The sequence below is a fragment of the Pseudomonas sp. CFBP 5748 genome (assembly GCF_053850495.1).
In genome coordinates this window covers 1-56009 of sequence record NZ_JBSPTN010000020.1, presented here as the reverse complement: position 1 = coordinate 56009, position 56009 = coordinate 1, and the positions used below count along the sequence as shown (strand labels likewise).

Here is a 56009-nt window from a genome sequence, read left to right as displayed (position 1 = left end):
TCCAGGCCGAAGCGCCCAACAACAGCCCTGCCAGAACCAGTCCGGTTTCCAGCAGCAGCAAGAATTTACGTCTCACGAATCAAACATCCAATAGCGCGCGGGCAAGGGTCTGCAGTTTACGGGTGAGCGGCCCAACCGACCAGCGCGCCGAACCACATGTGTGCACTGGCCACACGCCATAGACGCTGTTGCAGACGAAGACTTCATCGGCCTGGTGCAGCTGTTCAAGGCGAATGTCGGTGATTTGCGTGGCGATACCTTGAGACTCGGCTTGAAACAATAATTCTGCGCGCATCACGCCGGCCACGCCGCAGCGGCTCAGATCCGCCGTGATCAACACGCCATCGCGCACCAGGAACAGGTTACTGAAGACCCCTTCGATGACCCGCCCGGATGTATCCAGCATCAAGCCTTCGGCATGTTCCGAGTCGTTCCATTCGGCGCGGGCCAGCACTTGTTCAAGGCGATTGAGGTGCTTGAGGCCGGCAAGCAAGGGCTGCTCCGACAGGCGCACGGTGCAAGGAAACAGGCGAACACCTTGTTCGGCATGTGCAGCAGGATAAGCGGCCGGCGGGTTCCCTTGCAGGATGCGTCGGGCCGGGGCCGAGGGATCAGCAGCATAACCGCGCTGGCTGTCGCCACGCGTGACGATCAGCTTCAGCACGCCGTTGCCCAGGCCTCGGGCGTAGGTGCTCAGTTCAGCGCTCAAGTCGTTCAGGTCGACCTTGAGCGCCAACCGCCGGCAGCCCGCTTCCAGGCGCTGCAGATGACGCGCCAGCAACACCGGCTCGCCCTCATGCACGGCGATGGTTTCAAACAGCCCATCACCGTAAGCCAGGCCGCGATTTTTCAGCGACAGGACGTCGGCCGGCTGACCGTCGACCCAGCTTTCCATCAACCGGCGAACCGGCGGAACACCAGCGAGCCATTGGTCCCACCAAAACCGAAGGAGTTGGATAGCACCACATCGATGTCCATGCTGCGGGCCGTGTGTGGCACGAAGTCCAAGTCACAGCCTTCATCCGGCTCATCGAGGTTGATGGTTGGCGGTGCCACCTGGCTGTTAATCGCCAAGACACTGAAGATCGCCTCCACCGCACCTGCGGCGCCCAACAGGTGACCAGTCATGGACTTGGTCGAGCTGACGGCCAGCTTGTAAGCGTGATCGCCGAACACCGTCTTGATCGCCTGGGCTTCGGCCAGGTCGCCCGCCGGGGTGGAAGTGCCGTGGGCATTGATGTACTGCACCTGCTCGCCGTTGAGTTTCGCGTCACGCAAGGCGTTGGCGATACAACGGGCAGCACCTGCGCCATCAGCCGGTGGCGACGTCATGTGGTAGGCGTCGCCGCTGGTACCAAAACCGATCAGTTCGGCATAGATGGTCGCGCCACGTGCCTTGGCGTGCTCCAGCTCTTCGAGTACCAACGCACCGGCACCGTCGGACAGCACGAAGCCATCACGCCCCTTGTCCCATGGGCGGCTCGCCCGGGCCGGTTCGTCGTTGCGGGTCGACAACGCACGGGACGCACCAAAGCCCCCCATGCCCAAACCGCAAGCGGCCATCTCGGCGCCACCGGCAATCATCACGTCGGCTTCGTCGTACATGATGTTACGCGCGGCCATGCCGATGCAGTGAGTGCCAGTGGTGCACGCCGTGGCAATGGCGTAGTTAGGTCCCTGCGCCCCCAGATGGATGGACAGGAAACCGGAAATCATATTGATGATCGAGCCCGGCACAAAGAACGGAGAGATCCGTCGCGGCCCCGACTCGTGCAGCGTGCGGCTGGTTTCTTCGATATTGGTCAAACCGCCAATGCCCGAGCCCATGGCCACGCCGATGCGTTCACGGTTGGCGTCGGTGACTTCCAGACCGGCGTTACGCACCGCCTGGAAACCGGCTGCCAGGCCGTATTGAATGAACAGGTCAAGCTTGCGGGCTTCCTTGACCGACAGGTATTCCTCGACATTGAAGCCCTTTACCGAGCCGCCAAAACGGGTGGAATAGGCAGAAAGGTCAGTGTGTTCGATCAGACCAATGCCACTGCGGCCAGCCAGAATGCCCTGCCAGCTGCTCGGCACATCCGTGCCCAGTGGCGATAACATACCCATACCGGTGACTACGACGCGTCTACGCGACACAGCACTCTCCTTTTTCTAATGACGACTTTGCATCAGGCCTAAAGAAAAAACCGCACGCCGTGATGGCAGTGCGGTTTTTCCATGACAGCTAGCGACGACTAAAAACGATTACGCCTGATGGTTGGTAACGTAGTCGATAGCAGCTTGTACAGTAGTGATCTTCTCAGCTTCTTCGTCAGGAATCTCGGTCTCGAATTCCTCTTCCAGAGCCATCACCAGCTCAACGGTGTCAAGGGAGTCGGCACCCAGGTCTTCAACGAAGGAAGCGGTGTTCACAACTTCTTCTTCTTTAACGCCCAGTTGCTCGGCAACGATTTTCTTGACGCGCTCTTCGATGGTGCTCATACCTTGTTTTCACTCCTAATGGACAAATTCAGGCAGCTGGCCGGTGGGTAAGTGTATAGAAGAACTTTTCGGTTTTTCAACCGAAAGCTTCACTCCTCAAACCCTGCGGCCCGCCGTCTATAAATTGATTGCAGCTTTATAACGGATTTTAGACAGCTCGTATGACATTTTTTTGAAGCGATCCGTCACATTTAACTCATGTACATCCCGCCGTTTACCGGGATTGTAGCCCCGGTCACGTATGCCGCACCGTCTGACGCAAGAAAAGCGACCACAGACGCGATTTCTTGAGCTTGCCCCAGACGACCCAGCGGAATTTGTGTCAGCAAGGCTTCACGTTGCGCCTCTGGCAGTTCACGGGTCATGTCGGTGTCGATAAAGCCCGGGGCTACCGAGTTTACCGTAATCGAGCGCGAACCCACTTCACGCGCCAGTGCACGGCTGAAACCTTCCAGGCCGGCTTTAGCCGCAGCATAGTTTACTTGGCCTGCGTTGCCCATGGCACCCACAACCGAACCGATACTGATAATTCGCCCCCAACGAGCCTTGGTCATGCCACGCAGAACGCCCTTGGACAGCCGGTACAGGCTGTTCAGGTTGGTGTCGATCACGTCGAACCATTCGTCATCTTTCATGCGCATCATCAGGTTATCGCGGGTGATACCTGCATTATTGACCAGGATCGCCGGCGCGCCGAACTGCTCCTGAATGCTGGCCAGCACCGCCGCAACGGATTCGTCGCTGGTGACATTCAGTTCCAGACCGGTGCCTTGAATGTCGTTTTCCTTCAGGGTTGCGGCGATGCGCTCAGCGCCCGAAGCGGAAGTCGCGGTACCAACAACGATGGCACCTTGACGACCCAATTCCAGGGCAATGGCCTGGCCGATGCCGCGGCTTGCACCGGTCACCAGTGCAACTTTACCTTGCAGACTCATGCAAGCTTCTCCTGTTCAGGCCTGCGCTGCACGGGTGGCAGCGAAAGCGTCTGGGGTATTGAGGTTGGAAGTCGACACGCCTTCGGCGCAGCGTTTGTTCAGGCCGGCCAGCACTTTACCAGGACCGCACTCGACCAGTTCGGTCGCGCCCTTGGCTGCCAGGGTCTGCACCGATTCGACCCAACGAACCGGTTTGTAGAGTTGTTCCAGCAGATCGCGCTTGAGGGTTTCGAGATCCGGCGCCACGTTGGCGCTGACGTTCTGCACCACGGGAATCTGCGGAACCTGCCAATCGATGGCGGCGATGGACTCGGCAAAACGCTCGGCGGCCGGACGCATCAGCTCACAGTGCGACGGCACGCTGACCGGCAGCGGCATGGCGCGCTTGGCACCACGAGCCTTGCAACCTTCGATAGCGCGCTCGACAGCAGCCTTGGCACCGGCGATCACCACCTGGCCCGGCGAGTTGAAGTTCACCGCACTGACCACATCGCCTTGCGCCGCTTCGGCACAGGCCGCCAGCACATCAGCGTCTTCCAGGCCGAGGATCGCGGCCATGCCGCCCTGCCCGGCCGGAACGGCCTCCTGCATCAACTGGCCACGACGCTCCACCAGCTTCACCGCGTCGCCCAGGCTCAGGCTGCCAGCGGCCACGAGGGCGCTGTATTCGCCCAAGCTATGACCGGCGACGAACGCAGGGCGCGCACCACCTTCAGCCAGCCACAGGCGCCAGAGCGCGATCGAGGCGGTCAGGATGGCCGGCTGGGTTTTATCGGTTTGATTGAGCTGCTCTTCCGGCCCTTGCTGGGTCAGTGCCCACAAGTCATAACCGAGAGCATCGGAAGCTTCTTTGAATGTTTCGAGGATCAGCGGGTATTGCGCGCCCAGCTCGGCCAGCATGCCGAGGGACTGCGAGCCCTGTCCTGGAAAGACGAATGCGAGGGAAGCAGACATGAAAACAAAGCCCCTAATGATCTTGTCGTCAAAAATTGACGCCCCTGGGGGCGCTAGGAAACTGACAGTTGGATGGCCGGTTGGACCGACCGGTCACATTTAAGCATTGTCGGACGAAAACGCCTAAGTTAACAAATCTTCGAGGCGGCCATGCAGGCGCTCGGGCAAGTTTTCCTGGATTTCGATCACCGCCCGGTTAATCGCACTCTGGAAACCCTGCACGCCCGCCGAGCCATGACTCTTGATCACGATGCCCTGCAGGCCAAGGAAACTCGCCCCGTTGTGCCGCGCCGGCGCCAGGTCCGCCTGCAGCCGTCGCATCAAAGGCAACGCCAGCGCACCCACCACCCGCGAAGCCAGACTCTGCCGGAACAAGCTTTCGATGCGCGCACCGATCATGGTCGCCAGGCCTTCGCTGGACTTGAGCAGGATATTGCCGACAAAGCCGTCACACACCACCACGTCCGCCTCGCCGCGGTACAAGCCATCACCTTCGACGAAGCCGATGTAATTGATACCACGCGCACCCTGCAACAACGTGGCAGCCAGCTTGACCTGCTGGTTACCCTTGATGTCTTCGGTGCCGATGTTCAGCAGCGCCACGCGAGGGCGCACGATGCCCAGCGTTTCCGCGGCCACCGAGCCCATCACGGCGAACTGCAACAGATGTTCGGCGCTGCAATCGACATTGGCGCCCAGATCGAGCAACTGACAAAAACCGCGCTGGGTCGGAATCGCCGCAACCATCGCCGGACGGTCGATCCCTGGCAGCGTCTTGAGTACGTAGCGCGACAGCGCCATCAGCGCACCGGTATTGCCCGCACTGACACACGCCTGGACCTTGCCATCGCGCAGCAGCTCAAGGGCCACACGCATCGAGGCGTCAGGTTTGCCACGCAGGGCCTGGGCCGGCTTTTCGTCCATGGTGATGACTTCGGACGCCGGAGTGATTGTCAGGCGCGCACGATCCACAGCCGATTGGCCGTTGAGCATTTCTTCCAGAAGAGAGGGTTGACCGACGAGGGTCAGGTGCAGCGAGGGCGTAGCATTCAGACAAGCAAGGCTGGCCTGAACAATGCTGCGGGGACCGAAGTCCCCGCCCATTGCGTCAATCGCGATGACTTGAGCGGACAAGGATTACTCGTCAGCGCCCTTGTCGATCACTTTGCGACCACGGTATACGCCTTCTGGCGATACGTGGTGACGCAGGTGAACTTCACCGGTGGTTTTTTCTACAGACAGGGTGCTAGCCTCAAGAGCGTCGTGCGAACGGCGCATGTCACGGGCAGAGCGGGATTTTTTGTTCTGCTGAACAGCCATAATTGATTAACTCCTAAACGTTTGGGTCACGCTTTAACTGCGCCAATACACTGAACGGGTTGGACCGCGTTACCTCGTCCTCGCTCGGTTCGGGCTCATCTGCTCCCGCCGGCTGCTGGCATTCTTCCGGATGATGAGCAGGCACAATGGGCAAGGCGAGCAGAAGCTCCTCCTCGATCAGTGACTGCAGATCCAATGGATCTTCGCCCAGTTCCAGCACGTCATAACCTTTCGGCAACGACTGGGTATTCGCACCCTCCTTCACCACGGCGTAACTGCATTCGCTGTGGATCGGCAGGGTGACCAGCTCAAGACAACGCTGGCAAACCATTTTGACTTCAGTGTCGATAAAGCTGTGGATTACCACAGATTTACGTTCATCTCGTTCAAAAACGAATTTGGCCTGGACCGTACCGACATCGTCGGAAAGCGGGTCGCAGAGTCTCTTCAAATTGGCCAGCAGCAGTTCACCTTGAAGGGTGGTGCCACGATCAGCCAATTTGCGCGGGTCAACGTGAGGTGGAATCGGGTCATTCAACATAGGCGCAGCATTATAGGGATGCACCCAGCCATGTCAAAGGAAATTCAGCCCTGTCCGTTACTTGCGTGCCTCGCTAGAATTCGACCCTGCCTTTTGGAGATGCCCATGCTGCCTTTATTACTTGCCTCCAGCTCGGTCTATCGGCGCGAATTACTCGCCCGCCTGGGACTGCCGTTCGTCTGCAGCTCGCCGGACATCGACGAAAGCCATCGTCCCGGCGAGCCCGCCATCGAGCTGGTAAAACGCCTCTCCCGGGAAAAAGCCCTCGCACTGGCCAGCAGCCACCCTGCCCACCTGATCATCGGATCGGACCAGGTCGCCGTGCTCGGCGAGCGCGTCCTGGGCAAGCCTCACACCTTCGAGAACGCCCGCGAACAACTGCTGGCCGCCAGCGGCGCTCAAGTCACGTTCCTGACCGGCCTGGCGCTGCTCAACAGCCAGACCGGTGCCTGCCAGGTCGACTGCGTTCCGTTTACCGTGAATATGCGCTTGCTGGACCCGGAACGGGTCGAGCGTTACCTGCTGGCCGAGCAACCCTACGACTGCGCCGGCAGCTTCAAGGCCGAGGGACTGGGCGTAAGCCTGTTCCAGAGCACCGAAGGCCCGGACGCCACCAGCCTGGTTGGCCTGCCACTGATTCGCCTTGTGGATATGTTGCTGGCCGAGGGCGTACCGGTGCCTTGAGCCGAAACCTCGCTACAGGGGACGGCATCAGCCCTCCCCTGCACTCAAGCCCCAAGACAATCAGCGCAACGCTGGCCCCTGGAACCCCATCCACATCGCCAGGTGCTCGGCAATGCTGGCGCCCAGCTTTTTCGAGAAGCGGTCAATCGGCGACTCTTCGATGGTGAAATCCACCAACTCCTTCTCGCCAATCACATCCCGAGCCACCGAACTGGCACTGCCCAATCCGTCGATCAGCCCCAGCGGTAACGCCTGTTCGCCAGACCAGACCAGGCCGGAGAACAGCTCTGGATGCTCCTTGTCTTTCAGCCGTTCGCCCCTGCCTTTCTTGACGCTGGCGATGAACTGTTTATGGGTAGTGTCGAGCACGCCCTGCCAGAACACCGTTTCCTCAGGCTTTTGCGGCTGGAACGGATCAAGGAAGGATTTGTGCTCGCCCGCGGTATAGACCCGGCGCTCCACCCCAAGCTTGTCCAGCGTCTCGACGAAACCATAACCCGCTGCCGTCACACCAATGGAACCCACCAGGCTGGCCTTGTCGGCATAGATCTGATCCGCCGCACTGGCGATGTAATAGGCACCGGAGGCGCCGAGATCGGAAATCACCGCGTAGACCTTGATATCCGGATGCGCAGCACGCAAGCGGACGATTTCGTCATAGACGTAGCCAGCCTGCACCGGGCTGCCGCCCGGACTGTTGATGCGCAGCACCACCCCTTTGACTTTCGAATCTTCGAACGCAGCCCGCAGACTGCCAATGATGTTGTCCGCGCTGGCCACTTCCTTGTCGGCAATCATGCCCTCGATGTCGATGACCGCCGTATAGGCCGCACCACCTCCCGGACTCTTCTTCCCATCAAGCGCCTGGAAAATCATCGCCAAGCCGAAAAACAGATAAATGAAGACCAGGCACTTGAAGAAGATCCCCCAGCGGCGCGCACGACGCTGTTCCTCCACCCCGGCCAACAAGGTTTTTTCCAGCAATTTCCAGCTCTTATCGTCACCGTTGTCAGCGCTCGCCTTGGCCGGTGCCTTCCATTCATCGGTCATACATGCATCCTCAACAGACTTTAATCGGTGCGCCGGCTCAGCCAGGCGTGCAATTCAGGAAAATGGTCGATCGCCAGTCGCGGCTCGAATGCCCGGAGCGCCTCGATGGACTGCGCGCCATAGCTCACAGCCACCGACCCCATGCCGGCGTTGCGCGCCATTTGCAGATCGAACGACGAGTCCCCCACCATCAATGCCTGCTCCGGTCGCATCTCGCAATGCGCAAGTATCTGCTCGAGCATCAGCGGATGCGGCTTGCTGGCGGTTTCATCCGCCGCACGAGTGATATCGAAATAATCGTCCCAACCATGGGATTTCAGTACCCGATCCAACCCACGACGAGCCTTGCCGGTCGCGACAGCCAAGTGATAACCCTCGGCTCGCAGGACTTCAAGGGTGTTGACCACACCGTCGAACAAGGGCGAAGGCTCAGCCTCCAGCGCAATGTAATGATCGGCGTAATGCTGGCGAAAAACCACCAACTCATCGTCACCGATCTCCGGATACAAGCTACGAATCGCTTCTGGCAAACCCAGGCCAATGATGCCTTTGACTGCAAAGTCATCACATCGGGCAAACCCGGTACGATCCGACGCGACATGCATCGACTCCACGATCCGACCTATGGAATTGGCCAGAGTGCCGTCCCAATCGAAAATCAGCAGCTTGTAGTCAGGATGCACTCAACCGCTCCACGGTCTTGGCCCACATATCATCCACAGGGGCCTGCAATTTCAGTTCACCGCCGTCGGGCAGCGGCACGGTGAGCATGTAGGCATGGAGGAACAGGCGTTTTCCGCCCAGATCACGGATTTCCTTGGTGAAATCGTCATCGCCGTATTTGCTGTCGCCAGCAATGCAATGCCCGGCATGCAGGGTGTGGACGCGGATCTGGTGAGTACGGCCCGTCACCGGCTTGGCCTCGACCATGGTGGCGAAGTCACCGAAGCGGCGCAGCACCTTGAACACCGTGAGCGCCTCCTTGCCCTCTTCGTTGACTTCCACCATGCGCTCGCCGGAACGCAGGTTGCTCTTGAGCAACGGCGCACGAACCTGCTTGATGGATGTGTCCCAGCGACCGCGCACCAGCGCCATGTAGCGCTTGTCAACGCCATCACCGCGCAACTGCTCGTGCAAATGACGCAGCATGCTGCGCTTCTTGGCGATCATCAGCAGGCCAGAGGTGTCGCGGTCCAGGCGATGGACCAGCTCCAGTTCCTTGGCATCGGGACGCAACTGACGAAAGGCTTCGATCACGCCGAAATTCAGCCCGCTGCCGCCGTGAACCGCAATGCCTGCGGGCTTGTTGATCACGATCAGGGCTTTGTCTTCGAAGACGATCGAGGCCTCGAGACGCTGCAGCAGGCCTTGGGCCAGGGGCACCGGCTCATCGCGTTCAGGCACGCGAACCGGCGGCACGCGCACGATATCGCCCGCCTGGAGCTTGTATTCGGGCTTGATCCGACCTTTGTTCACCCGCACTTCGCCTTTGCGCAAAATGCGGTAGATCAAGGTCTTGGGCACGCCTTTGAGTCGGGCCAGCAGGAAGTTATCGATTCGTTGGCCGGCATATTCCGGCGAGACCTCGAGCAGTTGAACGCCAGGGGTCGAAGGGGCAGTAGTCGTCATGGCGGCGATCATAACAATTTTTTATGGAATTGAAGCACTTAATCATTGCTGCTATAGTCGCGAACGCCGCCAAAAGTGGCTGGACAGCGGACTAACGGTCAAAAACCGGCCCTGACCAACGCAATTCACGAGGACGAGAGGCCGTCCTACGGGGCTTTCGCTACGTAACGGTAGAGTTTGCAGGTGTAACGAGCGCAGGTGACATGAGGCCTGAAATACGCGGCAAAGCAGAGTTTTGACTCGCCTTGCGCGCCACATTCACGGCCAGTTCACAAAGTGCAGTCAGCTACGAACGACCCCGAGCGAGAGCTTCGGAAACAACGCCTAAATTAGCCATGATGCGTGACCTCCCCTTTCGGAGCTCACGGTAAATGCCAACCCGCTGCGGATTCTGCGCGCGGCAGCACCCGATTATCAGGGATACGTGTAGGGTGGAGATGTACAACCGTCGGACTGTGTAGCACTAGGCTTATATTTAGACGCTTCATCTCGTCCACAGGCGCCGGTTGATTCCTCCTCCTGACTGAGTGCTTGAGTACCAGCAAGCAGGACGCGTCCGTCGCGACTTCGCCATCATTGGGTCGAACTCGCTGGACACTGGAATGGCCCTGCCACTTCCAGGACGCACCTGACACCGACCGTGAGAAGTCGTGTGTGCCGAACGCCGTTTCCGGCAGCCCGGAAACCGACGGTACTACATGAAAAGAATGCTGATTAACGCAACTCAACCCGAAGAGTTGCGTGTTGCACTGGTAGACGGCCAGCGCCTCTACGACCTGGATATCGAATCCGGTGCACGCGAGCAGAAGAAGGCCAACATCTATAAAGGCCGGATTACTCGCATCGAACCAAGCCTTGAGGCTGCCTTTGTCGATTTCGGCTCCGAGCGCCACGGCTTCCTGCCCCTCAAAGAAATCTCCCGCGAGTACTTCAAGAAAGCCCCTGAAGGCCGCGTCAACATCAAGGACGTCCTGAGCGAAGGCCAGGAAGTCATCGTTCAGGTCGAAAAAGAAGAACGTGGCAACAAGGGCGCAGCCCTGACCACCTTCATCAGCCTGGCCGGTCGTTACCTGGTCCTGATGCCGAACAACCCGCGTGCCGGCGGCATCTCCCGCCGCATTGAAGGCGAAGAGCGCAACGAACTGCGTGAAGCCCTGAACGGCCTGGTCGCACCGGCTGACATGGGTCTGATCGTGCGCACTGCCGGCCTTGGCCGCAGCAGCGAAGAAATGCAGTGGGACCTCGATTACCTGCTGCAACTGTGGACCGCCATCAAAGAAGCCTCGCTGGATCGCTCCGCGCCGTTCCTGATCTATCAGGAAAGCAACGTGATCATCCGCGCCATCCGCGATTACCTGCGCCAGGACATCGGTGAAGTGCTGATCGACAGCGTCGAAGCCCAGGACGAAGCCCTGACCTTCATTCGCCAGGTGATGCCGCAGTACGCCAGCAAGATCAAGCTCTACGAAGACAGCGTTCCGCTGTTCAACCGTTTCCAGATCGAAAGCCAGATCGAGACCGCTTTCCAGCGCGTCGTCGAACTGCCGTCCGGCGGCTCCATCGTCATCGATCCGACCGAAGCCCTGGTGTCCATCGACATCAACTCGGCGCGCGCCACCAAAGGCAGCGACATCGAAGAAACCGCCCTGCAGACCAACCTTGAAGCCGCCGAAGAAATCGCCCGTCAGTTGCGCCTGCGCGACATCGGCGGCCTGATCGTCATCGACTTCATCGACATGACCCCGGCCAAGAACCAGCGCGCCGTGGAAGAAAAAGTCCGCGAATGCCTGGAAGCTGACCGCGCTCGCGTACAGGTCGGCCGCATCTCGCGCTTCGGCCTGCTGGAAATGTCCCGTCAGCGCCTGCGTCCATCCCTGGGCGAAAGCAGCGGCATCGTCTGCCCTCGCTGCAACGGCACCGGCATCATTCGTGACGTCGAATCGCTGTCCCTGGCGATCCTGCGCCTGATCGAAGAAGAAGCCCTGAAAGACCGCACCGCCGAAGTTCGCGCCCAAGTGCCGATCCCGGTAGCCGCGTTCCTGCTCAACGAAAAACGTAACTCGATCACCAAGATCGAACTGCGCACCCGGGCCCGCATCGTCATCCTGCCGAACGATCACCTCGAGACACCGCACTTCGAAGTGCAGCGCCTGCGCGATGACAGCCCGGAAGCCCACACCAACCAGTCCAGCTACGAAATCGCTGCTGCCGCTGCCGAAGTGGAAGAAGTCCAGCCGGCCGCCGCTACCCGCACCCTGGTTCGCCAGGAAGCAGCGGTCAAGACTGCCCCGGCTCGCGCCAACGCTCCGGTTCCGACCGAAGTCGCCGCTCCGGTTGCCGCCCCGTCCGCCGTGCCTGAGCCAAGCCTGTTCAAAGGCCTGGTGAAGTCGCTGGTCAGCCTGTTCGCCACCAAGGAGGAGCCAGCAGCGCCAGCCGTTGTCGCCAAGCCGGCCACTACCGAGCGTCCAGCCCGCAACGAGGAGCGCCGTAACGGTCGCCAGCAGACTCGCAACCGCAACGGTCGTCGTGACGAAGAGCGCAAGCCCCGCGAGGAACGTGCACCGCGTGAAGAGCGCGCGCCACGTGAGCCGCGTGAAGAACGCCAGCCTCGCGAAGCCCGTGAGGAAGCGCCAGCCGTAGCCCGCGAAGAACGCGCACCGCGTCCGCCGCGTGAAGAACGTCAGCCGCGCGCACCGCGTGAAGATCGCAAGCCACGTGGCGAACGCGAAGAACGTGTTCGCGAACTGCGCGAACCACTGGATGCCGCCCCGGCCGCTGCTGCCGTTGCTGCTACCACCGCTGAAGAGCGTCCGGCCCGCCAGCCTCGCGAAGAACGCGCACCGCGTCCTCCTCGTGAAGAACGTCAGCCACGCGCCGAGCAGGCAGCCGCCGCTGCCAGCGAAGAAGAAGTGCTGAACAGCGAAGAGCAACTGCAGGAAGACGGCCAGGACACCGCCGAAGGCGATCGTCCACGCCGCCGTTCCCGTGGCCAGCGTCGTCGCAGCAACCGTCGTGAGCGTCAGCGCGACGCCAACGGCAACGTGATCGAAGGTTCGGAAGAGTCCGAATCCACCGAGAACGCCGAAGCGCCAAGCGCTGCCGACCTGGCTGCCGGCCTGGCCGTGACTGCGGCAGTTGCCAGCAGCACAATCAGCGCCCCTGCTGAAGCCCAAGCCAATGAGCAGGCCGAACGCGCTACCGCTGTAGTGGAAAACGCACCGGTTGAAGCGCCTGTGGTCGAAGCCACTACTCCATTAGAAGCCACCGCCTCGCCAGAAGTGGAACTGGCACCGGTACGTGAAGCCCAGCCTGAAGCCGAAACTGCCGCCGAGTCTGCACCGGTCGTCGAGCAGCCTGTGCTGGCCGCTGAGCCTGCATTTGAAGCACCGGCCGAGGAAAAAGCACCAGAGCCTGCCCGTGAAGAGCAGACGGCGTTCAACTGGACCGCAGAGCCCGTTGCACCGGCACCTGTTGTCGAGCCTGAACCGACCCCAGAGCCAGTGAAAGCGATCGAACCCGTCGTGGTCGAGCCTGCTCCAGTGGTCGAAGCGCCTGTGGTGGTTGAAGCACCAGCCCCGGTGGAAGAGCCTGCGCCTGCCAGCGCCCTGACCGCGAACGGCCGTGCGCCGAATGATCCGCGCGAAGTGCGCCGTCGCAAGCGTGAAGCCGAGCGTCTGCAGAAGGAAGCCGAACAAGCTGCCGCTGCCGCCGCTCAAGCGCCTGTCGTCGAAGCCGCTCCGATCGTGGAAGCAGTCGAGGCAGCCCCTGCCCCGGTCGCTGAAACAGCCTCTGAGCCAGCCCCGGCCGAACCGGCGCCAGTGACCGACGAGCCTCAGTACTCCGCTGAAGCTGAAGAAGTCGCACCGCGTCACATTGAAGCCTTGGAAAAAGAGCACGAGCCTAAACCTCACGCCTGATTCCATCGCCCAATAAAAAGCCCCGCCTGGTTATGCCAGGCGGGGCTTTTTTATACCCTCAAGTTATGCACACATCCGTGTGGGAGCGAGCTTGCTCGCGATTGCGTCGGGTCAGCTTGCATCAATGCTGAATGCCGGACCGCTTTCGCGAGCAAGCTCGCTCCCACAGGGGATTGGCAGCGCTCATACAATGAATGTCCGCCACAGGGGGATTTTGCAGCGGCTGTTATTTGAAATTCAGAGCTTCAGGCACATCGACATCCCAAACAACGCCAGGATCATCCAGCGCCACCTCGACCACTCTCGCACCAGCAAACAACACCTTGGCGCCACGATCGCCGGTCAATGCCATCAATTTCGGCCCAAACCCACGACCAAACCCCACCGGATGTCCGTATTCACCGGCAAGGACCGGCACACTGATGCCATTCTCGCGGATTCCCGCCGTCACCCGCTCAATGCTCGACGGCAGGATGAACGGCATGTCACCCAGCACAATCAGCCAGCCATCAAGGTCCGGACAAGCCTGGACGCCGGCGGCAATGCTGTCCCCCAAACCGGGCGAGTCCAGTTCCACGAAGTCGCAACCGTAGGCCTGGGCCATGCGAATAGCCTGTGGGCGATCCTTGCTCGTCACCAGCACGCGTTTTTCCAGGGCGGCAGGCAAATTCACCAGCACCTGCTCGATCACTGACCGGACAGCGCCGTCACGCCCCGTGCAATCGGCCAACAACTTATCCTTGTCCGGGCCCGCAACCTGACGGAAACGGCTGCCCGTTCCGGCGGCGAGAATGATCACGCCAATCGACTGGGACATATTCCCTCCTCATCGGCGGCCTACAGCGGCTTTTTCTGCCGCAGCTCCACGCCATTCTTGATCGCCACGATTTCGGCCAGCAGCGACAAGGCGATTTCCGCCGGGGTGTGGCTGCCGATGTGCAGGCCGATCGGGCCATGCAGCCGCTCGATGGCCTCTGCAGACAAGCCTAGCTGAGCCAGGTTATCCCGGCGCTTCTGGCTGTTGACCCGCGAGCCCAGGGCGCCGACATAAAACGCCTTGGAATCCAGGGCCGTGAGCAGCGCCATGTCGTCCAAGCGAGGATCATGGGTCAAGGCCACAATAGCCGTGCGCTCGTCGGTCTGGATGCTCAACACCGCCTCGTCGGGCATACCCGAGACAAAACGACCATGCTGCTCTTCCCAACCGTAGACAAACTCCTTGCGCGGATCGCAGATCAGCACTTCAAAGTCCAACAGCCGGGCCATTTCCGCCACGTAACGCGACAGTTGCCCGGCACCGATCAGTAAAAGCCGCCAACGTGGACCATAGATAGCCCGCAGGACTTGGCCATCGAACACCAAGGCGTCGGTTTTGCTGGCCGGTGTCAGCGCCACGCTGCCGCTGTCCAGCGTCAGTTCACGGGCGACAATTTCATGGGCTTCGCAACGCTCCAACAGTTCGGCCACCCATTGCGGATCCCCCACCCGCTCTTCGGTCAGGCGCAAGGTACCGCCACATGGCAGACCGAAGCGCGCCGCTTCCTCGCGGGTGACGCCATAGGTGATGAGCTGCACTGGCGGACCGTCTGCCGGAATGCGACCGTCGTGCAGTCGCGCGATCAAGTCATCCTCGACACAACCGCCCGACACCGAACCAATCACCACGCCGTCTTCGCGCAGGGCCAGCATCGCCCCCGGCGGCCTCGGCGCAGTGCCCCAGGTCTGGACCACGGTGAACAACACCACCCGCTGCCCGGCGCGGCGCCACTCAAGCACGCTGCGCAGGACATTCAGATCAACGCTATCCATCAGGCTTTGGCCTGTTGCCAGCCTTGCAGCTGATAGCGCACGGGCAGGTTGCGGATGCGCTGGCCGGTGGCGGCAAAAATCGCGTTGCACAGCGCCGGCGCAATCGGCGGCACGCCGGGTTCGCCGACGCCGCCCAACGGCACCTCACCCGGTGGCGTGACCAGATGCACAGCCACCTCCTTGGGCGCGAGGGACATGCGCGCGACTTCGTACATGTGGAAGTTGTCTTGCTGGACCTTGCCGTCCTTGAAGCTGATCTCCCCCACCATGGCATTGCCCAAGCCCATGACGCATGCGCCTTCGAACTGTGAGCGGATGCGCTCGGGGTTGATCTGCGGCCCGCAATCCACGGCGATGTCGGCCTTGTGCACGATCACCGTGCCATCATCCTTGACCTCTACCTCGATCACCGCTGCCACGTAGGTGACGAAGCTGTAATGCACCGCCAGTCCAAGACCACGGCCCTTGGGCAGTTTGCGGCCCCAACCAGCGGCCTTTGCCGCGGTTTCCAGCACGGTGCGGATCCGCCCCGTATCGATGGGATAACGCTCAGGGGACTCGCCGTAGTTCCACTCTTCGCTCAAGGTGCGCGGATCGATCTTGCGATCCGGGCCAAGCAATTTGACCTGATACTTCAGCGGATCCTGACCGGCCTTGTGGGCCAATTCGTCAATGAAGCTCTGAATCGCAAAACCGTGAGGAATGTTCGACACCGAGCGGTACCAGCCGACCCGGGTATGAGCGGTGGCGGCGGGGTTTTCCATGCGCATGTTAGGGATCGCGTAGGCCATATTGGTCACGCCCATGCCTACTTCGAACGGTGCTTCGTGGGTCATGCCCGGCGCAAACAACGCAGTGATGCTGGGGGCTACGGTACGGTGCAGCCAGCCGGACGGCATGCCGTCCTGATTCAGGCCGGCCTTCAGGTATTCGGCCGAAACGGTGTGGAAATACGAGTGATGAATGTCATCCTCGCGGGTCCATTGCACCCGTACCGCCTGACCCGCAAACTCCTTGGCGAGCACCGCCGCTTCGAGGACGAAATCGGGCTTTGACTTGCGCCCGAAACCGCCGCCGAGCAAGGTGATGTTCACCGTGACCTTGTCGAACGGGATGCCCAATCGTTCGGCGAGGCGCTCGCGGGTAACCTGCGGCGCCTGGCTCGGTGCCCAGGCTTCGCATTGGCCGTCCTTGAAACGGGCGACGGCGACCATCGGCTCCATCGGCGACTGAGACAGGTGCGGCAGGTAATAGGCCGCTTCCAGGGTTGAATCGGCCTTGGCCAATGCGTCGTCGAGGTCACCGGTGCTGCGTACGACTTTGCCGGGAGTAAGGGCAGCCGCTTCCAGTTCCTTGCGATAGGCGATGGAGTCATAACCGGCATTCGGCCCGTCGTCCCACTCGATCTTCAGCGCCTCGCGGCCCTTGATCGCCGCCCAGGTATTTTTCGCCACCACCGCCACGCCGCCCAGGGGCTGGAACTCCGAAGGCAAAGGGCGCCCTTCGATCTGCAGCACTTTGACCACACCCGGTACTTTCAGCGCAGCGCTGCTGTCCACGGTCTTGACCTTGCCGCCATAGACCGGCGGACGGGCCACGACGGCGTAGAGCATGCCGTCGAAATGCACATCGGCACCGAACACGGCGCGGCCGTTGACGATGTCTTCGCCATCGATGGCCCGGGTCGCTTCCTTGCCGATGTAGCGAAACTGCGAAGGCTGCTTGAGGCGCAAGCTGTCACCGGCAGGCACCGACAAGGCGCTGGCGGCGGCGGCCAACGCGCCATAGCCCAGTTCGCGACCGGATGGCTGGTGCACGACCTTGTGCAACTGGGCACGACATTCACCCACTGGGACATTCCACTGCGCGGCGGCGGCCTGCTCCAGCATGGTTCGCGCGGCGGCGCCGCAACGGCGCATCGGCTCGTACCAGTGACGCATGCTGCGCGAACCGTCAGTGTCCTGGTTGCCGAAACGCGCCTCATCAGCTGGTGCCTGCTGCACCTTGACTAGCGCCCAATCGGCGTCCAGTTCATCGGCCACCACCATGCTCAGACTGGTGCGTACGCCCTGGCCCATTTCCGAACGGTTGCAGATCACCGTCACGCGGCCATCAGCGGCGATGCTCACGTACACCTTCGGGTCGTCGACCGCGCCATGAGGCATGCCCTCGGCGCCGAATTTCTTTTCCTCGGCAAAGGCATCCGGCAGCCCCCAACTGGCGGCCAGCACCAGCACACCAGTGGCGCTCGCGCCTTTGAGGAAGCCACGACGGCTGAGGTTGCTCAGCACAAAATCATTGGGCAAACGGCTCATGCCTTGACCTCCTTCAAGTGAGTGGAGGCCTGGCGGATCGCGGTCTTGATCCGGTTGTAAGTGCCACAACGGCAAATGTTGCCAACCATGGCTTCTTCGATCTGCTCATCGCTCGGGTTGGGGTTGGTCTTGAGCAAGGCGGTGGCGGACATGATCTGCCCGCCCTGGCAAAAGCCGCACTGGGCCACGGCGGTATCAAGCCAGGCCTTCTGGACGATTTGTCCAACCGGATCAGCGTGAAGCGCGTCAATGGTGCTGATGTCCTGCCCTTTCACCGAACCAATCGGCGTGATGCAACTGCGCGCCGGGGCGCCGTCGATGTGGATGGTGCACGCACCGCACAGGCCCATGCCGCAGCCGAATTTGGTGCCGTTGTAACCGGCCACGTCCCGAATGGCCCACAGCAGTGGCATGTCCTCGGTCACATCCAGTTGATGGTCTTTTCCATTGAGTTTCAGGGTAATCATGGGCACGCCCGCATAGTGTTCGAGTTATGGGGTCGAGCAATCTGCCGCTTGGGTAACGGTTTGGTTGTCGCAGACTGGCTCAGGCTGATCGGGCTCTCTTGTGCACACACGCAAGGCGTCTGCACCGGGCCTTCAATGCTGACTAAATTAACCCAGGATCAAGCAAAACGCCCTGCACAATCCTGCACAAATGCTTCGTGTGCGAGGTTGTGCAGGGCGTTTTTGGCCGACGGCAAAAACCAGTTTCAGTACCGATTGGGCTCCATTTCCAGATCGACCTGGAAGCGCTCGGCAATGTCTTTCTGGATACGCAGGGCCAGGTTCAACAGTTGCGGGCCAGTGGCATTGCCGTAGTTGACCAGCACCAGCGCCTGCAACTTATGCACCCCGGCGTCACCTTCACGAAAACCCTTCCAGCCGGCCCGTTCGATCAGCCAGCCGGCGGCGATTTTCATCTGCCCTTCAGGCTGTGGATAAGCCACCAGGTCCGGGTATCGCACTTTGAGTTGCGCCACGTGGGTGGCCGGCACCAGCGGATTCTTGAAGAAACTGCCAGCGTTGCCCAGCACGGCCGGATCCGGAAGTTTTTCACTGCGAATGCTGCAAATGGCCCGACTGACATCGGTGGGCGTGGCCTGGTCGATGCCCTGCTCGGTCAACCGTTGACGAACCGGGCCGTATTCCAGATGCAGGTGCGCGGCGCGACTGAGAGCAAAGCGCACCCGCAGAATCAACCAACGGCCCGCCTGCTGTTTGAACAGGCTGTCGCGGTAGCTGAAACAGCACTCTTCGAGGTTGAAGTCGCGCAACTCACCGGTCTGGCGATCCAGGGCGGTGAGGCCGGCGAAGACGTCCTTGATCTCCACACCGTAGGCGCCGATGTTTTGCATCGGCGCTGCCCCCACGGTCCCCGGGATCAGGCTGAGGTTTTCCAATCCCGCCCAACCTTGCGCCAACGTGTGCTGGACGAAAGGGTGCCACGGCTCCCCTGCCTCGGCTTCGACCACTACGCGTTCGCCGTCATCGCTGAGCAGGCGAATCCCGTGGCTGGCCATGCGCAGCACCAGCGCATCGATGTCGCCGGTCAGCAACAGATTGCTACCGCCCCCGATCACCAGCAACGGCACTTCATGCTCAGCGGCATAGGCCAACGCCTGGCGAACATCGTCATCGCTGTGGGCTTCGGCAAACAACCGCGCAGTGACGTCCACGCCGAAGCTGTTGAAGGGCTTGAGGCTGACGCCGGCCTTTACCTGCAAGCTCATAACCGCCCCTTCAATTCGATCACCAGGCGATCCGTGGCGCGCTCGATCAGGTCCAACACCTGCTCGAAACCCTGCTCGCCGTCGTAGTACGGGTCCGGCACATCATCGAGTTCAGCTTCGTAGCGACGCAGGAACAGATCCAGCTCGGCCCGGCCATTGGCCGGTTGCAGGGCCTTGAGGTTGCGCAAATTGCTGCTGTCCATCGCCAGGATCAGGTCGTAGGCGGCGAAGTCGGCACGGGTCACCTGCTGCGCGCGCTGGGCCGACAGGTCGTAGCCGCGGCGCAGGGCTGCAGCCTGGCTGCGCTTGTCCGGAGCCTTGCCCACGTGCCAGTCACCGGTGCCGGCGGAAGCCACTTCCACCTGCCCGGCCAACCCGGCCTCGCGCAGCTTGTGCCGCAGGATGCCCTCGGCGGTGGGCGAACGGCAGATGTTGCCGAGGCAGACGAACAGAACCCGCATCAGGCCTCCAGCAGGCGACGAACGCGCTCGAGGTCTTCAATCGTGTCGACGCCGGTTGGCGGGGCGATCAGTGCATCGGCGACATGGATCCGCACGCCATGCCACAGGGCACGCAGTTGTTCCAGGGATTCAGTGTTTTCCAGCCAGCATGGGCCCCAGGCAACGAAGTCCTGGAGGAAACCGGCGCGGTAGGCATAGATACCAATGTGGCGGCGATAAGGCACGCCTTCTGGCATGACGTCGCGGCTTTGCGCGAACGCATCCCGGGCCCAGGGCAATATCGCCCGGCTGAAGGTCAGCGCCAGGCCGTTGAGGTCGCTGACGACCTTGACCACACTGGGGTTGAACAGGGTTTGCACATCTTCGATCGGCTCGGCCAGGGTGGCCATGCGCGCTTCGGGATGGGCCGCCAGGTTCGCGGCGACCTGATCAATCACGCTGGGCGGGATCAACGGCTCATCGCCCTGCACATTGACGACGATGGCGTCGGGTTCCAAGCCCAGTTGCTCGGCGACCTCCGCCAAGCGATCCGTGCCGGAATTGTGATCTTCGCGGGTCAGGACCACCTCGGCGCCAAAGCCTTTGCAGGCTGCCACGATACGCGCATCGTCCGTCGCCACTACCACGCGTTGGGCGCTGCTTTTGCAGGCCTGTTCCCAGACGTGCTGGATCATCGGTTTGCCAGCGATCAACAGCAACGGCTTGCCTGGCAGGCGCGTCGAGGCGAAGCGCGACGGAATGACAACGGTGAAGGCTGCGGTCATTTGTCCAAACGCTCATCGGTGGTCAGGGTACGGGCTTCGCTTTCGAGCATCACCGGGATGCCATCACGAATCGGGTAGGCCAGGCCGGCGCCCTTGCTGATCAGTTCGGTCTTGTCGGCACTGAGCTTGAGCGGGCCTTTACAGACCGGGCAAGCCAGAATATCGAGCAATTTGGTGTCCATGAAATTCCCCTGGATAAAAGGTTCTAAGGCAAAAGCCGATCTGGCAACAGGCGCATCAACTGCGTATCGAACCAGTCCGCGAAGGCCGGCGACGGTGCTGCGTCTACCACCAGGTACCACCAGTGGGGCGCGGCGAAGGCACGGCATTTGACCGCGTCCTTTTCCGTCATGACCACTGGCAACGAAGGCGTGAAATTCAGCGCCTGGGCACTGTATTCGGCGTGGTCGGCAAACCCGTGCGGTATTGGCCGCCAGTGTAGCGTTTCGAGGGTCTTGAAGAAACGCTGGGGATTGCCGATGCCGGCCACGGCGTGCAAGGCCTGGCCGGGTGGGAAATGATCGAGGGGCCGTCGTTCGCCACTGGCCAGGTTCACCAGCGCGGTGGGGCGCAATTGGAAGGCAAAGCCGTCTTCGTGATCAGCACTGGCGCCGTTGTACAGCACAGCGTCAACCGAGCGCAGTCGCTCAACCGGCTCGCGCAACGGACCGGCGGGCAGGCAACGTCTATTACCCAGGCCACGGGCATCATCGATCAGCACCAGCTCAAGGTCGCGAGCCAGCCGATAATGCTGCATGCCATCATCGGACAGGATCAGGTCCAGCGGTTCGGCTTCCAGCAGTGCCCGGACCGCGCGGCTGCGATCGGGATCGATCATCAGCGGCACGCCGGTGCGTTGGACGATCAACAGCGGCTCGTCACCCGCGACATCGGCGCCCTGCCCGGCCTCGACCCGCCAAGGCAGTTGCGGCGGCTTGGCACCATAACCCCGGCTGACCACCCCGACCCGCAGGCCACTGCGCTGGCAGTGCTGGATCATCCACAGGATCAGCGGCGTCTTGCCGGTGCCGCCGACCGTGATGTTGCCGACCACGATCAGCGGCACGGGCGGCTGGTAGATCTCGCCCTCCCCCGCCAGGAAGCGCTCGCGCTTCCCCACCACCACTCGTCGGTACAACCACTCCAGCGGCCGCAGCAATGCCAGGGCCGGATGACCGTCATACCACGCGGCAAGCAAGCGATCGGACATGGCCATCAGGGTGCAGGCGCCGCCTCGACGGTGGTCATGCGCAGATGGCTGAAGCCGAGCTTGCCGGCCGCGTCCATGGCGGTGATGACCGATTGATGAGGCGTCTTGCCATCGGCGCTGATCGACAGCGGCAGCTTAGTGTCGCCACCGGACTCCTTCTGCAGGGCGTCGATCAGGCTCGCCAGGTCACTCTTGGGCAGCAACTGGTTGTTCACCGAGAACGCCCCTTCGGCGCTGATGGTAATTTCCAGGTTCTTGAGCTGCTGGTCTTCGGCCGGCGAGCCACTGACGGCTTGCGGCAATTCAACCTTGAGCTGGGTTTCCCGGGTGAAGGTGGTGGTCACGACGAAAAACAGCAACAGGATGAACACCACATCGATCAGCGACGCAAGGTTGATCTCGATGTTTTCCCGTGGTTTGCGGCGGAATTTCACTTCTTGCCCCCGGCCAGGTCCACGTCACGATCGCCCTGCACCACCTCGACCAGCTTGATGGCTTCCTGTTCCATGCCCACCACCAGTTCGTCCACGCGTCGTTGCAGGAACCGATGGAAGAACACCGCAGGGATACCCACCATCAGGCCCGCGGCGGTGGTGATCAAGGCCTTGGAAATACCGCCCGCCAGCACCGCAGCGTTAGTGGTCATGCCGGAGCCGGTGAACGCGCTGAAAATGTCGATCATGCCCAGCACCGTACCCAGAAGGCCCAACAGGGGGGACATGGCAGCGATGGTGCCCAGGGCGTTGATATAGCGCTCCAGTTCATGGATGACCCGGGCGGCGGCTTCCTCGATGCACTCTTTCATGATCTCGCGACCATGCTTGGAGTTCGCCAGGCCCGCGGCGAGGATTTCCCCCAGGGGCGAACTGGCCCGCAGCTCCTTGAGCTTGTCCTTGTTCAGTTGCTTGTCCTTGATCCAGACCCAGACCTGCCCGAGCAGATGCTCCGGAGTCACGCGGCTGGCCCGCAGGGTCCACAGGCGTTCGGCAACGATACCCAGTGCCGCGATGGAACTCAGAATGATCGGCAACATCATCCAGCCGCCGGATTTGACCAATTCCCACACAGTGACAGCCCCCTCGAAAAAGTGCGCCACTTTATCATACAGACTCGCCTTGGAGGCTCGACCTGCCGATAAGTCCGTCGCGCGAGCTGACCCGAGTCAATGTTTGGCCTGCGGCCCGACAGGCGGCGGATCACGCCAATACCGCCGCTGCCTGGCCTGGGTGAAGGGGGGTTCAAAGGCCCCCAGTTGCAGACGAATGGCGCCCTGTTCGGCACTGTCGTAGATCGCCAGGCCCAACCGACGGTAACGAGCGATCACCCGGGGATGCGGATGACCGAACGCGTTGCCTTGCCCCCGGGAGATCAGCACCGAATGAGGATTCAGACGCGCCAGCAGCGCCATCGACGATGAGCTGCGACTGCCATGATGCGGGGCGGCCAGCCACTGGCTTGGGGCCGCCAGGGGCCCGTCGAGCAAGGCCTGTTCAGCATGGCTATCGATGTCGCCGGTCAGCAGCAAGCGCTCGCCGCCGGCCTCGACCAGCAAGACGCAGGACTTCTGGTTGCTTTCTCGGGCAGCGGACCATTGCCACAATTGGAACCTGACCCCATCCCACTCCCAACCTTCGCCGCTGTCGCATGCTCCGGCTTGCAGCTCATCAGGCAGCGCGGCAGGATCGCCGCTGATCACCCGCCTCGTTGGCAGCCCGCTGCGCACCGCGCGAGCGCCGCCGGCGTGATCGGCGTCGGCATGGCTGAGCAGCATCAGATCCAACGCCTGTACCCCCAGTTTGCGCAACGTCGGCAGCACGACGCGCTCGCCCGCGTCGGCCTCGCCGAAGCGCGGCCCGGCATCGTAAAGCAGGCTATGGCGACGGGTGCGCACGAGCACCGCAAGCCCTTGGCCGACGTCCAGGTGCCAGATTTCGGCATGGCCTTGCGGCACGCTTTCTCGCGGTGGAAAAACCATCAGCAGCAGCATTGGCCACCCCAGCACCCGCAGCGGCACCCCCTTGGGCAGCAGCAGCAAAAAAGCCCCGAGGGCGGCAATACACCAGGCCCAGAGCGGAATCGAAACAGGAACCCATGCCGGCATCCGCCCGGCAACCAGCGCCAGCCCCTTGAACAGCCAATCGAGTAAGCCACCGGCTATCCACAGCAGCCCTTCACCGAGCAACGGCACCGGCAACAACGCCGTGCCGAGCAACGCCGGCGGCAACACCAACAGGCTGATCCAGGGCACCGCCAGCAGATTTACCAGCGGCCCGCTGAGGCTGACCGGCAAGCCCAATATCACCAGTAACGGACACAGGCCGAGCGCAACCAGCCATTGGGCACGGGTCCAGGTTTGCCACCAGCGCCAGGGCCCCAGGCGAGCGCCAAAGGTGAACATCAATATCGCCACCGCCGCAAACGACAGCCAGAACCCCGGCCGCAGGCTGGCCAGCGGATCGAACACCAGCACCCCGACAAAGGCCAGCAGCCATGCCCACCAGGGGTCCGGGTGTTTGAAGCGCAAGCGCCAGAGGAGCACCAGGCCGATCATCGCGCAAGCCCGCCGCACCGGCACCTCGAACCCAGCGAGAAAGCCGTAGCCCAGGGCTGCGGCGAAGGCCAGCGCACAAGCCCAAGGCAACCACGGCAGACCCACCGGCCACAGCCCATAACGCGCCGCACCGGCCACCAGCAGGTACACCAGACCGGCGAGCAGCCCGATGTGCTGCCCGGAAATCACCAGTAAATGGACGGTGCCAGTGTCTTGCAGTACCTGCCAATCTTCGCGGCTCAGCCCGCTGCCGTCGCCAAGCACCAAGGCCGCCAGCGCACCGGAGCGCCCGTGGGCATCCACTTGGGCCAGAGCCTGTCGCACGCCGTCGCGCCACGCACCTTGGGCCGCTTGCAGACGAAGGCCATCCTTCACCGTGCCGGTCGCCCCGATGCCTCGGCTCAACAGCCAGGCTTCATAGTCGAAACCGTGTGGGTTCAGTAATCCGGCCGGCCGTTTGAGCTTCACAGCCAATCGCCATCGCTCGCCGCTGCTGACGGGCGGACCACCGAACCAGGCCAGACGCATCGACGTCGGTAGCCGGGTGCGACGCGAACGGGCATCGGCCAGTTCGAAACGCACCACGTCCTCGCTGTGCTGCGGCAAGCCGACGACACGCCCTTCGACCCAGCGGGTTTCGCCATCGAGCGCGGCAGGTAACCGGTCGGCCAATGCCAACTGCGCCGACAGGCAGGCCCAGGCCAACCCGAACAGAAAAAAACCCAGCGGGTAGGTGCGAAACGGCAACACCATCAACCCCAGCACCGGCATGGTTGCAATCAGCCAAAACGGCGGCAATGCCGGTAAAAAAACCGGGGCCAACAGCCCCAGTGCAAGCGCGACCAACCCTGTGCGCATAACCCCATCCTTGAGAGCCCTTTCGTCAGGCATAGCCGGTCAGGGGCACCCTCGGCGTTATCAATTGTCACAAAGTCTGAATCTACCCGCCGTAGAATCCGGACATACTTGCGGCTTTATTGCTTTGAACCGACCGAGAAGCCTTATGCCCCGGCGCCTTTTCAAACGCTACATGCCAGACCCAGAGAGCATTCGGGAACACAAATCCTTACGTTTTCTCGGCACCCTGCTGCACGATCCCAACCTTTGGCACCTCAATCGCCATTCAGTGGCCAGGGCGATGGCCGTTGGTCTGTTTGCCGCGTTCCTGCCGATCCCCTTGCAGATGTTGCTGGCCGCCGCACTGGCCATCACGGTGCGCGGCAATATACCGATTGCCGTGAGCCTGGTCTGGCTGACCAATCCGATCACCATGCCGGCGGTGTTTTTTTGCACCTACCAGACCGGCGCCTGGCTGATGGATGTGCCTGCCCGGACGTTGCCGGAAGAACTGACCTGGGAATGGATCAGCGACCAGCTGTCCACGTTGTGGCAACCATTTCTGCTGGGATCGGTGGTGACCGGCCTGGTGCTCGGCGCCCTGGCCTACTTCGTCACCATGAGCTACTGGCGCTGGTGGGTGACCCGGCAGTGGAAACGGCGCAAGAAAAGCCGGATGTAAGATGCGAAAAAGGCCTCCCGAGCAGGGAGGCCTTTTTTGTGGTGTTTTTACTGGCCTCTTCGCGAGCAAGCCCGCTCCGACAGGGAGATTGTGGTGAACAGGCGTTTTGCGGCCATCCCGGAACAGTGTGGGAGCGGGCTCGCGAAGAAGGCGACGCGATCTTACTAGGTACGCATCCCCCGCCCACTGACCAACAACCGCGCGCACCCGACATAGAGCACCACGGTCGCCACCAGCATGAAGGTAATCGCGACACTGATCTTGATGTCCGAAACCCCGAGGATGCCGTAGCGGAAGGCATTGACCATATGCAGCACCGGGTTGGCCAGGGACACGGTCTGCCAGAACGGTGGCAGCAGGGAGATCGAGTAGAACACCCCGCCCAGGTAGGTCAGCGGCGTGAGCACGAACGTCGGGATGATGGAGATGTCATCGAAGTTGCGCGCAAACACGGCATTGATGAACCCCAGCAACGAAAAGATCGTCGCCGTGAGCACCACCACCAATATCGTCACCCCCAGATGGTGCACCTGCAGGTCGGTGAAGAACAGCGACAGCAGGGTCACGATCAAGCCCACTGCCAGGCCGCGCAACACGCCGCCCAGGGTATAGCCGATGAGGATCGTATGGGGTGAAACCGGCGAGACCATCAACTCTTCGATCGAACGCTGGAACTTGCTGCCGAAGAAACTCGACACCACGTTGCCGTAGGAGTTGGTGATCACCGACATCATGATCAACCCCGGCACGATGTAGTCCATGTACGTGAAGCCGCCCATGTCACCGATCTGGCGGCCGATCAGGTTGCCAAAGATCACGAAGTACAAAACCATGGTGATGGCGGGCGGCAGCAGGGTCTGCGGCCAGATCCGCATGAAGCGCCGGACTTCGCGATAAACGATGGTATTGAGGGCGATGAGGTTGGGGCGCAGTTCGGAATTCATACCGCCACCTTCGCCAGATTTTTCTCCACCAGAGACACGAACAACTCCTCGAGGCGATTGGTCTTGTTGCGCAGGCTCTGCACTTCAATGTGCTGCAACGCCAGCTGGGTGAACAGCCCGGTAATGCCGACGGCTTTATCCACCTGGACTTCCAGGGTGCGGTTGTCCACCAGCCGGGCCGGATAACCAATGAGCTGCGGCGCGACCTGCAGATCATTTTTCAGGTCCAGCAGGAAGGTTTCCACATGCAGTTGGCTGAGCAACTGCCGCATGCTGGTGTTCTCGACGATGGTGCCGTGGTCGATGATGCCGATGTTGCGGCACAGCTGCTCGGCCTCTTCCAGGTAGTGCGTGGTGAGGATGATGGTAATGCCTTTCTGGTTCAACTCGGTGAGGAAGGTCCACATCGAACGACGCAGCTCGATGTCCACACCCGCGGTCGGTTCGTCGAGAATCAGCAGGCGCGGCTCGTGCACCAGCGCACGGGCAATCATCAGTCGGCGCTTCATGCCGCCGGACAATGAGCGGGACGGCACGTCACGCTTGTCCCACAGGCCCAATTGGGTCAGGTACTGCTCGGCGCGCTCGTTGGCGATCTTTGGCGGGATGCCGTAGTAGCCCGCCTGGGTCACGACGATGTCGAAGGTCTTTTCGAACTGGTTGAAATTGAACTCCTGGGGCACCACGCCGATGCAGCGCTTGAGGGCGGCGGGCTCGCGGTCCAGGTCATGGCCGAAGATATTCACCGTGCCGCTGGTTTTGTTCACCAGGGTGGAAAGAATGCCGATGGTGGTGGATTTGCCGGCGCCGTTGGGGCCGAGCAGGGCGAAAAAGTCACCTTCGGCGACGTCCAGATCGATACCACTCAAGGCCTGGAAACCGTTGCCGTAGGTTTTGGTTAGCTGCCGGATGGACAGAGCGGAACTCATATCGGATTTATGCACCAAGAAGGGAGGAAAGAATGAGATAAGGGCGCGCGGCGAGCAATACAACCACGGCGCACGAAGGCAATGGTGCGTGGCGTCGCCGCACAAGTACAGTCACGTGTGTCGATAGTAAGTATTAAGTCAACGCGGTCATGACAGCCTTGCGGTAAGCCGCACGCGCTTGCAGCCGCGCGTACCAGGCCTGTAGATGCGGCCTCGCAGCCCGTTCGATGGGCATCTCGAACCAGGCATAAATGAAACTGCCGAGGGGGATATCGCCCATGCCGATTTCATCACCCGAGAGGTAAGGCTGTTCACTCAAGGCCTGCTCGACCATCGCCAGCAAATCTTCACACTCCTTGATCGCCGCCTTGATGGCCGGCCAATCCTGCTGCTCGGCCGGGGTGCGCAAGACGCCCCAGAACACCGTGCGAAACGGTCCGGCAAAGGACGATGTGGTCCAGTCCATCCATTTTTCCGCCGTGGCCCGCGCCTGGAGATCGGTCGGATACCACGCCGATCCCGCTGCATGGCGAGCCATCAGGTAGCGCACGATGGTGTTGGATTCCCAGAGCACGAAGCCGTCGTCTTCGATCATCGGCACGCGACCGTTGGGGTTCTTCGCGCGATACTCGGGCGTGTCGACCACTCCAAATGCACCGCCAGCGTCGATGGCCTCATAGGCCAGCCCCAGTTCTTCGGCGCACCACAATGCCTTGCGCACATTCGATGAGTTTTTCCGGCCCCAGATCTTCAGCATCACGGCTTCCTCGATGGATAAATGCCGCAGCAGCATACGCCGGATCAGTTGCGACTCAAATCACCCTGCATGTCACCGAGCAGGAGGGGCACTCGATCGCCAAACAGGTGTGGATAACATTTTTCCAAGTGTTCGAAAAAGAACGCTTCGGGCACATCGGCGAACTGGCCGTGGTCGGTGACGTACTCCATCAGCTTGGCGCCTTGACGGTTGAACGGGTGGAAAACGCTGTCATGGCGACCGTCGAACGCCAGCGGTGCCACATCGAACAACTCACACAAGCCCTGGTTGAACGCCGGCGTGGCTTTGACCCAGCGCTCGTTCAGGTACAGCTCGGTATAACCGTGCATGGCGAACACATCACTCTTGAGCAATTCCAGCAGGCGCGGCGTGGACAGGTGATTGCGTACATCCGCCAGGCCGATGCGCGCCGGGATACCGCAATGTCGGGCACAACCGGCCAGCAAGGTGGCCTTGGGCACGCAATAGCTTTCGCCCGCAGCCAATGCATAACTGCCACGCAGGGTCGCCGGATCGCGGCTGAAGGTGTAAGGGTTGTAGCGCACCGCCTCGCGCACAGCGTAATAAAGGTTGATGGCTTGATCGAGGGGATCACGGCCTGTGCCGCGATGGCCTTCGGTAAACTCGATGACTGCCGGGTGATCGCTGTCGATGAACGGGCCGGGGTTCAGGTATTGCTGCATGGGGAAGACCTCTCGAGAAACATCACCACCCGTAGGAGCTGCCGAGTGCAACGAGGCTGCGATCTTTCCCCAGACAATTGAACGCTGAGCGAAGACCGACAGATCAAGATCAAAAGATCGCAGCCTTCGGCAGCTCCTACAGGAGGGCTTGCCTCGAGTTTATCCACAGCCCCTTCGCAGCAATAACGGCATTTCAGCCAAACAATGGCGTTTTCTCACTTTATGAGCGAACGAATTCCCACGGTTGTTGCCAACCAGACTGGCGCAATGCATCCAGGGTTTCCCACGAAATCAATCACATTGCGCTGACCACCGGTTTTGCAGATGCCGTCTAAGCTCTGAGGGTCGGTTTGCCCTGGTTCACGGAGGATTACCTATGCTGTTGTTGTGGATACTGGTTCTGGTCGTCGGGATAGCCTGGCTGGCGCATCGGCGCACCGCCCCGCTGCCGGCGCTGGGGATCGTCGCGGTCTACCTGTTGGCCATGGGCATTTTGAGCCACGCGCCCGGTTGGCTGATGCTGGTCCTCTGGGTGGTACTCGCCGCCGTCGCGGCTCCGCTGCTGTTGCCAGACCTGCGCCGCAAGTATTTCAGCGCGCCGATGTTCGACTGGTTCCAGAAAACCCTTCCGCCCATGTCCCAGACCGAGCGTGACGCCATCGACGCCGGCACGGTGTGGTGGGACGGTGAACTGTTCAGCGGCCGGCCGGACTGGGACACGCTGCTGGCCTACCCCAAGGTGCAACTGAGCGAAGAGGAGCAGGCATTCCTCGACGGTCCCACCGAAGATCTCTGCGCCATGGTCAGCGACTGGCAGATCGGCCAGGCCATGGACCTGCCGCCTGAGGCCTGGACCCACATCAAGGAACACGGTTTCTTCGCGCTGATCATTCCCAAGGAATACGGCGGCAAAGGCTTTTCCGCCTACGCCCACTCCCAAGTGGCCATGAAACTGGCGACCCGTAGCGGCGACCTGGCGTCCACCGTGATGGTCCCCAACTCCCTCGGCCCAGCGGAGCTGCTGCTGCACTACGGCACCGACGAACAACGCGACCATTACCTGCCACGCCTGGCCCGTGGCGACGATATTCCCTGCTTCGCCCTGACAGGGCCATTGGCCGGCTCCGACGCCGGAGCGATGCCCGACACCGGCATCATCTGCAAGGGGCAATGGCAAGGCCAGGAAACCCTCGGCCTGCGCCTGAACTGGGAAAAGCGCTACATCACCCTTGGACCGGTGGCCACCCTCCTCGGCCTGGCCTTCAAGGCTTATGATCCTGACCACCTGCTGGGTGACGAAGAAGACCTGGGTATCAGCCTCGCCCTGATTCCCACCGATACTCCAGGCGTCAATATCGGCCGCCGTCACCTGCCCCTCGGCGCCGCGTTCATGAACGGACCGAACTGGGGCAAGGACGTGTTCATCCCGTTGGACTTCCTCATCGGCGGCCAGGCAATGCTCGGCAAGGGCTGGATGATGCTGATGAATTGCCTGTCGGTCGGACGCTCGATTTCCCTGCCGGCGGTGGGCACCGGTGCGGCGAAGTTCACCAGCCTGGTGACCGGCCAGTACGCCCAGGTGCGCGAGCAGTTCAACGTGCCGTTATCGGCATTCGAAGGCATCCAGGAAGCCATGGCGCGCATCGGCGGCAACGCCTGGATGATGGACGCTGCACGCATGCTGACCGCCAATGCGGTGGACCTGGGGGAAAAACCCTCGGTGCTGTCGGCGATCCTCAAATACCACCTGACCGAACGCGGCCGCGAGTGCATCAGCCACGCCATGGACGTACATGGCGGCAAGGGCATTATCATGGGCCCGAACAATTACCTGGGGCGCAGTTGGCAAGGTGCACCGATCTTCATCACGGTTGAAGGCGCGAACATCCTGTCGCGCAACCTGATGATCTTTGGCCAGGGGGCGATCCGCTGCCATCCGTTCGTGCTCAAGGAAATGGCCCTGGCCACCCGTGAAGACAAGGACCAGGCACTGATCGAGTTCGACGGTTTGTTGCTCAAGCACATTGGCTTCGCGGTCAGCAACGCAGCCAGCACCCTGGTGCTGAACCTGGGCCTGGGGCATTTCGAAAGGGCCCCCGGCAATGCCTTGAGCCAGGGTTATTTCCGCGACCTCAACCGGCAAGCGGCGGCGTTCGCCCTGCTGGCGGACCTGAGCATGATGCTGCTGGGCGGTGAGCTCAAACGCCGCGAACGCTTGTCGGCACGCCTGGGGGATGTACTGAGCAACCTCTATTTGGCCTCCGCCGCGCTCAAGCGTTACCACGACCTGGACTCGCCCGACCACATGGCACCGTTGTTTACCTGGGCCATGGAAGAAAGCCTGGGCCAGTCGGAGCGTGCGCTGGACGAACTGCTGAGCAACTTCCCGAACCGGGTGCTGGGTTGCCTGTTGCGCCTGGTGGTGTTCCCTTTCGGCCGCCGCCACAAAGGCCCGAGCGACAGGCTGGACGCCGAAGTGGCCGCCGTGATCGGCCGGGCCAAGGGCGATCCCACCCTCGAAGAGTTGCTGCAAGGCTGCTATCGACCGCAATCGACCGACGATCCGGTGGGTGCCCTGCAACACGCCGCCGACCTGCTTGCCGCCGCCCAGCCGCTGCATAAAAAACTACACGTCGCCGTCAAGCAGGGCCAGCTCAACCCGGCCCCCGGTGAACACCTTATTGACGCAGCCCTGGAAGCCGGTGTGCTGCAGGTGGACGAAGCCCAGACGTTGCGCACGGCCGAAGCAGCGCGACGCAAGGTCATCGATGTGGATGATTTCGATAAGGAGGAACTGACGCTGGCCGAGACAAAAGTCCGTTGATCCTCCCTACCATGTAAAAGCGGGCGCAAGAGCTTTATACTCCTGCGCCCGTTTTGCTCTTGAGGACTTATCTCGTGTCCAATGTCGTTGCCGATCACCTTGTCTTGCTTGACCACTTGCGCAGCATCCTGGTCGCCGTGGGTGAGGCCGAACAGGTTCCCGAAGAAAGCCATGCCCTGTTTCTGGAACGCTTCGACGAGTTGCGCGCGCAGTTGCCCGTTGACCCGATCGAAAGCCAATACCTGGGCCAGGACCTGCTGTGCCAGGTGATCGTCCGTTACCCACAGATCGCCCACCTGGTGCCTCGCGACTTGCTCTGGTACTTCGCCGGTGACTGCCTGCACTACATGCCCGACGAAGAAATCGCGCTGTACCAGGCCTTGGAAGAACGTCGCTTCGAAGCCGAACAAAACGACGAACCCTTCGACTGGAACCAGGAAAAGCAATTGCTGGCAATGTCGGACCAGGACAGCAAACACTGATTGCGATCGTTCATGCAAAAGGCCCGCACGGTTAACCTGCGGGCTTTTTTTGCTTTGCCAAAGGGTGTTGCATGGACCGGCCTCATCGCGAGCAAGCTCGCTCCCACACTAGGTCGATGGCGAGCACACATTCTGCATTTACAGCAGTTCCCCTGTTGGAGCGAGCTTGCTCGCGATGAGGCCCGTTAAGACAACCCATCACTCTCTGGCAGCTCATAGTGCGCCGCCTCTTTGCTGGAACCACTCCCCCCACCCACCGTGTGCAAGGTCGGCTCCTTTGCCAGGCACTCCACCAGATAATCAATGAACACCCGCAATTTCGGCGGCAGGTAACGGGTCGGCGAATGCAGTAACCACAAGCCACCGTGGTAGGAAGCCAGGAACGTCCAGTCTGCCAGCACTGGCACGACCGCCCCCTGCTCCAGGGCATACCGAGCCGTGAAGTACGGCAAACTGCCAATCCCGATGTGTTGCAAAACCGCCTCCAGTCGCACGCCCGTGTGATTGGCCGCATAGCGGCCGCGCACGCCTACGGTGACCGACTTGGTGCCTTTCTTGAATTTCCAGCGAGCGTCACTCGGGGTTTCCCCCAGATAAATGCAGCTGTGCTCCAGCAAGTCCTGGGGATGTTCGGGGACGCCATGCTCGGCCAGGTATTGCGGGGTGGCGCAGAGCAAATGATCGATGCTCAACAACTGACGGCCCACCAGCCCGGCGGGAGGTTGATCGGTGATCCGAATGGCCAGGTCGACGTGATCATCAATCAGATCGACTTGCCGATCTTCCAGAAGCAGTTCCACATCGATCTGGGGATAACGACGCAGGAACTCGGGTATGTGGGGATGAATCACAAAGCGCCCCACCGCCTTGGGCACGCTGACCCGAATCCGTCCCTCGGCTTGCTGGGTGAATTGGCCGCTGATTTCCATCACAGAGCGGGCAGACGCGACCATTTCCTGGCAACGCTTGAACACTTCCTCCCCGCCATCGCTCAAGCGCAACTTGCGCGTGGTGCGTTGCAACAAGCGAGTCGCCAGGGCCTTTTCAAGGCGGGAGATGCTGCGACTGACAGCCGATGGCGATGAACCGGACTGGCGGGCCGCTTCGGAGAAGCTACCGGTCTCCACGACCTTGACGAACATGGCCATTTCGACGAGCAGTGGAAGCGGTAGATTTGTGCTCATGACGCAACAGTCCTTTGAAATTTGAACGGATTATCAACAATTTCCACACGACTTATAATCCCGAAACAAAATTTCTAATACGGATATGGAATGACACTTCGCCTCTTTTTCCATAGCGATGACCTCAAGGCCAACGTGGAAGTCCTGGATTGCAGCCCCTGGGAAAATGAATTTGCCGTGGTACTGCGCGCCACACTGTTCCACCCTCAGGGCGGCGGCCAGCCTTTCGACACCGGGTGGATCGGTGAGAGCCAGGTGCTGCGTGTCGTCCAGGACGGGCAACAGATCATTCACTATGTCGACCGCGCAGTGGCCTCGGGCATGATCTCAATTCGCGTGGATGAACAGCGCCGACAGCTGAATTCGCGCCTGCATTCGGCCGGGCATCTGATCGGCCATTTCGCCGAAACCCGTGGCTGGACACCCATCAAGGCTCATCACTGGCCCGGCGAAAGCCGTGTGCAGTTCAAACCTGGGGAGGATCCTCAGGAGCTGGACGCATCAATCATCCAGCAAGGCATCAATGAGTGGATCGCCGCCGACCTGCCGCGCCTGGTCGCATTGCGCGAAGGTTCGCGAGAAGTCGGTTTTGGCGAGCTGGCCCCCTATGGCTGCGGCGGCACTCACGTGCGGTGCCTGCAGGAACTGGGCACGGTCACTGTCGCCGCGCTTTCACAGAAAAAAGGAACGTTGTCGGTTCACTACCACGTGGACTGACACTCCGCGGCCAGGAACACGGCTCACGGTGAGCGTTTATCCGCTGAGCAACGCCTGCAACTCTCCTACTCGCCAGGTGAACCTTCTTGCTTTTATCTCCACCCACCGCGGGAAGTTTTCCCCGGGGACGTTTCTTCGCGCTTTCAAAAGAGGCACGCCATGCCAGACGCCCTTACACCGCAAGCACTGTCCCCTCTTGAGTTGCCCATTGTGTTCACTCCCGGCGCGTGGCAACGCGCAGTCATGCTTGAGCACTCAGATCACCCTGAAAACCTGCTGCTCGATCGACTGAGCAACGTATTGCGCGCGGTCTTTGAGACTCGCCAGGCCTATCCACACGAATCTTATGTGGTATTCGAGTTCATCCAAGTCGCCTCAGCGGCTGGTCCACAGCCTGATACGTTGCTGCAACTGAGCCTCAGTCTGTTCCACGAGCCGGACCAGCCTGATGCTCTGCTGATAGCGCTTGCAGGAGATCACCCGCACTACCAGGCCTGAAATCCGTCAGCAAAAAAAGCATCAAAAGACAGTTTATTGACGGCCATGCAAGCTCCAACTTTCCTTCCGTCACTTTTTAGTCGTTTTTTTTGATCGAGGCGTGGCGCTTTGCCATGCTTGAACTACCGTCAAAAAGAAGCGAACAGGGGGCCAGTCAAACCGCTCCTCAAACAACCTGATCGATGCCGGTCACCTGCTCGACATCCCGGATATTCCGGGGCCAAGAAAGGTTATATGTAAGCTGCCTGCCATTCAGTCAGGCCGGTGTAATGCGCCCGTTTGCTTGCTCAGACGAGGTCTGTCGCCGGAACCACTGGAGGGTTGGGTGAGATATGAAGGGGCAGCCCGGGCCCCTTAAGTGATCCGAGGCATCTGTAAGCCTAAGGACGGCCTCTCTATCGAGGATCACTTCATGACCCATCGTACCGTGCCTGTTTTAAAAAAATTCATTCATGGCCTGTTCTGGATGGGCCTTGGCCTGGATGCGGCGCAGGCCGCAGCGGCAAATTGTTCACAACTGGACAGTTTGCCGGCAACCTTCGAGGTCGGCCAAGGGCTTCAGAACGAACTGCGCATCCTCGCCCCTGTGACGAAGTTGGCGGTGGGCGACCCGAAAATTGCCGATGTGCAGCCCAGTGGCAGCGACGCCTTCATTCTCACGGGCCTGATGCCCGGCGCCACCAGCCTGATGGTTTGGACGGCGTGTTCGAAAACGCCCCGCCAGAGCATGATCTTCGTCAAAGGCCGGGCCACTGCGGCGCTGACCAGCGCCGCGAGCGTGCCTTCCGAAGACCCGATGCTGCTGGCCCAAGTACAGACCGACATCCGTTTTGTCGAGGTCAGCCGGACCAAACTCAAGGAGGCCTCGACCTCGATCTTCGGCAGTCGCGGCAACTTTCTGTTCGGCGCACCGAGAACCCTGCCCACCATCGGTGGCGTGGTTCGGCCTTCATTGCCGGTCAATAACGACATGTTCAACCTGTCCTTCGCCACCGGCCAGACGCTGCTGATGATCAATGCGCTGGAAGGCAGCGGTTTTGCCTATACCCTAGCGCGTCCCAGCCTGGTGGCCCTCAGCGGGCAGAGCGCGAGTTTCCTGGCCGGCGGCGAGGTGCCTATTCCAGTGCCCAGTGCCGGCAGCGATAACGTGTCCATCGAGTACAAGGAATTCGGTATCCGCCTGACCCTGACACCGACTGTCGTAGGCAAAAACCGCATCATGCTGAAGGTGGCACCGGAAGTCAGTGAGCTGGATTTCACCAATGCGGTGAACATCGCCGGCACGCTGGTTCCAGCGCTTACCGTGCGCCGTACCGATACCAGTATTGCCCTGGCCGATGGCGAAAGCTTCGTCATCAGCGGGCTGATCAGCACCCGTAACGCCTCCCAGGTGAACAAGCTTCCGGGGCTGGGTGACGTGCCGATTCTCGGCGCATTCTTTCGTGACAACTCCATCAACCGCGAAGAACGGGAGCTGCTGATGATCGTCACGCCGCACCTGGTCCAACCCTTGGCCGCCGACGCACAACTGCCGACGTTGCCGGGCGAACAGCTGCGCAACTATGACCCGAATTTCTACCGCATGTACTTCCTCGAACACGGCGAGTTCGACAATCGCAGCGGGCTTTCCCAGTGAGCCGGCGCTTGATGGGCAAGGAGCCAAGTGTTCAACCTGATGCGAGGGGACATTCAATGAAAGCAATGATCGCGATTGCAGCAGCGTTAGTGCTCACCGGCTGCGCCAGCAATGGCGTGGCTTCCCGCCAGGCCAGTTGCGCCAAGCCCGGATCCGATCAGGAACTGGCGCTGAACCTGGCCGATGACATGGCCAATGATGGACGGTTGTACGCCAGCCTGGCTAACCTCGAAGGTTTGCCCGAAGACTTGGTCCAGGTTCGCCTGCGCAAGGCCCGGGTGCTGCGCCTGATGGGGCGCAACGAGGCAGAGCCGTTGTACAAGAGCCTGCTCGGGACGTGCCTGGCCGCAGATGGCGAACATGGCCTTGGCCAGTTGGCGGCGGCCAAAAATGATCATGCGACCGCCACCCAACACCTGGAGCGTGCGGTGCGAATGACCCCTACCGACGGAAGAATGCGCAATGACCTGGGGGTCGTCTACCTCAACCAACGGCGGATCCCTGAAGCACGCTTCGAGTTCATGACCGCCATGGAGCTCAAACAGTCCGACTCACTGGCGGCGCTCAATATGGTGACGCTACTGATTTACCAGGACAACTGGAAACAGGCGGCTGAACTGGCAAACATGGCCAACCTGAGCCCCAAGCAAGTGGCAGATGCGCAAGCCCGCGCGGAAAGAATCAGGGGCACGGCCACTGGCGCGGTGACGTCACAAGCGAACCACCTGACCGAGGTGGTTGACGCCTCATCCGGTGCGGTCAAGTAGAGCGTTCTGAGGAGTCCAAGAGATGAAATCCAAACAACTGATGATCGTGTGCATGGCGTGCCTGTCTACCACCGCCTGGGCGATTGAGCCAGGCCCCTCTTCGGCGGCGCAACAAGGCACCGAGAGCTGGATGCAACTGCAGATTCGCGGCGTGGTTGCCTCCACCCATCTGCAAACCGCCTCGGCCACCGAACGCGAACTGGCCATGCAACGCTGGCTCAACAGCTTCAACTACCCGATCCCGGAATTCTTTGACCAGGACTCCGGGGGAGACATCACCAGTAGCAAATGAAACACCGCAGGAACAACGAAAAGATCGCAACCTTCGACAACACCTGCACTCGATCCGGTGTAGGTGTTGTCGAAGGTTGCGATCTTTTGGCTTGTACGGTCGGGTGATAACAGGAGAAAACCTGTGGGGGGCTCGCGAAAGGGCCCTCACATCCAACATCCATGCAAACTGACCCACTGCCTTCGCGAGCAAGCCCGCTCCCACAATGGGCCTGCGGTGAACACAGACTCATGAACACCCAACATCACCTGTGGGAGCGGGCTTGCTCGCGAAAGGGGCCCTCACATCCAACATCCATGCAAACTGGCCCACCGCCTTCGCGAGCAAGCCCGCTCCCACAATAAGCCTGTGGTGAACACAAGACTCATGAACACCCAACATCACCTGTGGTGAACACAAGACTCATGAACACCCAAAATCACCTGTGGGAGCGAGCCTGCTCGCGATGACGGACTGACATTCAACACCTTCATTGACTGTCAAACCGCTATCGCGAGCAGGCTCGCTCCCACACTAGGCCCTACGTGTTCTACATATTCCCAAAGGCCCTGAACACGCCGATCATGGCAGGGCCGATGGCGACCAGGAAGAAACTCGGCCACAGGCAGAAGATCAGCGGGAAGATCAGCTTGGTGCCGATCTTCGCGCCCATTTCCTCGGCGGCCTGGGTGCGCCGGTCACGAAACTCGTCGGCGTAGATGCGCAGGGTGTCGGCCACGCTGGTGCCGAAGCGAATGCTCTGGGCCAACAGGCTGACCAGCCCCTGGATATCCTCCAGGCCAGTGCGCACGGCCAGTTGCTTGAGCGCCTCGGTACTGGTGATGCCCGCACGAATCTGTGCATTGACCAGGGCCAACTCCTCGGCCAACTCCACCTGGCTGACCGACATTTCCTCAGCCACCCGTTCAATCGTCGTGGGCAAGGCCAGGCCCGATTCGACACACACCACCATCAAGTCCAAGGCATCCGGAAACGCCGCCCGCAGCCGGGTTTGTCGGGCCTGTTTGCGCTTGCCGACATACAGCGCCGGCAACAGCCATCCGATACCGACCACCAAGGTGAGCGCCAGCAGAACGATGGCGGCGTTCACCTTGATCATCGGCAACAACAGTACCGCAACGCCAAGCAGCGACAGCGGCAGTATCAGGCGCACGGCCCAGTAAACCTGCACCGCCGAAGCGGAACGATAACCGGCGTGCGTCAGCAGGGTCTGGGTAGCCGATATCCGGGTCGGGTCGTTCGAGGCAAAGCGCTGGCCCACCCGCTCCAGCAAAAGTTGCAGGTTCCCCGGCGCCTCCTGCCCTGCCGAGCTACCTGAATACCCCCGTTTGATCAGCGCCAGGCGCCGCTGCACCGGGTCCTGCAACCCCATCATCAGCAGAAGCACGGCGACCACCGCCAGCACCGTACTGAGACCGACCACGGCGATGAACAACAGCCGTGCCACCTCCTCGTTTCCGGTAAACCGACTGAACAACCCGAGCAAAAAGTCCATGACTGATACCTCGCGGTAAAACAGCGCTTAAACCTGGATCCGAATAATTTTTCGTATCCAGAAAATCCCGATCAACATGGCGCAGAAGGCACCGATGATCAGCTTGTGGCCGATCGGGTCGTTGATCAGCACCGGCATGTAGCTGGGGCTCGTGAGGACGATGGCGATCGCCAGCACGAAGGGGATCGCCACCAGCACCCAGGCCGACATGCGCCCTTCCGCCGACAACGTCCGGATCTTGCGCTGGAAGCGAAAGCGTCCGCGGATCAGCCGGCTCAGGCGCTCCAGCACTTCGGTCAGGTTGCCACCGGTTTCACGGTGGATGAGGATCGACGTCACCAGCATCATCACCGTCATGCTCGGCATGCGCTCCAGCAAGCCAAGCATCGCCCGGCGCACGTCGTTGCCGTAGTTGATGTCGGCGAAGGTCATGCCGAACTCCTGGGCAACCGGCCCCTTATGTTCATCGGCGACCAGACGCAGGGTTTCGTTGAACGGGTGCCCGGCCCGCAAGGCCCGGCACATGGCGTCCAGCGCATCTGGCAAACCTTCCTCGAACGCGGCGAAACGCTTGCTGCGATCACGCATGATTTTGAACAGCGGCAGCCAGGTCACCACAAACGTCGCCAGCAGCGCCATCCACCACAGCGGCGAAACCATCAGCACCACGGCACCGGCCGCCACGCCCAGGACCAGCCCCAGCACCATCACCCGATAAGCCCGGTATTCGTGGCCGGCCTGCTCGATCAGTTGCGTCAGGTTGGCCATGAACGGCAGCTGTTCAAGCCAGGCCTCCAGGGGCGACAGGCGCGTCAGGTATTTCTGCCGCAACACGGTTTGCATGTTGGGCAAATGGTTGGCCTTCTCCAACACATGCAGGCGCCCACGGATGCGCTTGCGCATTTTGCCGGCCTCGCCGAACACCGGCACCACTACGCCCTGGGACAAAAGGAAGACCGCAATGAACACCATGGCGAGAAAAATCAGGATGAACTCACTGGGAATATTGCTCATGACTGCCGGGCCTCCATCCACTCAGGGCGGAACAGCGTCAGCGGCAATTCAATGCCGCGTTTGGCCAACACATCGCGGAACGCCGGGATCATGCCGCTGGGCCGATAGTCGCCAAGCACCTCACCGTGTTCACCGATGCCATGGCGCACAAAGGAGAAAATCTCGGTCATGGTGATGACCTCCCCTTCCATGCCGTTGATCTCTTGCATGCTGACCACGCGTCGCTTGCCGTCTTCTTGACGCTCCAGCTGGATCACCACATCGATGGCCGAGGCAATTTGTTGACGCATTGCCTTGATCGGAAACGTCGCGCCGGTCATCGACACCATGTTCTCGACTCGACCCAAGGCATCACGCGCGGTGTTGGCGTGAATCGTGGTCAATGAACCGTCGTGGCCGGTGTTCATCGCCGTGAGCATGTCCAGCGCCTCGGCACCGCGCACCTCGCCGATGACAATACGGTCCGGGCGCATCCGCAGGCTGTTGCGCACCAATTCGCGCTGACTCACCTCGCCGCGCCCCTCGATGTTCGAAGGCCGGGTTTCCAGGCGCACCACGTGGGGCTGTTGCAGTTGCAACTCGGCCGAGTCCTCGATGGTGACGATACGTTCGTTATGGGGAATGAAACTGGACAGCACATTGAGCATGGTGGTCTTGCCGCTGCCGGTCCCGCCGGAAATCAGCACGTTCAGGCGCCCACGGACGATGGCCTTGAGCAACAAGGCGATGGCCGGGGTCATGGTGCCCACCTGGATCAGGCTGTCGGTATTGAGCAGATCCACGGCGAAGCGCCGGATCGACATGCTCGGACCGTCGATGGCCAGCGGCGGGATGATCGCGTTGACCCGCGAGCCATCCTTGAGGCGGGCGTCCACCAGCGGCGAGGACTCGTCGATACGCCGCCCCAGGCTGGAGACGATACGGTCGATGATGTTCAGCAGATGCTGGTCATCGCGAAAGCGCACGTCGGTCCTTTGCAGTTTGCCGAAGCGTTCGACGTACACCGAGGCAAAGCCGTTGACCAGAATGTCGGACACACTATGGTCGGCCAGCAGCGGTTCCAGCGGCCCCAGGCCAAGCACCTCGTCGGTGATCTGCTTGATGATCAACTGACGGCTGACCGAACTCACCGGCGCCGAATGCTCCTCGAGCAGGCGCTGGCAGATGTCGCGGATCTGCCGCGTGGCCTCGACTTGTTCGAGAGCATCGAGCAAGGACAGGTCCATGACCTTGAGCAACTGCTGGTAGATTTTTTCCCGCCACTCGGCTTCCACCGGGGTGACCTGGCTGCGGGTTTCGTAGAGCACGTCCGGGATGGCCTGCTCCCAGGCCATCAGTGCTTCTGCCGGGTCTGCCAAGTCGTCGCCCTGCTGGGCGGTCACTGAAGAACCCGGTTTACCGGACTGTTTGCGCAAGCGGTTGCGGAAATCACTGATCATGGGTCATCCCCCGAAGAAACGGTTGAAGGCGCGCTTGAGCAGGCCTTTGTTCGTGGCCATCTGGTGACCGACCAGGTCTTCGGTCAAATCGCGCAGGGCGACGGTAATGGCCGCCCTCGGCGCATGCAGCCCCAACGGCACGCCAGTGTTCTGACTCTGGCTGACCAGGTTGAAGTCATTGGGTAATTTCGACAGGTTCGCGCAACGCAGCGCCTCGCCAATATCCTTGAGGCTGACCGCGGCGCCTTTGTCATAACGGTTGACCACCACCTGCAACTGGTCGCCGCGCACACCCAGGTCTTCGCGCAAAATCCGCACCAGGGCACTGGCATCACGCAGGTGGCTGACGCTCTGTTGCACCACCACATACACCCGGTCCACTTGCTCCAGCACGGAGCCGGTGAGGTGGTCGATCTGCCGCGGCAGGTCCACCACCACCCAGTCATAGCTGGCACGGGCCAGTTGCAACAGGGCGTCGAGCTGTTCAGGTTGGGCGTCCTGGGGCAAGCACAGCTCGCCGGCCCGACCACCGAGCACATGCAGGGTCGGGCTGAAGTGACTGCAGAAACCGCGCAGCGCAATGCTGTCCATGTCCTCGATCTGTTGCAGCACTTCCAGATGGCTATGGGACTGCGCCACATCCAGGTAATGGGTCACGCTGCCAAATTGCAGGTCCATATCCAACAACAAGGTGTTACCTGCCCGGGCGCTCAACTGTTGAGCCAGATTGCAGGCCACCAACGTCCCACCGGAACCACCCTTGGCGCTGATCACGGCAACCAGCTTGCCTTCGGCACCGTTGCCGAGGCGAACCTCCGCCACCAGCCGATTCAGGGCGGCCACCAACTCCATCTCGGCGACGGGCTCGGGCAGTACATCCCGAGCCCCGGCCTGCATCGCCAGGCGCATGCCCTCCTGTTCGCCCAACGGTCCGCACACCAACATCGGTGGACGCTCGTGGGCCGGACGCTGCAACAACGCCGCCAACTCTTCGCGCCACAAGTGGCTGACCCGCAGCAACAATAGATCGGGCATCCGGTCCAGGCCGTAGAGCGGATCGACATGGCCGTTGCTCACCAGGCGCGTGCTCACTTCCAGGCACGGCATGCGCTGGCAGACGCATTGCAGGTCACGCAGGGCCGAAGCATCGCGGCTGCTGATCAGTATTCGCAACCCGGCTTTGCCGGTGGCGGTCGAGAGCGGAGTTTCCCTGGTATTCAGCATGGTGTGATCTCCCCGGAATCGGAATGACGCCCAAGGCTTTCGCGTGGCAAGGTTGCCCGGAACGCGGGCAAGGTAATGGGCACGCCCAAGCCGGGAATGAACAAATTGAACACGAAGTTCTGCACGCTCAGGCGCACGTAGCGGATGGCACGAAAGCCGTTGGCGCCAGACGTATCGGCGGGGTTCGCCACCACGGCACCGTTAACATCCAGATAGGTCAGCGCCAGGTTCGAGGTCGCCAGGCTGCTGATCAGTTGGCTGGTCCCGGTGTCCGTCGCGGCGTTGAAGATGGCCCGGCGCAACACCACCGGATCGCTGATGTTGCACACCGCCGCCAGCCGCACGCCACGCCTGGCGGCTTCATCCAGTGCGTTGACGGTGAAGTACAGCCGGCCCATTTCCACCACACCGAACAGCAGGATGAACACCAGCAGGCCCACGAAGGAGAACTCCACAATGTAAGTGCCGCGCATGTGTTTATTGTTCATCACAACACCCTCATGACAGTGGTCGCGACCAGTGGGATACCCAGCGCAATGGCATTGCCGAAAAAACCCGGGATCGATCCGCTGCAGTTGCCCGCGCCGATCACCGGACAGAAGGTGTAGGTAATGGTGACGCGCACATGGTCGATGCCCTCGGCGACGACCTGCACGTTCGCCGTCGTCAACCCGGACACCACTGCGCTGCCGGCCTGGCTGGGCACGCCATACACCGCCACGTTTTTCGTCTGGGTCAGCAGCGTGTTGCTCAAGGCAACGGTGCCGAGGGTGGAATTCCAGGCCTGGCCGGCGACGAAGCGATTGGCGTCACGACTGGCCTGCAGCAACACGTTGTACTGAAAAAGCATGCGGCCGAACTCGCCGAAGGCCAGTAACAGCAGCAGCAACAACGGCAGCACCAGAGTGAACTCCACCAGTGCCACGCCTTGCTGGGCCTGCGGTGCTTTGAAATGGACAAGTCCCATGACGCCTCCTACGAGTCGGTGCTCGGAGTGCCGCTGCCGTTGAGATAGGTTTTGTAAAGCTGGATGATCTGCGGGCCGGCGTCGCTGGACGGTGTGGGACCGGGCACGTTGTCACCTTCACACTCCTCGACGAACTGGCCGAAGATGATTGAATCAGAGCCTCCGCCGTTAACCGGTTGTACGACGAAATAGCAGCCGAACCCGAGGACGGGGATCGAGGTCGAACCACTGAGTTTGCCGGTGCAGTCGCCGATCACGATTTTCAGCATCCGCCGTTCGAAAACCCCGTTGCTTTCACAGCCGCTGCCCGCCCCGGCCACGCACGCAGCGACACTCGCCCGCCAGTCGTTGTAGTCCAGTATCGCGGTTGCACCTGCCGTGAGATTGCCGTTGTTCGACGTGATGGGCTGCCCTTGGTATTGCGCCTGGGAGAGCGCATCGTTGTAAGTCATCGCCGGTGTGCTGGACGCGGTGACCAGGTCCGGTGGATAGTCCGAGGAACTGACCGGGCCGTTATAGATACCAAAGCGCGTATTCAGGCCCTGGGACGTCGGCCCGGCCTTGTTACCCGGCGCGGTCTGAACGTTGTCCCCTACGTTGCGACAGACCGAACCACCGCCCGCCAGGTCTTCCCGGACCGCACTGCCGCCGGAACCAAAATCGAGCAGTTGGAAATTACCCGGCCCGATAGGCGAGGTATTACCCGCCGCTGTCTTCAGGACCTCCAGGTCACCGAAGCGATACCCCCAGAAGTTACCGGCGGCCGGGTCGTATTGAGAGGTATCACCGCAGACCATCAACGGCGCCAGATCACAGGGGGCCGTGGGGCTGGGGCCGGCGGTGGCAATTGCCGCCACTCGTTTATTACCGAGGCCGGCGCTGCCCATCGTTTGCACGAAACTCCAGAAAAAACCGTTCAGCTGATAACTGGACACCGACACCCGCACGTATTTGGCATCCGCAGGTCCTGGGTACGAGAACGGGCCATAGACGCTGCTGGAGAGCTCCACCGCGGCAAATGCGCCCGGGTTGCCGGCGACAGCGGTTGCCAGTTCAGTGTTACCCGCGGCGTTGGCATTTCGTGTCAGCGTGTCCAGGGCCGCCGCTCGGGTGGTACTGGCCATGTTTACGCCACCCGTCACCTGGCTCAGGGTCTTGGCGCCGCTCAGGGCCGCAGCATCCACTGCATTTTGCACCCGCGTTTTGTTCAGCAGCATGTGTCCGCCGTCCAAGGCCAATGCCGCCATCATGGAGATCGCCATCAGGGCGATTACCATCAATACACTTACCGCCCCTATCTGACGTTGCGGCACAGTTAAAGGCTGCCGAATACTGGGGTTCATTATCACGTCCTCGTCTACTGACGTTGAGGATCGGCATCGCCTGGGGCCGGGATTTTTCCGCGCCCGTCAGCGAACGTTGACCACACTGCGCTCGATACCGCGGATCACCGTGATCGAGGCATCGTCCTGTGCCTTGGCGATGCGTTGCACTATGGGTTTTGGCGTCGGAGCAGCGGCGACCGGCGCGGCGGGTGTCGGCGCCGCGACCACGGCCTTTTTCTCCAGGTTCAGCGGGTTGCGCAGTGCCAGTTGCAGCTTGCCTTCGGTCTGCGCGGTGACCAGCGCCTCCGCTTCGCTGGCCGACATTTCCAGCGTCACGGCCCGCACCACCACCGGTTGGGTTTTGTCGGTGCCGGCAGTCTGGTCCACCGCCAGCACCCGCAGGTTTTCCAGGATGGTCCGCGACACGGCATTGTTACTGCCGGCACTGGTGGTCTTGGTCGCCAGGACATCGACCCGGTTACCCGGCAAGAGGAAACCGCCCACACCGACCACATCGTCCACGCGTACCGAGATGGCGCGCTTGTCGGGGGCGATCAGCGAGGCCAGGGTGCTGCCGCCCAAGTGCTCGCTCAACCGCGCCCCCCGCACGATGTCGCCGCGCAGGATGTCGAATGTGGCGATCTTGCCCACCGCTTGCTCGCTGGAATCGAAGGCGTCGTCCGGGATCGTATCCATGGGCATGCGCACGGTCGTGACCTGCTGGGCCTCGACCATCTGCCCGAAAGGAATTTCCACCGTGGCCACCACCACGCTTCGCAGGTGGTCATCAGGTTTGGCGTTAAGGCGCGCGCTCAGCCAGGAGTCAGCCATCCATGCGGCACCAAGGCCCATTACCAGGGAAACGCCTATCAGCGAAAGCGTACGAGAGCTCATGTCGGTATCTCCGAATCAAAGGAAGTCGAGCTGAACGAAGTAGTTGTGCCAGGCCCATTCCAGCTCTTGCGGCAACAGGGGCCCGGAACCGCCCAGGTAACGCTGGCGGTCCAGCGCCATGTTCAGCAGGTCACGGGGATGGCAAGGCACCAGCGGCATGCCTTCGCCTGCATACAGCCGCTGCAGCACATAGCGCACCAGCAGCGGGTCATACGGGATACCCAGGCGTTCGCATTCCTGGCGCCAGATGCGTTCGTACTCCTCGGGCTTGAGGTAACCGAACTGCACCTTGTAGCCGATGCGCCGCAGGAAGGCCTCGTCGGCCAGCTCCAGGGGGTTGAGGTTGGTGGAAAACACCAGCACCAGGTCGAACGGCAATTCGCAGTGCCGGCCGCCCCCCAGGTTGATGAAGTCACGCTTCTCTTCCATGGGCACGATCCAGCGATTGAGCAGCTCGGCTGGAGCCATGCGCTGACGCCCCATGTCATCGATGATGAACAGCCCGTTGCTTGCCTTGAGCTGCAACGCGGCCTGGTACTGGCGAGTGAAGGGGTCGTAGCGCACGTCCAGCTGTTCCATGCTCAACTCGCCACCGGTGATAACGATGGGGCGTTTGCAGCACAGCAGGCGGCGGTCGATGCCTTCATTGAGCATCAGGTTGTTCGATTGGCTGTTGTCATCCAGGCGCTGGTGCACCTGCGGATCGTAGATCTCGATCACCGATTCGTTGATGACAATGGCGTGGGGCACCCAGATGGCCTCGGCAAACAGGCGGATCAACCGACTGCTGACATACGTCTTGCCGGTGCCGGCAGGCCCATAAATCATGATCGCCCGGCCGGAGTTCAGCGCCACGCCCAACTGGTCGAGCATTCCTTGGGTCAGCACCACGCCAGCCAGGGCCCGGTTCATATCATTGGCGGTGACGCGGCCATGGTGAATCGTCTGGATCTTGATCAGGGAGCGATAGGTACTTACCGGAAAAGGTGCCGCACCGATATAGCCGCTGCGCGCCAGGGCGTCACGGGCGAAACTGCGACCGCGCTCGGTCAGGCCGTAGCGCAGTGCCTGTACACTCGTCTGTCCGACCTGGCCAAGCACCTCGACGCGACCGTCCTTGCGCAGGAACGCCAGGACCTCTTCCAGTACCGCGCCGGTCAAGGCCAGGCGCTCCACCAGCCGCGTCATGTCCAGCACACCGGCATCGTGCAGATGCTTGCACACCAGCTCACCCAGGAAACTGTCGGTCAGGCCGGTGTCACGAATGGTGCACGGCTGAGGCGCCAGGCGTTGTACCGCGTCCCGTTCGCTGGGGTAGGCATCGCTATCGTTGATGACGTGCATGACTAGACTCCCCAGCCGTCGGCAACCAGTTGCCAGTAAACGCTGTTCAAAGTACCGATCAGGATCGCAATCGAATAAGGAAAGGGTTTGCCGGCCACCTCATCCGAAGTGGGCGCCAGATAAGACTGGGCTCGCACAATCAGCCAATAGCGCCCCAGGGTCTGGAGCAGTTGGCCGCGGGCCAGAACGATCAGGAAACCGCACACACCGCCGGCGATAAGGCTGAACAGCGCCGCCCACAGTGCGTAATGAAAAGGCAGGAAGCTGCCGACCATGGTCATCAACTTGACGTCACCGGCGGCCATGCCACCGACTGCATACATAGGCAGGAACAGCCCGAAACAGATCAGCATGCCCAGCAGGCTATCGCCCAAGCCGGCGATCCCGCCGGTATACACCTGGCCGGCCAATCCCAGGGCAAGGCCCAACAGGACCAGCGTGTTGGGGATGCGGTGGCGACGCAGGTCGCTCACCACCGCCACGCCCAGCAGTCCCAGCATTAGTACCGTCGACACCAGCAATTCCATGGACATGATGCGTCTCCCTAGGGGTGGTTATCGTTAGCAGGCAACGTTGCCATTGGCGGCTTGGCACAACGCCCGGATCTTGGTATCCACGGCGCCGCCCAGAAGGACGAATGCCGCCGCTACCAATACCGTGATCAAGCCACCCGCCACCGCGTATTCAACGATGGTCAGGCCGTCTTCATCTTTGGCGAACTTGCTGATCGAAGTGCTTATTGTCTGGAAAGTCATTTCATGAACCTCACGCTCGTAAGTAGTAGTAGTGCTACGAAGTTGGAGGGGACAGCGCGAAGTCCATTTGATTTATTCGTTGTACTCACTGCAAAAGAGTCGCAAGCGTTATTCCTTGAGGGTTACCGTGTCCCCGTCACCGTAAGTCGTCGCTGTCAGCAGGCAACGTTGCCGTTGACCGCCTGGCACAGTGCACGGATCTTGGTATTCACGGCGCCGCCCAGGAGAACAAACGCTGCGGCGACCAATACGGTGATCAACCCACCGGCCACGGCGTATTCCACAATGGTCAGGCCATCTTCATCTTTGGCGAACTTCAGTACCGAAGCCTTGATTGTTTGAAGAGTCATTTCGCACACCTCATCGGGGTTGTTTTTTCAAGGGCAGTACATTGCGAACTGCCTGATGCAACCCTAGTCAGCAGGTGGTGATAGCCGTTAGGAGGATTTTGCACATCGCTAGGATTTTTTTGCGGGGATCCAAGGTTGTGCCGTGCCATCGACACCCCCAGGGACCACCGTTTGAGGGGCATCGCGCTAAAAGGTGGTGGTTTTATAAAAATTTATTCGGCGAGATAGTGGCACATTGGCAATACTGCTAGCTAAAGGGCAGTAAGCACCGCTGAGTAAGCCTATGACCTCACACCTGACGGGCAAGCCAAAGCTGTTGTGGTTCGATCTGACTCACGATCGCTCCACCAAGGAACTCATCAGCCAGTTCGAGGACACCTGCGACTGCACGTTGGCGAAAAACGCCATGTTGTCCAATGGGGAACAGGCCGACATGATCTGCATCCATTTCGACCGTCCGGACACGCCAGGCTTGAGGCGTTTGCTGGAGATCAAGCGCACCGTCCCGACTATCCCCATCACCATGTTTACCGTGCAGCATTCCGAAGAGCTGGCAGTCTGGGCCATGCGCTCCAGCGTCTGGGAATACATGGTGCTGCCCTTTTGCGCCACCGAGCGTAAGCGCTATCTGACAGCCGTGGTGCAATTGTGTGAACTGCGCCGCCATGCCAACGGCCAGCGCAAAACCTCGCAGATCGACCATTCCCCGACCCTGCCGGACAGCATCCGCCTGACCGCAGGGCACCAGAAACACCAGGCCCTGAGCCACATTATGCTGTACATCGACCAGCATTTTCGCGAAAGCATCGATCAACGAGACCTGGCAAAGCGCTGCGGTATGACGACATTTCGTTTCAGTCGCCTGTTCAAGGAGGCCAATGGGCTTGGTTTTACCGACTACGTACTGAACAAACGCATGAGCTTTGCCAAGGAGCTGCTCGACAACAGCCAGATGCCTATCACCAGTATCGGTTATGAGGCCGGTTTCAAGGACCCCTCCTACTTCGCCCGCGCCTTCAAGCAATACGCCAACTGCACCCCCAGTGAATACCGTTCGGCCTACTCGATACGCAGCGCAAGCCCTGCACAAACGCCGGATGATACGGCGATAGAAGCGCTCGAAAGCCTTGTGCATAGCCTTGAAGGTTGAAGGTTTTTTCGAGAAAGAGCCCTGCGAGCGTGCGACGCAAGGGCTCAAAGGCTCAAGGAGCGAGCTTTCTTCTCTCGATAGGGACTGACAGAACAATGCTGGTACGCGTCTCACCGTACGCATTGATATTGGCAATAATACTCTCGATCTCAGCCATCGACCTGGCATAGATCCTGATCAGATAGGAGTCGTTACCGGTGATGTGCAGGCACTCAACGACTTCGGGGATGTCGGTGAGCGTCGCTATGAGTTTGGCTTTCGCCGGTTTGAGGGTGGTGATGCCAACGACAGCGGATATGCCGTACCCCAGTTTGGTTGGATCTAACTGAGCGCTATACCCCTTGATCACCCCGGAGTCTTCCAGTTTGCGCAACCTGTCAGTGGTGGCGGGAATAGAAAGACCCGCGTGTTTGGAAAGCTCTGTGATAGAAATGCGGCCACAGTCCTGTACCTTCCCCAGGATTTTTACGTCTATACGATCCATGTGCGTTTCCCCCAGAAAAAGTATAAATTTTAATGAAAAGCCCGTGTTTTTCATTAAAAAAATCATGCCCCAAAATAAAGCAGAGTGCTAGTCTATTTCCTGCCTGAAAAGCCTAAAAATAATCTGGGCAAGCAATAGCTCTCCTCTTTAGCACGACGCACTGCCTAATAAAATAATTTCTCTCCAGGGATGGTGTTCGCATGGAAGATGAAAAAATAAAGTGCAGCAAAAAGTCTGACCTTTTCACCCGTTACATTGGAACGCAAGTCCTAGAACTTCGCAGTTTCAAGAGGGATCAATTCCTGATGTACTTGACGGGCGTCAGTTTCTTTTCAATAGGCGCCACGTGTTTCATCATCAGCCAACTGGGCACCGACCCATTAGATGTCCTGATCATCTCGATAGATAAAATACTGACATTCGGAATGGGCATTTGCTCGGCGATCGTGTCGTTATTCTTTCTAACTTGGTGGATGCTTTGGAACAAAAAATACCCGCCAATAAGTCCATTCATTACAACGACACTGACAGGCCTGCTGATTGATCTCTGGTCCCTGCTCGGGCTTGGAGAGTATTTGATCGTCAGAATGAATGCATACACATTATTGGCGACGGGCCTGGTGTTGTGCGCCTATTCATCGGCACTCATCATCATGAGCGGTATTGGCATCAGAATCATGGACCTCGTGGTACTGACCATGGTTTCCAAATGGGGCTGGTCATTCACCAAAGCCAAGATGATCATTGAAATCGGTATCTTCTCGACTGGCTGGCTTTTAGGCGGCCCCTTTGGCGTGGGAACGATTGCCTTCCTGCTGGTGATCGGCCCGCTTATTCAACCCTTCATGAATATGAATGCCAAGCGCTTTTCACTTAAGAACTACGGACTGATCCGCGCTTCTTCTGCTTACTAATAACTACAAGATGACGGCCACCGCTGGCGGCGGCATTGTTTCGCCTCGACTATTTTAACCGATGATGTTGATAGCAACTTCCGTGATGAGGAGTGAGAGATGGACACTGCAAAAAGTAAAAACTGGACCCTGGACAGCACCCCGGCAAAACTGGAAGAAATACTTCCAGGGGGCGCGGTAAAGTGTCATCTTTCCCCACGAAATTGTGTCATACAGGAGGGCAAGGTAGGTTTTTGCAAAGTGCGCGGAAACCGTGGAGGTCGACTCGTTACTTTGAATTACGGCAAAGGCGTTCACAGCACCGAAGAAACCATCGAAACCGAGGCAGTGTTCCACTTTGCTCCTGGTGAGCGAATTCTTTCCCTGGGCAACATCGGCTGCATGCTCAACTGCGGTTATTGCCACAACTGGAAGACCTCGCAGGCCAAGTATGTCACCGACAAAGACGTCTACTACTACACCCCTGAGCAGGTAGTGGAAACCGCGCTCAAGCATGGAATACGCGTTATTTCCTGGACCTACAACGACCCTGTGGTCTGGCATGAATTCATCCTCGACACGGCAAAGCTGGCCAAGGAAGCGGGCCTGATCAACCTCTATAAGTCAGCCTTCTTTATCAGTGAAGAAGCCATTGATGAGTTACTGCCAGTCATTGATATTTTCTCGATTTCACTCAAATCCATTTCCCCCGAATACTATCGGAAAGTCACAACAGGCTGGGTAGAGCCAGTCCTGGCCGGTATCAAGAAAGTCTACGACGCCGGCAAATATGTTGAAGTCAGCACCTTGATGGTGACCGACATCAGTGACGATGAAGACACCGCCCGGAAAATCAGCCAATGGGTACTGGATGAACTGGGTCCGAATGTGCCCCTGCACTTCGTACGGTTTCACCCCGATTACAAAATGAGCAACAGTATCCGCACCCCCGTGGACCGGCTCCTGAAAGCACGGGACGTTGCGCGGAGCATGGGCGTCGAGCATGTCTACCTGGGTAACGTAAATGATATCGAGGGCACCAACACCAGTTGCAATAACTGTAACGCCCTGCTCGTCACCCGCTACGGTTTGAACGCTGAAATAATCGGCCTGGACAGCAAAGGATGCTGCTCCCAGTGCGGACACGATGCGCATTTCAAATTGCTGGGCGAACCCGAAGCGAACACAACTGTTGAACTGCAGGAGGAGGCACTGAGCGATTACGAGAAGCGAAAATTCGAGTGGCACGGGGATATCGTATCGCTGCACGCCCAAGTACTGAATACCGAAGACTTCGAACAGACTGTGTACCTGCGGCGCAATTATACCGACGGGCACAACAGCGATTGGAAATCGCTGACACTGCGAGCGCATGAAAGCTATCGATTCATTATCGCCAAGGCACGCATCGATGAATCAGGCCCTGAGGTCTGGCTTCCCAAGGGAGTGAACTCTAACCTTCATGAAGTATTCGACAGGGCTCACTTCCCAACCGAGTCGATTGAAGAGATTGGTATTTCGCAGAATGACATTACCCCGACCATTGGTTATGAGGGCAAGCAGAACATGTATGAGCAGGTCATCAAAATGGTCAGCCAGTCATGAATGTGTCTACTGAAATACTTCATATCAAGGTGGATGATCGAGAGGCCCATCCCTCGGTAACACCTATTTATCAGTGCAGTGCTTTCAGTGCGGACTCGGCGTTCTTCTACTCGAGAAAAGCCAACCCCAATGTGACTGAATTGGAACAGGTTGTCGCGGCCCTGGAAGGCAGTGAATACGCCTTGGCCTACAGCACTGGGATGAGCGCCATTTACATGGTTTTGGAGCTGTTGAAACCGGGTGGCTCGCTGGTAATCAACAAATTCATCTATGGCTGTTCCTATAAGTTGTTTCAGAGGTATGCGGCACGTATCGGTGCGCAACTGACGATCCTGGACCTCACCACAGAAGAAGGTTTGAAAGCGTTGCCGGCGAACGTCGACATGGTCATTTTTGAAACACCGACCAATCCGTTCCTGAAAGACATCGATATTCACGCGGTCAGCAAGGCCGTCAAGCAAAATAACCCACAGGCCCTGGTGGTCGTTGACAACACTTGGGCCACCCCGATATTCCAGAAGCCACTGAACTTTGGCGCCGACATTTCACTGTACAGTGCAACGAAATACTTCTCCGGGCATAGCGATGTCATGGGCGGTTTGGTACTGGTCAACAATGAAGTGATTTATAACCGCTTGCTCGAAGGGCGCTTTTATTCAGGCTCGATACTCACCCCCAATAGCGCCTGGCTGCTTCGTCGAAGCATGCAGACGTTCAACCTGCGAATGGAGAAACACAGCCGTACCACGTCCAGCATGCTCAACTACCTGCGAGAACTGCCTTTTATTGAGAAAGTTTATTATCCGCGGGTCGATGGCAAACAATTGACCGGCTATGGCGGCATTGTGTTCGTTGATATCCGACCCGACTTGGTTGCCTTCTACAAAACGTTTACCGGTGCGCTCAAGTGGTTTGGCACGGGCACGGGAATGGCCTGCGTGACTTCGATGGTTGCGCAGCCCTTTAGTGGTAGTCATGCCTCAATGACCGATCAGGAAAAAGCCGACATGGGCATTGAAAAAGGCTTGGTTCGATTGTGCTTTGGTTTGGAGGACCTTGAGGATCTTAAAGCCGACCTGCTGCAAGCATTCGAAGCCACGGAGAATAAGGTCAATCAAAAAAGCTCACTCAATCCTGCCTGACGGGTGGTAATCATCAGCAACGAGCCTTAAAAGGGCTCGTTGCTTTTTTAATGGAGCAGCGAGATTGTCCAGCGCATTCGAAAACACAATATTCGAAGACCCCATTCTGAACGTTATCCACCTTCTAAACTCCATCGCCCAGGAAAACCCGGAAGCCATTTCCCTGGCTTCAGGTCGGCCGGATGATGAGCAGTGTGACCCCGTGCTCATCGACAAGGGGTTGTCCCGTTACCAACAGCACGTCGCCAGTACTGAGCAGTCACTTGCAACACTGCTTTGCCAATATGGAAAAACCGCTGGAGTCATCAATGACATCCTCGCCGACTATTTGCAGGTGGATGAAGGGATAAAAGTTCTTAACCCTGAAAGCATTGTGGTGTGCATGGGCTTTCAAGAAGCGTGCACTTTGACGCTCTTATCCATCTTTGAGGGCGGCGGTATTTTATTGGTGCCGGATCCGGTGTTTTCCGGGATTACGGGGATTGCAAAACTGCTAAGGATAAAAATCCTACCCGTGCCCATGGCGACCTTTCTCAACCCCACTGCCCTGCGCAAGGTAGCTGAAGACCTTGAATCCAGAGGGGAAAAAATTAAAGCACTGTATGCGATTGCGGATTTCAGCAACCCCACCGCCGACAGCCTTTCCTATCACGACAGGCGGGCGATGCTGCGTTTAGCCAAGGAAATGGATTTTTTCATCCTCGAGGATACTGCCTACAGCTACTTCAGATACGAGGGAGAGAAAATTCCGTCGATGAAGTCGATCGACAGCAGCCGAGTGTTCCTGCTGGGTTCATTTTCAAAGTCGATTTTTCCAGGCTTGCGCATGGGCTATGTGGTCGCTCCAGAAGGCGACGGGGTTATGCCCTTCAGCACCAGGCTGTGCAAGGCCAAAAGCCTGGTCACGGTCAATACCCCGGCCCTGTGCCAGGCTGTTGTCGCAGGGCTACTGATCGAGAACCATTATTCGCTGAAAGGGTTGAACCAACCCAGAGTGTTGTCTTACACAAACAAAAGAGACCACATGATTAAATGCCTTGAGCGGCAATTCCCACTCAAGGCTGACGCCCGAAGAACGATCACCTGGAATCATCCGGCAGGCGGCTTCTTCATCAATGTGCACCTGCCTTTCGTCTTTGGATATTCTGAAATGTGCGAATGCGCCAAGGACTTCAAAGTCATTGTGTTTCCCACTTCCTTGTTCTCACTGACGAACGACGCGGTTACTCAGGTGAGGTTGTCGTTTAGTAATGCGACAACGCCCGAGGTCACACAGGCAATAGACCGTTTCAGGGCATACGTTGAGTTTAAAATGCCCTGAAACACCCCTCTCACGCTGCCGTGGCCAGCATGACGCCAGTGGCTACTTGGTAAGCGCCCAGAATCGTGATGGTTGCCCCGGAAAGGTAGTTGATCAATTTGAGCTTTGATTGGGCGATCCTGGCCTTGAAAATGGAGGAGAAGCCGCTCAATCCCAGCCACCAGGCCGCCGAGCCCAGAAAGATACCTGTCACCATGGGCAGCACTGAGTGCTGACTGCTTTGATCACTGACCATACCGTCACTCAGCGCGGCGAATATCGCGATAAACGATAAGATCGTCATGGGGTTCGACAGGGTCAAGAACAGCGTGGTCGAGTAGGCTTTGAACATGTTGGCACGCTCACCCGCCATAGCGGTTGCGCCGCCCTTCGATCGGATCGTTTGATAACCAATGTAAGCGAGGAATACCCCGCCGAAAATGCACAACCATGGTTTAAAGCTAATGAGCGTTGCGATGATGGCCGTGACCCCCAAGGCTCCAATAAATCCATAGATCGAATCGGCGGTGGCCGCCCCCAACCCTGTCGCGAAACCGGCTCTCCAGCCGAGCATGAGACTTCTCTGTATACACAACAGCCCAATGGGTCCCACAGGCGCTGCAATGCAAAGCCCGATGACCATTGATTTAACGAAAATCAACATAAATGCACCTCCTGAATGGGTACTGGAAGGTTAGGAGAAGTGCATTTTTTTAGAAATTAATTATTAATCTTCGTCACGCCATATCCCTCAGTTTTGCATGAAGTGCTCTCATTCCCCCTTCATTATTAAGGTGAAGCAACACCCCGACCCTCAGACAGAACAATCCACGAAAATTGTTCGTTAGAGGTTCACGGAGACTGACTCTCTACACCCTGAGGATTGAACTGAGTTTTTCACGCGCATAAAAAAACGCCGCTCAATGAGCGGCGTTTTTTTGAATTTGGAGCGGGAAACGAGACTCGAACTCGCGACCCCGACCTTGGCAAGGTCGTGCTCTACCAACTGAGCTATTCCC

The 56009-nt window shown here is 59.8% G+C and carries 58 protein-coding genes (1 of these 58 running past the window's edge); 15 read left to right on the top strand and 43 right to left on the bottom strand.

Features of this window, described 5'->3' with window-relative positions; all coding sequences use genetic code 11:
• The 9 genes from mltG to ACWNZ1_RS28300 form a co-directional block, all read right to left on the bottom strand.
• Positions 1-76: the 5' end (the start) of an endolytic transglycosylase MltG gene (gene mltG, locus ACWNZ1_RS28340; RefSeq protein ID WP_456028010.1), read on the bottom strand. The gene continues 1061 nt to the left of window position 1, outside the view; only the first 76 of its 1137 coding nucleotides appear in the window; it begins with the start codon at positions 74-76; the stop codon falls past the left edge of the window.
• A 3-nt stretch (positions 77-79) separates the two neighbouring features.
• Positions 80-895 carry an aminodeoxychorismate lyase gene (gene pabC, locus ACWNZ1_RS28335; protein WP_280944300.1) on the bottom strand — a complete coding sequence of 272 codons (816 nt, stop codon included), beginning with the start codon at positions 893-895 and terminating at the stop codon, positions 80-82.
• Positions 895-2139, bottom strand: a complete 1245-nt coding sequence (fabF, locus tag ACWNZ1_RS28330) for a beta-ketoacyl-ACP synthase II (protein ID WP_135846467.1) — start codon at positions 2137-2139, stop codon at positions 895-897. The genes pabC and fabF overlap by 1 nt, the downstream gene beginning before the upstream one ends.
• 108 nt (positions 2140-2247) lie before the next feature.
• Positions 2248-2484 (bottom strand): acyl carrier protein, encoded by a 237-nt coding sequence (acpP, locus tag ACWNZ1_RS28325; protein ID WP_003442511.1) that lies wholly within the window; start codon positions 2482-2484, stop codon positions 2248-2250.
• A gap of 191 nt (positions 2485-2675) precedes the next feature.
• A complete protein-coding gene (fabG, locus tag ACWNZ1_RS28320) occupies positions 2676-3419 on the bottom strand; it encodes a 3-oxoacyl-ACP reductase FabG (RefSeq protein ID WP_025214858.1) in 744 nt (247 codons plus the stop codon).
• A gap of 15 nt (positions 3420-3434) precedes the next feature.
• Positions 3435-4373: an ACP S-malonyltransferase gene (fabD, locus tag ACWNZ1_RS28315; protein ID WP_135846468.1), complete on the bottom strand. Its 939-nt coding sequence runs from the start codon at positions 4371-4373 to the stop codon at positions 3435-3437.
• Positions 4374-4496: 123 nt separating this feature from the next.
• Complete coding sequence (plsX, locus tag ACWNZ1_RS28310) at positions 4497-5507, bottom strand: phosphate acyltransferase PlsX (protein WP_135846469.1); 1011 nt, start codon at positions 5505-5507, stop codon at positions 4497-4499.
• Positions 5508-5510: 3 nt separating this feature from the next.
• Positions 5511-5693, bottom strand: coding sequence for a 50S ribosomal protein L32 (gene rpmF / locus ACWNZ1_RS28305; RefSeq protein WP_003179396.1), 183 nt, complete (start codon positions 5691-5693; stop codon positions 5511-5513).
• A gap of 13 nt (positions 5694-5706) precedes the next feature.
• Positions 5707-6234 (bottom strand): YceD family protein, encoded by a 528-nt coding sequence (locus ACWNZ1_RS28300; protein ID WP_018613526.1) that lies wholly within the window; start codon positions 6232-6234, stop codon positions 5707-5709.
• A gap of 105 nt (positions 6235-6339) precedes the next feature.
• On the opposite strand from ACWNZ1_RS28300, the gene ACWNZ1_RS28295 reads away from it, so the two are divergent.
• Positions 6340-6918: a Maf family protein gene (locus tag ACWNZ1_RS28295; RefSeq protein ID WP_135846470.1), complete on the top strand. Its 579-nt coding sequence runs from the start codon at positions 6340-6342 to the stop codon at positions 6916-6918.
• A gap of 60 nt (positions 6919-6978) precedes the next feature.
• Here the strand turns inward: ACWNZ1_RS28295 and ACWNZ1_RS28290 are convergent, their stop codons facing one another.
• Genes ACWNZ1_RS28290 through rluC form a run of 3 tightly spaced genes read right to left on the bottom strand, consistent with a single transcriptional unit; the run spans position 6979 to position 9597 of the window.
• Positions 6979-7968 carry a S49 family peptidase gene (locus ACWNZ1_RS28290; RefSeq protein ID WP_135846471.1) on the bottom strand — a complete coding sequence of 330 codons (990 nt, stop codon included), beginning with the start codon at positions 7966-7968 and terminating at the stop codon, positions 6979-6981.
• A 20-nt stretch (positions 7969-7988) separates the two neighbouring features.
• Complete coding sequence (locus ACWNZ1_RS28285) at positions 7989-8651, bottom strand: HAD-IA family hydrolase (RefSeq protein ID WP_135846472.1); 663 nt, start codon at positions 8649-8651, stop codon at positions 7989-7991.
• On the bottom strand, positions 8641-9597 hold the full coding sequence (gene rluC, locus ACWNZ1_RS28280) for a 23S rRNA pseudouridine(955/2504/2580) synthase RluC (protein WP_135846473.1): 957 nt from the start codon (positions 9595-9597) through the stop codon (positions 8641-8643). The genes ACWNZ1_RS28285 and rluC overlap by 11 nt, the downstream gene beginning before the upstream one ends.
• 698 nt (positions 9598-10295) lie before the next feature.
• Between rluC and rne the strand changes: the two genes are divergently transcribed.
• The gene (rne, locus tag ACWNZ1_RS28275; RefSeq protein WP_456028009.1) at positions 10296-13514 is read left to right on the top strand and encodes a ribonuclease E; all 3219 of its coding nucleotides are present in this window, start codon (positions 10296-10298) and stop codon (positions 13512-13514) included.
• A 226-nt stretch (positions 13515-13740) separates the two neighbouring features.
• Here the strand turns inward: rne and ACWNZ1_RS28270 are convergent, their stop codons facing one another.
• The 12 genes from ACWNZ1_RS28270 to ACWNZ1_RS28215 all read right to left on the bottom strand — a co-directional run bounded on the left by ACWNZ1_RS28270 (position 13741) and on the right by ACWNZ1_RS28215 (position 25214).
• Positions 13741-14331 (bottom strand): nucleotidyltransferase family protein, encoded by a 591-nt coding sequence (locus ACWNZ1_RS28270; RefSeq protein WP_135846475.1) that lies wholly within the window; start codon positions 14329-14331, stop codon positions 13741-13743.
• A gap of 20 nt (positions 14332-14351) precedes the next feature.
• Positions 14352-15323, bottom strand: a complete 972-nt coding sequence (locus tag ACWNZ1_RS28265; protein WP_256453541.1) for an XdhC family protein — start codon at positions 15321-15323, stop codon at positions 14352-14354.
• A complete protein-coding gene (locus ACWNZ1_RS28260; protein ID WP_256453542.1) occupies positions 15323-17638 on the bottom strand; it encodes a xanthine dehydrogenase family protein molybdopterin-binding subunit in 2316 nt (771 codons plus the stop codon). The genes ACWNZ1_RS28265 and ACWNZ1_RS28260 overlap by 1 nt, the downstream gene beginning before the upstream one ends.
• Positions 17635-18105, bottom strand: a complete 471-nt coding sequence (locus ACWNZ1_RS28255) for a (2Fe-2S)-binding protein (protein ID WP_135846478.1) — start codon at positions 18103-18105, stop codon at positions 17635-17637. The genes ACWNZ1_RS28260 and ACWNZ1_RS28255 overlap by 4 nt, the downstream gene beginning before the upstream one ends.
• Positions 18106-18350: 245 nt before the next feature.
• The gene (murB, locus tag ACWNZ1_RS28250; RefSeq protein ID WP_456028008.1) at positions 18351-19370 is read right to left on the bottom strand and encodes a UDP-N-acetylmuramate dehydrogenase; all 1020 of its coding nucleotides are present in this window, start codon (positions 19368-19370) and stop codon (positions 18351-18353) included.
• Positions 19367-19831 carry a low molecular weight protein-tyrosine-phosphatase gene (locus tag ACWNZ1_RS28245; protein ID WP_135846480.1) on the bottom strand — a complete coding sequence of 155 codons (465 nt, stop codon included), beginning with the start codon at positions 19829-19831 and terminating at the stop codon, positions 19367-19369. Before ACWNZ1_RS28245 ends, murB begins: the two co-directional genes overlap by 4 nt.
• Positions 19831-20595, bottom strand: a complete 765-nt coding sequence (gene kdsB / locus ACWNZ1_RS28240) for a 3-deoxy-manno-octulosonate cytidylyltransferase (protein WP_256453544.1) — start codon at positions 20593-20595, stop codon at positions 19831-19833. The genes ACWNZ1_RS28245 and kdsB overlap by 1 nt, the downstream gene beginning before the upstream one ends.
• Positions 20592-20777, bottom strand: coding sequence for a Trm112 family protein (locus ACWNZ1_RS28235; protein WP_003179363.1), 186 nt, complete (start codon positions 20775-20777; stop codon positions 20592-20594). Before ACWNZ1_RS28235 ends, kdsB begins: the two co-directional genes overlap by 4 nt.
• Before the next feature lie 23 nt (positions 20778-20800).
• Positions 20801-21811, bottom strand: coding sequence for a tetraacyldisaccharide 4'-kinase (gene lpxK, locus ACWNZ1_RS28230; protein WP_265072293.1), 1011 nt, complete (start codon positions 21809-21811; stop codon positions 20801-20803).
• Positions 21811-22239, bottom strand: coding sequence for an ExbD/TolR family protein (locus tag ACWNZ1_RS28225; RefSeq protein WP_135846483.1), 429 nt, complete (start codon positions 22237-22239; stop codon positions 21811-21813). Before ACWNZ1_RS28225 ends, lpxK begins: the two co-directional genes overlap by 1 nt.
• Positions 22236-22871: a MotA/TolQ/ExbB proton channel family protein gene (locus ACWNZ1_RS28220; protein WP_178084272.1), complete on the bottom strand. Its 636-nt coding sequence runs from the start codon at positions 22869-22871 to the stop codon at positions 22236-22238. Before ACWNZ1_RS28220 ends, ACWNZ1_RS28225 begins: the two co-directional genes overlap by 4 nt.
• 96 nt (positions 22872-22967) lie before the next feature.
• Positions 22968-25214: a DNA internalization-related competence protein ComEC/Rec2 gene (locus ACWNZ1_RS28215; RefSeq protein WP_456028007.1), complete on the bottom strand. Its 2247-nt coding sequence runs from the start codon at positions 25212-25214 to the stop codon at positions 22968-22970.
• A gap of 145 nt (positions 25215-25359) precedes the next feature.
• Between ACWNZ1_RS28215 and ACWNZ1_RS28210 the strand changes: the two genes are divergently transcribed.
• A complete protein-coding gene (locus ACWNZ1_RS28210) occupies positions 25360-25875 on the top strand; it encodes a DUF2062 domain-containing protein (RefSeq protein ID WP_135846486.1) in 516 nt (171 codons plus the stop codon).
• A 164-nt stretch (positions 25876-26039) separates the two neighbouring features.
• Here the strand turns inward: ACWNZ1_RS28210 and ACWNZ1_RS28205 are convergent, their stop codons facing one another.
• The 4 genes from ACWNZ1_RS28205 to ACWNZ1_RS28190 all read right to left on the bottom strand — a co-directional run bounded on the left by ACWNZ1_RS28205 (position 26040) and on the right by ACWNZ1_RS28190 (position 29209).
• Positions 26040-26819: an ABC transporter permease gene (locus tag ACWNZ1_RS28205; RefSeq protein ID WP_135846487.1), complete on the bottom strand. Its 780-nt coding sequence runs from the start codon at positions 26817-26819 to the stop codon at positions 26040-26042.
• Positions 26816-27748: an ABC transporter ATP-binding protein gene (locus tag ACWNZ1_RS28200; protein WP_135846488.1), complete on the bottom strand. Its 933-nt coding sequence runs from the start codon at positions 27746-27748 to the stop codon at positions 26816-26818. Before ACWNZ1_RS28200 ends, ACWNZ1_RS28205 begins: the two co-directional genes overlap by 4 nt.
• A 133-nt stretch (positions 27749-27881) precedes the next feature.
• A complete protein-coding gene (locus tag ACWNZ1_RS28195) occupies positions 27882-28505 on the bottom strand; it encodes a glutathione S-transferase family protein (protein ID WP_135846489.1) in 624 nt (207 codons plus the stop codon).
• Between the two features lie 44 nt (positions 28506-28549).
• Entirely contained in the window at positions 28550-29209 is a 660-nt protein-coding gene (locus ACWNZ1_RS28190; RefSeq protein WP_135846490.1) for a transglutaminase-like domain-containing protein, read from the bottom strand.
• A 376-nt stretch (positions 29210-29585) separates the two neighbouring features.
• On the opposite strand from ACWNZ1_RS28190, the gene ACWNZ1_RS28185 reads away from it, so the two are divergent.
• The gene (locus ACWNZ1_RS28185; RefSeq protein ID WP_135846491.1) at positions 29586-32033 is read left to right on the top strand and encodes an acyl-CoA dehydrogenase; all 2448 of its coding nucleotides are present in this window, start codon (positions 29586-29588) and stop codon (positions 32031-32033) included.
• Positions 32034-32107: 74 nt separating this feature from the next.
• Entirely contained in the window at positions 32108-32515 is a 408-nt protein-coding gene (locus ACWNZ1_RS28180) for a PA2817 family protein (protein WP_003204309.1), read from the top strand.
• A gap of 185 nt (positions 32516-32700) precedes the next feature.
• Here ACWNZ1_RS28180 and ACWNZ1_RS28175 read toward each other — a convergent pair whose 3' ends face one another.
• Entirely contained in the window at positions 32701-33699 is a 999-nt protein-coding gene (locus ACWNZ1_RS28175; protein WP_135846492.1) for a LysR family transcriptional regulator, read from the bottom strand.
• Between the two features lie 90 nt (positions 33700-33789).
• Here ACWNZ1_RS28175 and ACWNZ1_RS28170 point away from each other — a divergent pair, with 90 nt between their 5' ends.
• The 5 genes from ACWNZ1_RS28170 to ACWNZ1_RS28150 all read left to right on the top strand — a co-directional run bounded on the left by ACWNZ1_RS28170 (position 33790) and on the right by ACWNZ1_RS28150 (position 37609).
• Positions 33790-34416, top strand: a complete 627-nt coding sequence (locus ACWNZ1_RS28170) for an alanyl-tRNA editing protein (protein WP_135846493.1) — start codon at positions 33790-33792, stop codon at positions 34414-34416.
• Positions 34417-34575: 159 nt separating this feature from the next.
• Positions 34576-34914 (top strand): hypothetical protein, encoded by a 339-nt coding sequence (locus ACWNZ1_RS28165; RefSeq protein ID WP_135846494.1) that lies wholly within the window; start codon positions 34576-34578, stop codon positions 34912-34914.
• A 412-nt stretch (positions 34915-35326) separates the two neighbouring features.
• Complete coding sequence (locus ACWNZ1_RS28160) at positions 35327-36550, top strand: type II and III secretion system protein family protein (protein WP_135846495.1); 1224 nt, start codon at positions 35327-35329, stop codon at positions 36548-36550.
• A 56-nt stretch (positions 36551-36606) separates the two neighbouring features.
• Positions 36607-37317 (top strand): tetratricopeptide repeat protein, encoded by a 711-nt coding sequence (locus tag ACWNZ1_RS28155; RefSeq protein ID WP_135846496.1) that lies wholly within the window; start codon positions 36607-36609, stop codon positions 37315-37317.
• Between the two features lie 22 nt (positions 37318-37339).
• A complete protein-coding gene (locus ACWNZ1_RS28150; protein ID WP_135846497.1) occupies positions 37340-37609 on the top strand; it encodes a DUF3613 domain-containing protein in 270 nt (89 codons plus the stop codon).
• A gap of 529 nt (positions 37610-38138) precedes the next feature.
• Here ACWNZ1_RS28150 and ACWNZ1_RS28145 read toward each other — a convergent pair.
• The 12 genes from ACWNZ1_RS28145 to ACWNZ1_RS28090 all read right to left on the bottom strand — a co-directional run bounded on the left by ACWNZ1_RS28145 (position 38139) and on the right by ACWNZ1_RS28090 (position 48416).
• Complete coding sequence (locus tag ACWNZ1_RS28145; protein WP_135846499.1) at positions 38139-39104, bottom strand: type II secretion system F family protein; 966 nt, start codon at positions 39102-39104, stop codon at positions 38139-38141.
• Between the two features lie 27 nt (positions 39105-39131).
• Positions 39132-40118, bottom strand: coding sequence for a type II secretion system F family protein (locus ACWNZ1_RS28140; RefSeq protein ID WP_135846500.1), 987 nt, complete (start codon positions 40116-40118; stop codon positions 39132-39134).
• Positions 40115-41557 carry a CpaF family protein gene (locus ACWNZ1_RS28135; protein WP_135846501.1) on the bottom strand — a complete coding sequence of 481 codons (1443 nt, stop codon included), beginning with the start codon at positions 41555-41557 and terminating at the stop codon, positions 40115-40117. Before ACWNZ1_RS28135 ends, ACWNZ1_RS28140 begins: the two co-directional genes overlap by 4 nt.
• Positions 41558-41560: 3 nt before the next feature.
• Positions 41561-42781, bottom strand: a complete 1221-nt coding sequence (locus ACWNZ1_RS28130) for an AAA family ATPase (protein ID WP_256453547.1) — start codon at positions 42779-42781, stop codon at positions 41561-41563.
• Positions 42775-43269: a TadE/TadG family type IV pilus assembly protein gene (locus tag ACWNZ1_RS28125; protein ID WP_135846503.1), complete on the bottom strand. Its 495-nt coding sequence runs from the start codon at positions 43267-43269 to the stop codon at positions 42775-42777. The genes ACWNZ1_RS28130 and ACWNZ1_RS28125 overlap by 7 nt, the downstream gene beginning before the upstream one ends.
• On the bottom strand, positions 43269-43748 hold the full coding sequence (locus ACWNZ1_RS28120; RefSeq protein WP_456028006.1) for a TadE/TadG family type IV pilus assembly protein: 480 nt from the start codon (positions 43746-43748) through the stop codon (positions 43269-43271). The genes ACWNZ1_RS28125 and ACWNZ1_RS28120 overlap by 1 nt, the downstream gene beginning before the upstream one ends.
• 8 nt (positions 43749-43756) lie before the next feature.
• Positions 43757-45094, bottom strand: a complete 1338-nt coding sequence (locus tag ACWNZ1_RS28115) for a pilus assembly protein TadG-related protein (RefSeq protein WP_256454423.1) — start codon at positions 45092-45094, stop codon at positions 43757-43759.
• Positions 45095-45157: 63 nt separating this feature from the next.
• Positions 45158-45967: a Flp pilus assembly protein CpaB gene (gene cpaB, locus ACWNZ1_RS28110; RefSeq protein ID WP_256453549.1), complete on the bottom strand. Its 810-nt coding sequence runs from the start codon at positions 45965-45967 to the stop codon at positions 45158-45160.
• Between the two features lie 15 nt (positions 45968-45982).
• A complete protein-coding gene (locus ACWNZ1_RS28105) occupies positions 45983-47311 on the bottom strand; it encodes a P-loop NTPase family protein (protein WP_135846506.1) in 1329 nt (442 codons plus the stop codon).
• A gap of 2 nt (positions 47312-47313) precedes the next feature.
• Positions 47314-47844 (bottom strand): A24 family peptidase, encoded by a 531-nt coding sequence (locus ACWNZ1_RS28100; protein WP_135846507.1) that lies wholly within the window; start codon positions 47842-47844, stop codon positions 47314-47316.
• Between the two features lie 27 nt (positions 47845-47871).
• Positions 47872-48066, bottom strand: coding sequence for a Flp family type IVb pilin (locus ACWNZ1_RS28095; RefSeq protein WP_135846508.1), 195 nt, complete (start codon positions 48064-48066; stop codon positions 47872-47874).
• A gap of 155 nt (positions 48067-48221) precedes the next feature.
• On the bottom strand, positions 48222-48416 hold the full coding sequence (locus tag ACWNZ1_RS28090) for a Flp family type IVb pilin (RefSeq protein WP_008070254.1): 195 nt from the start codon (positions 48414-48416) through the stop codon (positions 48222-48224).
• Between the two features lie 283 nt (positions 48417-48699).
• Here ACWNZ1_RS28090 and ACWNZ1_RS28085 point away from each other — a divergent pair, with 283 nt between their 5' ends.
• Entirely contained in the window at positions 48700-49566 is an 867-nt protein-coding gene (locus ACWNZ1_RS28085) for a response regulator transcription factor (protein WP_135846509.1), read from the top strand.
• 52 nt (positions 49567-49618) lie between these two features.
• Here ACWNZ1_RS28085 and ACWNZ1_RS28080 read toward each other — a convergent pair whose 3' ends face one another.
• A complete protein-coding gene (locus tag ACWNZ1_RS28080; RefSeq protein WP_135846510.1) occupies positions 49619-50050 on the bottom strand; it encodes an Lrp/AsnC family transcriptional regulator in 432 nt (143 codons plus the stop codon).
• A gap of 200 nt (positions 50051-50250) precedes the next feature.
• Between ACWNZ1_RS28080 and ACWNZ1_RS28075 the strand changes: the two genes are divergently transcribed.
• The 4 genes from ACWNZ1_RS28075 to ACWNZ1_RS28060 all read left to right on the top strand — a co-directional run bounded on the left by ACWNZ1_RS28075 (position 50251) and on the right by ACWNZ1_RS28060 (position 55011).
• The gene (locus tag ACWNZ1_RS28075) at positions 50251-50964 is read left to right on the top strand and encodes a YczE/YyaS/YitT family protein (RefSeq protein WP_135846511.1); all 714 of its coding nucleotides are present in this window, start codon (positions 50251-50253) and stop codon (positions 50962-50964) included.
• Positions 50965-51063: 99 nt separating this feature from the next.
• Complete coding sequence (gene amrS, locus ACWNZ1_RS28070) at positions 51064-52548, top strand: AmmeMemoRadiSam system radical SAM enzyme (protein WP_135846512.1); 1485 nt, start codon at positions 51064-51066, stop codon at positions 52546-52548.
• A complete protein-coding gene (locus ACWNZ1_RS28065; RefSeq protein WP_135846513.1) occupies positions 52545-53690 on the top strand; it encodes a trans-sulfuration enzyme family protein in 1146 nt (381 codons plus the stop codon). The genes amrS and ACWNZ1_RS28065 overlap by 4 nt, the downstream gene beginning before the upstream one ends.
• A gap of 64 nt (positions 53691-53754) precedes the next feature.
• On the top strand, positions 53755-55011 hold the full coding sequence (locus ACWNZ1_RS28060) for an aminotransferase-like domain-containing protein (protein WP_280944308.1): 1257 nt from the start codon (positions 53755-53757) through the stop codon (positions 55009-55011).
• Positions 55012-55021: 10 nt separating this feature from the next.
• Here the strand turns inward: ACWNZ1_RS28060 and ACWNZ1_RS28055 are convergent, their stop codons facing one another.
• Positions 55022-55654: a LysE family translocator gene (locus tag ACWNZ1_RS28055; protein WP_135846515.1), complete on the bottom strand. Its 633-nt coding sequence runs from the start codon at positions 55652-55654 to the stop codon at positions 55022-55024.
• Between the last annotated feature and the right edge of the window lie 355 nt (positions 55655-56009).

Bases quoted from the DNA above. Each gene is read 5' to 3' on its own strand.
- rpmF (WP_003179396.1), bottom strand. From the start codon at position 5,693: ATGGCTGTTCAGCAGAACAAAAAATCCCGCTCTGCCCGTGACATGCGC.
- pabC (WP_280944300.1), bottom strand. From the start codon at position 895: ATGGAAAGCTGGGTCGACGGTCAGCCGGCCGACGTCCTGTCGCTGAAA.
- ACWNZ1_RS28130 (WP_256453547.1), bottom strand. From the start codon at position 42,781: ATGCTGAATACCAGGGAAACTCCGCTCTCGACCGCCACCGGCAAAGCC.
- ACWNZ1_RS28300 (WP_018613526.1), bottom strand. From the start codon at position 6,234: ATGTTGAATGACCCGATTCCACCTCACGTTGACCCGCGCAAATTGGCT.
- fabG (WP_025214858.1), bottom strand. From the start codon at position 3,419: ATGAGTCTGCAAGGTAAAGTTGCACTGGTGACCGGTGCAAGCCGCGGC.
- ACWNZ1_RS28170 (WP_135846493.1), top strand. From the start codon at position 33,790: ATGACACTTCGCCTCTTTTTCCATAGCGATGACCTCAAGGCCAACGTG.
- ACWNZ1_RS28055 (WP_135846515.1), bottom strand. From the start codon at position 55,654: ATGTTGATTTTCGTTAAATCAATGGTCATCGGGCTTTGCATTGCAGCG.
- fabD (WP_135846468.1), bottom strand. From the start codon at position 4,373: ATGTCTGCTTCCCTCGCATTCGTCTTTCCAGGACAGGGCTCGCAGTCC.
- ACWNZ1_RS28125 (WP_135846503.1), bottom strand. From the start codon at position 43,269: ATGAACAATAAACACATGCGCGGCACTTACATTGTGGAGTTCTCCTTC.
- acpP (WP_003442511.1), bottom strand. From the start codon at position 2,484: ATGAGCACCATCGAAGAGCGCGTCAAGAAAATCGTTGCCGAGCAACTG.
- ACWNZ1_RS28215 (WP_456028007.1), bottom strand. From the start codon at position 25,214: ATGCGCACAGGGTTGGTCGCGCTTGCACTGGGGCTGTTGGCCCCGGTT.
- ACWNZ1_RS28155 (WP_135846496.1), top strand. From the start codon at position 36,607: ATGAAAGCAATGATCGCGATTGCAGCAGCGTTAGTGCTCACCGGCTGC.
- ACWNZ1_RS28140 (WP_135846500.1), bottom strand. From the start codon at position 40,118: ATGAGCAATATTCCCAGTGAGTTCATCCTGATTTTTCTCGCCATGGTG.
- ACWNZ1_RS28135 (WP_135846501.1), bottom strand. From the start codon at position 41,557: ATGATCAGTGATTTCCGCAACCGCTTGCGCAAACAGTCCGGTAAACCG.
- amrS (WP_135846512.1), top strand. From the start codon at position 51,064: ATGGACACTGCAAAAAGTAAAAACTGGACCCTGGACAGCACCCCGGCA.
- ACWNZ1_RS28165 (WP_135846494.1), top strand. From the start codon at position 34,576: ATGCCAGACGCCCTTACACCGCAAGCACTGTCCCCTCTTGAGTTGCCC.
- ACWNZ1_RS28185 (WP_135846491.1), top strand. From the start codon at position 29,586: ATGCTGTTGTTGTGGATACTGGTTCTGGTCGTCGGGATAGCCTGGCTG.
- ACWNZ1_RS28235 (WP_003179363.1), bottom strand. From the start codon at position 20,777: ATGGACACCAAATTGCTCGATATTCTGGCTTGCCCGGTCTGTAAAGGC.
- ACWNZ1_RS28290 (WP_135846471.1), bottom strand. From the start codon at position 7,968: ATGACCGATGAATGGAAGGCACCGGCCAAGGCGAGCGCTGACAACGGT.
- ACWNZ1_RS28120 (WP_456028006.1), bottom strand. From the start codon at position 43,748: ATGGGACTTGTCCATTTCAAAGCACCGCAGGCCCAGCAAGGCGTGGCA.
- ACWNZ1_RS28205 (WP_135846487.1), bottom strand. From the start codon at position 26,819: ATGAATTCCGAACTGCGCCCCAACCTCATCGCCCTCAATACCATCGTT.
- ACWNZ1_RS28245 (WP_135846480.1), bottom strand. From the start codon at position 19,831: ATGCGGGTTCTGTTCGTCTGCCTCGGCAACATCTGCCGTTCGCCCACC.
- ACWNZ1_RS28145 (WP_135846499.1), bottom strand. From the start codon at position 39,104: ATGGACTTTTTGCTCGGGTTGTTCAGTCGGTTTACCGGAAACGAGGAG.
- rne (WP_456028009.1), top strand. From the start codon at position 10,296: ATGAAAAGAATGCTGATTAACGCAACTCAACCCGAAGAGTTGCGTGTT.
- ACWNZ1_RS28160 (WP_135846495.1), top strand. From the start codon at position 35,327: ATGACCCATCGTACCGTGCCTGTTTTAAAAAAATTCATTCATGGCCTG.
- ACWNZ1_RS28100 (WP_135846507.1), bottom strand. From the start codon at position 47,844: ATGTCCATGGAATTGCTGGTGTCGACGGTACTAATGCTGGGACTGCTG.
- ACWNZ1_RS28175 (WP_135846492.1), bottom strand. From the start codon at position 33,699: ATGAGCACAAATCTACCGCTTCCACTGCTCGTCGAAATGGCCATGTTC.
- ACWNZ1_RS28105 (WP_135846506.1), bottom strand. From the start codon at position 47,311: ATGCACGTCATCAACGATAGCGATGCCTACCCCAGCGAACGGGACGCG.
- ACWNZ1_RS28195 (WP_135846489.1), bottom strand. From the start codon at position 28,505: ATGCTGAAGATCTGGGGCCGGAAAAACTCATCGAATGTGCGCAAGGCA.
- cpaB (WP_256453549.1), bottom strand. From the start codon at position 45,967: ATGAGCTCTCGTACGCTTTCGCTGATAGGCGTTTCCCTGGTAATGGGC.
- ACWNZ1_RS28090 (WP_008070254.1), bottom strand. From the start codon at position 48,416: ATGACTCTTCAAACAATCAAGGCTTCGGTACTGAAGTTCGCCAAAGAT.
- ACWNZ1_RS28295 (WP_135846470.1), top strand. From the start codon at position 6,340: ATGCTGCCTTTATTACTTGCCTCCAGCTCGGTCTATCGGCGCGAATTA.
- ACWNZ1_RS28200 (WP_135846488.1), bottom strand. From the start codon at position 27,748: ATGAGTTCCGCTCTGTCCATCCGGCAGCTAACCAAAACCTACGGCAAC.
- ACWNZ1_RS28075 (WP_135846511.1), top strand. From the start codon at position 50,251: ATGGAAGATGAAAAAATAAAGTGCAGCAAAAAGTCTGACCTTTTCACC.
- ACWNZ1_RS28085 (WP_135846509.1), top strand. From the start codon at position 48,700: ATGACCTCACACCTGACGGGCAAGCCAAAGCTGTTGTGGTTCGATCTG.
- ACWNZ1_RS28150 (WP_135846497.1), top strand. From the start codon at position 37,340: ATGAAATCCAAACAACTGATGATCGTGTGCATGGCGTGCCTGTCTACC.
- ACWNZ1_RS28265 (WP_256453541.1), bottom strand. From the start codon at position 15,323: ATGGATAGCGTTGATCTGAATGTCCTGCGCAGCGTGCTTGAGTGGCGC.
- ACWNZ1_RS28210 (WP_135846486.1), top strand. From the start codon at position 25,360: ATGCCCCGGCGCCTTTTCAAACGCTACATGCCAGACCCAGAGAGCATT.
- ACWNZ1_RS28255 (WP_135846478.1), bottom strand. From the start codon at position 18,105: ATGATTACCCTGAAACTCAATGGAAAAGACCATCAACTGGATGTGACC.
- kdsB (WP_256453544.1), bottom strand. From the start codon at position 20,595: ATGACCGCAGCCTTCACCGTTGTCATTCCGTCGCGCTTCGCCTCGACG.
- lpxK (WP_265072293.1), bottom strand. From the start codon at position 21,811: ATGGCCATGTCCGATCGCTTGCTTGCCGCGTGGTATGACGGTCATCCG.
- ACWNZ1_RS28095 (WP_135846508.1), bottom strand. From the start codon at position 48,066: ATGACTTTCCAGACAATAAGCACTTCGATCAGCAAGTTCGCCAAAGAT.
- rluC (WP_135846473.1), bottom strand. From the start codon at position 9,597: ATGACGACTACTGCCCCTTCGACCCCTGGCGTTCAACTGCTCGAGGTC.
- ACWNZ1_RS28260 (WP_256453542.1), bottom strand. From the start codon at position 17,638: ATGAGCCGTTTGCCCAATGATTTTGTGCTGAGCAACCTCAGCCGTCGT.
- ACWNZ1_RS28270 (WP_135846475.1), bottom strand. From the start codon at position 14,331: ATGTCCCAGTCGATTGGCGTGATCATTCTCGCCGCCGGAACGGGCAGC.
- ACWNZ1_RS28065 (WP_135846513.1), top strand. From the start codon at position 52,545: ATGAATGTGTCTACTGAAATACTTCATATCAAGGTGGATGATCGAGAG.
- ACWNZ1_RS28080 (WP_135846510.1), bottom strand. From the start codon at position 50,050: ATGGATCGTATAGACGTAAAAATCCTGGGGAAGGTACAGGACTGTGGC.
- murB (WP_456028008.1), bottom strand. From the start codon at position 19,370: ATGAGCTTGCAGGTAAAGGCCGGCGTCAGCCTCAAGCCCTTCAACAGC.
- ACWNZ1_RS28190 (WP_135846490.1), bottom strand. From the start codon at position 29,209: ATGCAGCAATACCTGAACCCCGGCCCGTTCATCGACAGCGATCACCCG.